The organism is Leptospira bouyouniensis (genome assembly GCF_004769525.1).
Taxonomy (GTDB): Bacteria; Spirochaetota; Leptospiria; order Leptospirales; family Leptospiraceae; genus Leptospira_A; species Leptospira_A bouyouniensis.
Genome location: NZ_RQFT01000010.1, coordinates 230,685 through 288,355, shown reverse-complemented (window position 1 = coordinate 288,355; position 57,671 = coordinate 230,685). Strand labels below are relative to the sequence as shown.

General features: G+C 37.3%; 55 protein-coding genes, 3 tRNA genes and 1 riboswitch (2 of these 59 cut by a window edge). Of the genes, 30 read left to right on the top strand and 28 right to left on the bottom strand.

Annotated features, from left to right (window positions below; translation table 11 throughout):
- The 4 genes in view from EHQ43_RS11595 to EHQ43_RS11580 are tightly spaced (at most 46 nt apart) and all read left to right on the top strand, a layout consistent with a single transcriptional unit that may run on beyond the window.
- A protein-coding gene (locus tag EHQ43_RS11595; protein WP_476737594.1) for a PDC sensor domain-containing protein crosses the window boundary here: on the top strand, positions 1 to 262 show its final stretch. It extends 554 nt beyond the left edge of the window; the window shows 262 of its 816 coding nt (coding positions 555-816); its start codon lies beyond the left edge, outside the window; it ends in the stop codon at positions 260 to 262.
- Positions 263 to 277: 15 nt separating this feature from the next.
- Positions 278 to 535, top strand: coding sequence for a hypothetical protein (locus EHQ43_RS11590; RefSeq protein WP_135771270.1), 258 nt, complete (start codon positions 278 to 280; stop codon positions 533 to 535).
- A 9-nt stretch (positions 536 to 544) separates the two neighbouring features.
- Positions 545 to 1,225, top strand: a complete 681-nt coding sequence (locus EHQ43_RS11585) for a hypothetical protein (RefSeq protein ID WP_135771269.1) — start codon at positions 545 to 547, stop codon at positions 1,223 to 1,225.
- Between the two features lie 46 nt (positions 1,226 to 1,271).
- Positions 1,272 to 2,792, top strand: a complete 1,521-nt coding sequence (locus EHQ43_RS11580) for an SDR family oxidoreductase (RefSeq protein WP_135771268.1) — start codon at positions 1,272 to 1,274, stop codon at positions 2,790 to 2,792.
- Positions 2,793 to 2,905: 113 nt separating this feature from the next.
- On the opposite strand, the gene EHQ43_RS11575 is transcribed toward EHQ43_RS11580, so the two are convergent.
- The gene (locus EHQ43_RS11575) at positions 2,906 to 3,406 is read right to left on the bottom strand and encodes a DinB family protein (protein ID WP_135771267.1); all 501 of its coding nucleotides are present in this window, start codon (positions 3,404 to 3,406) and stop codon (positions 2,906 to 2,908) included.
- A gap of 241 nt (positions 3,407 to 3,647) precedes the next feature.
- Here EHQ43_RS11575 and EHQ43_RS11570 point away from each other — a divergent pair, with 241 nt between their 5' ends.
- The 4 genes from EHQ43_RS11570 to EHQ43_RS11555 all read left to right on the top strand — a co-directional run bounded on the left by EHQ43_RS11570 (position 3,648) and on the right by EHQ43_RS11555 (position 6,764).
- Positions 3,648 to 5,255 carry an ArnT family glycosyltransferase gene (locus EHQ43_RS11570; protein WP_135771266.1) on the top strand — a complete coding sequence of 536 codons (1,608 nt, stop codon included), beginning with the start codon at positions 3,648 to 3,650 and terminating at the stop codon, positions 5,253 to 5,255.
- Positions 5,252 to 5,566 carry a hypothetical protein gene (locus EHQ43_RS11565; protein WP_135743058.1) on the top strand — a complete coding sequence of 105 codons (315 nt, stop codon included), beginning with the start codon at positions 5,252 to 5,254 and terminating at the stop codon, positions 5,564 to 5,566. The genes EHQ43_RS11570 and EHQ43_RS11565 overlap by 4 nt, the downstream gene beginning before the upstream one ends.
- Before the next feature lie 25 nt (positions 5,567 to 5,591).
- Positions 5,592 to 6,350 carry a polyprenol monophosphomannose synthase gene (locus EHQ43_RS11560; RefSeq protein ID WP_135771265.1) on the top strand — a complete coding sequence of 253 codons (759 nt, stop codon included), beginning with the start codon at positions 5,592 to 5,594 and terminating at the stop codon, positions 6,348 to 6,350.
- A gap of 120 nt (positions 6,351 to 6,470) precedes the next feature.
- Positions 6,471 to 6,764, top strand: a complete 294-nt coding sequence (locus EHQ43_RS11555; RefSeq protein WP_135743056.1) for an STAS domain-containing protein — start codon at positions 6,471 to 6,473, stop codon at positions 6,762 to 6,764.
- Here EHQ43_RS11555 and EHQ43_RS11550 read toward each other — a convergent pair.
- On the bottom strand, positions 6,753 to 8,396 hold the full coding sequence (locus tag EHQ43_RS11550; protein ID WP_208731023.1) for an alpha-glucosidase: 1,644 nt from the start codon (positions 8,394 to 8,396) through the stop codon (positions 6,753 to 6,755). The two genes, EHQ43_RS11555 and EHQ43_RS11550, sit on opposite strands and share 12 nt — an antisense overlap.
- Positions 8,397 to 8,477: 81 nt before the next feature.
- Here EHQ43_RS11550 and speD point away from each other — a divergent pair, with 81 nt between their 5' ends.
- Positions 8,478 to 9,239 (top strand): adenosylmethionine decarboxylase, encoded by a 762-nt coding sequence (gene speD, locus EHQ43_RS11545; protein ID WP_135752931.1) that lies wholly within the window; start codon positions 8,478 to 8,480, stop codon positions 9,237 to 9,239.
- On the opposite strand, the gene EHQ43_RS11540 is transcribed toward speD, so the two are convergent.
- Both EHQ43_RS11540 and EHQ43_RS11535 read right to left on the bottom strand, forming a co-directional pair.
- A complete protein-coding gene (locus EHQ43_RS11540; protein WP_135771263.1) occupies positions 9,236 to 9,808 on the bottom strand; it encodes an SCO family protein in 573 nt (190 codons plus the stop codon). The two genes, speD and EHQ43_RS11540, sit on opposite strands and share 4 nt — an antisense overlap.
- Positions 9,792 to 11,324, bottom strand: coding sequence for a methyl-accepting chemotaxis protein (locus tag EHQ43_RS11535; protein ID WP_208731021.1), 1,533 nt, complete (start codon positions 11,322 to 11,324; stop codon positions 9,792 to 9,794). The genes EHQ43_RS11540 and EHQ43_RS11535 overlap by 17 nt, the downstream gene beginning before the upstream one ends.
- A 287-nt stretch (positions 11,325 to 11,611) precedes the next feature.
- On the opposite strand from EHQ43_RS11535, the gene EHQ43_RS11530 reads away from it, so the two are divergent.
- From EHQ43_RS11530 to ileS, 3 genes are read left to right on the top strand one after another with little or no spacing between them, the layout of a single operon-like run.
- Positions 11,612 to 13,783, top strand: coding sequence for a CPBP family intramembrane glutamic endopeptidase (locus tag EHQ43_RS11530; protein WP_135771262.1), 2,172 nt, complete (start codon positions 11,612 to 11,614; stop codon positions 13,781 to 13,783).
- A 13-nt stretch (positions 13,784 to 13,796) separates the two neighbouring features.
- The gene (locus tag EHQ43_RS11525) at positions 13,797 to 14,426 is read left to right on the top strand and encodes a leucine-rich repeat domain-containing protein (protein WP_135743051.1); all 630 of its coding nucleotides are present in this window, start codon (positions 13,797 to 13,799) and stop codon (positions 14,424 to 14,426) included.
- A 59-nt stretch (positions 14,427 to 14,485) separates the two neighbouring features.
- On the top strand, positions 14,486 to 17,239 hold the full coding sequence (ileS, locus tag EHQ43_RS11520) for an isoleucine--tRNA ligase (RefSeq protein ID WP_135771287.1): 2,754 nt from the start codon (positions 14,486 to 14,488) through the stop codon (positions 17,237 to 17,239).
- A 131-nt stretch (positions 17,240 to 17,370) separates the two neighbouring features.
- On the opposite strand, the gene murJ is transcribed toward ileS, so the two are convergent.
- The 4 genes from murJ to lipB are packed head-to-tail and all read right to left on the bottom strand — an operon-like array spanning position 17,371 to position 21,472.
- Complete coding sequence (gene murJ / locus EHQ43_RS11515) at positions 17,371 to 18,999, bottom strand: murein biosynthesis integral membrane protein MurJ (RefSeq protein ID WP_135771261.1); 1,629 nt, start codon at positions 18,997 to 18,999, stop codon at positions 17,371 to 17,373.
- Positions 19,000 to 19,010: 11 nt separating this feature from the next.
- Complete coding sequence (locus EHQ43_RS11510) at positions 19,011 to 19,880, bottom strand: STAS domain-containing protein (RefSeq protein ID WP_135771260.1); 870 nt, start codon at positions 19,878 to 19,880, stop codon at positions 19,011 to 19,013.
- A 3-nt stretch (positions 19,881 to 19,883) separates the two neighbouring features.
- Positions 19,884 to 20,873, bottom strand: a complete 990-nt coding sequence (locus EHQ43_RS11505; RefSeq protein WP_135771259.1) for an LIC_12071 family protein — start codon at positions 20,871 to 20,873, stop codon at positions 19,884 to 19,886.
- Positions 20,874 to 20,929: 56 nt separating this feature from the next.
- Positions 20,930 to 21,472, bottom strand: a complete 543-nt coding sequence (lipB, locus tag EHQ43_RS11500) for a lipoyl(octanoyl) transferase LipB (protein ID WP_244242776.1) — start codon at positions 21,470 to 21,472, stop codon at positions 20,930 to 20,932.
- 96 nt (positions 21,473 to 21,568) lie between these two features.
- Here lipB and EHQ43_RS11495 point away from each other — a divergent pair, with 96 nt between their 5' ends.
- The 3 genes from EHQ43_RS11495 (at position 21,569) to EHQ43_RS11485 (ending at position 23,375) form a co-directional block, all read left to right on the top strand.
- Positions 21,569 to 22,102, top strand: coding sequence for a type II toxin-antitoxin system antitoxin SocA domain-containing protein (locus tag EHQ43_RS11495; RefSeq protein WP_135743093.1), 534 nt, complete (start codon positions 21,569 to 21,571; stop codon positions 22,100 to 22,102).
- A complete protein-coding gene (panD, locus tag EHQ43_RS11490) occupies positions 22,099 to 22,455 on the top strand; it encodes an aspartate 1-decarboxylase (protein ID WP_135743045.1) in 357 nt (118 codons plus the stop codon). The genes EHQ43_RS11495 and panD overlap by 4 nt, the downstream gene beginning before the upstream one ends.
- Before the next feature lie 65 nt (positions 22,456 to 22,520).
- Positions 22,521 to 23,375: a hypothetical protein gene (locus EHQ43_RS11485; protein ID WP_135752941.1), complete on the top strand. Its 855-nt coding sequence runs from the start codon at positions 22,521 to 22,523 to the stop codon at positions 23,373 to 23,375.
- Positions 23,376 to 23,686: 311 nt separating this feature from the next.
- Here the strand turns inward: EHQ43_RS11485 and EHQ43_RS11480 are convergent, their stop codons facing one another.
- Positions 23,687 to 23,899 (bottom strand): hypothetical protein, encoded by a 213-nt coding sequence (locus EHQ43_RS11480; protein WP_135743043.1) that lies wholly within the window; start codon positions 23,897 to 23,899, stop codon positions 23,687 to 23,689.
- A gap of 85 nt (positions 23,900 to 23,984) precedes the next feature.
- Here EHQ43_RS11480 and EHQ43_RS11475 point away from each other — a divergent pair, with 85 nt between their 5' ends.
- From EHQ43_RS11475 to EHQ43_RS11460, 4 genes are read left to right on the top strand one after another with little or no spacing between them, the layout of a single operon-like run.
- Positions 23,985 to 24,794 carry a hypothetical protein gene (locus EHQ43_RS11475; protein ID WP_135743092.1) on the top strand — a complete coding sequence of 270 codons (810 nt, stop codon included), beginning with the start codon at positions 23,985 to 23,987 and terminating at the stop codon, positions 24,792 to 24,794.
- Between the two features lie 45 nt (positions 24,795 to 24,839).
- Positions 24,840 to 25,178, top strand: coding sequence for a thioredoxin (trxA, locus tag EHQ43_RS11470; protein ID WP_083930036.1), 339 nt, complete (start codon positions 24,840 to 24,842; stop codon positions 25,176 to 25,178).
- A gap of 18 nt (positions 25,179 to 25,196) precedes the next feature.
- The gene (locus EHQ43_RS11465; RefSeq protein WP_135743042.1) at positions 25,197 to 27,350 is read left to right on the top strand and encodes a cAMP/cGMP-dependent 3',5'-cyclic-AMP/GMP phosphodiesterase; all 2,154 of its coding nucleotides are present in this window, start codon (positions 25,197 to 25,199) and stop codon (positions 27,348 to 27,350) included.
- A gap of 51 nt (positions 27,351 to 27,401) precedes the next feature.
- Complete coding sequence (locus EHQ43_RS11460) at positions 27,402 to 28,532, top strand: acyl-CoA dehydrogenase family protein (RefSeq protein WP_135752942.1); 1,131 nt, start codon at positions 27,402 to 27,404, stop codon at positions 28,530 to 28,532.
- Positions 28,533 to 28,708: 176 nt separating this feature from the next.
- Here EHQ43_RS11460 and thiC read toward each other — a convergent pair whose 3' ends face one another.
- The 3 genes from thiC to EHQ43_RS11445 form a co-directional block, all read right to left on the bottom strand.
- The gene (gene thiC, locus EHQ43_RS11455; RefSeq protein ID WP_135771257.1) at positions 28,709 to 30,244 is read right to left on the bottom strand and encodes a phosphomethylpyrimidine synthase ThiC; all 1,536 of its coding nucleotides are present in this window, start codon (positions 30,242 to 30,244) and stop codon (positions 28,709 to 28,711) included.
- A gap of 120 nt (positions 30,245 to 30,364) precedes the next feature.
- Positions 30,365 to 30,477: riboswitch (TPP riboswitch) on the bottom strand.
- Positions 30,478 to 30,528: 51 nt separating this feature from the next.
- Positions 30,529 to 32,058, bottom strand: a complete 1,530-nt coding sequence (locus tag EHQ43_RS11450; RefSeq protein WP_135771286.1) for a hypothetical protein — start codon at positions 32,056 to 32,058, stop codon at positions 30,529 to 30,531.
- 229 nt (positions 32,059 to 32,287) lie between these two features.
- A complete protein-coding gene (locus tag EHQ43_RS11445) occupies positions 32,288 to 32,659 on the bottom strand; it encodes a PilZ domain-containing protein (RefSeq protein WP_135743039.1) in 372 nt (123 codons plus the stop codon).
- Between the two features lie 109 nt (positions 32,660 to 32,768).
- On the opposite strand from EHQ43_RS11445, the gene EHQ43_RS11440 reads away from it, so the two are divergent.
- A complete protein-coding gene (locus EHQ43_RS11440) occupies positions 32,769 to 33,926 on the top strand; it encodes an Lsa36 family surface (lipo)protein (protein WP_135752944.1) in 1,158 nt (385 codons plus the stop codon).
- Positions 33,927 to 34,047: 121 nt separating this feature from the next.
- Complete coding sequence (locus EHQ43_RS11435; protein ID WP_135743037.1) at positions 34,048 to 34,671, top strand: ACT domain-containing protein; 624 nt, start codon at positions 34,048 to 34,050, stop codon at positions 34,669 to 34,671.
- Here EHQ43_RS11435 and EHQ43_RS11430 read toward each other — a convergent pair.
- The 5 genes from EHQ43_RS11430 to EHQ43_RS11410 all read right to left on the bottom strand — a co-directional run bounded on the left by EHQ43_RS11430 (position 34,668) and on the right by EHQ43_RS11410 (position 37,746).
- Positions 34,668 to 35,948, bottom strand: a complete 1,281-nt coding sequence (locus EHQ43_RS11430) for an MFS transporter (RefSeq protein WP_135771256.1) — start codon at positions 35,946 to 35,948, stop codon at positions 34,668 to 34,670. The genes EHQ43_RS11435 and EHQ43_RS11430 overlap by 4 nt on opposite strands.
- An 80-nt stretch (positions 35,949 to 36,028) precedes the next feature.
- Entirely contained in the window at positions 36,029 to 36,397 is a 369-nt protein-coding gene (locus EHQ43_RS11425; protein ID WP_135743035.1) for a phasin-related domain-containing protein, read from the bottom strand.
- A 129-nt stretch (positions 36,398 to 36,526) separates the two neighbouring features.
- Positions 36,527 to 37,102 carry a bifunctional nuclease family protein gene (locus EHQ43_RS11420; RefSeq protein WP_100727504.1) on the bottom strand — a complete coding sequence of 192 codons (576 nt, stop codon included), beginning with the start codon at positions 37,100 to 37,102 and terminating at the stop codon, positions 36,527 to 36,529.
- A 26-nt stretch (positions 37,103 to 37,128) separates the two neighbouring features.
- A tRNA-Ile gene (locus tag EHQ43_RS11415) sits at positions 37,129 to 37,202 on the bottom strand.
- Positions 37,203 to 37,263: 61 nt separating this feature from the next.
- On the bottom strand, positions 37,264 to 37,746 hold the full coding sequence (locus EHQ43_RS11410) for a hypothetical protein (protein WP_208731033.1): 483 nt from the start codon (positions 37,744 to 37,746) through the stop codon (positions 37,264 to 37,266).
- Positions 37,747 to 37,749: 3 nt separating this feature from the next.
- Here EHQ43_RS11410 and hemW point away from each other — a divergent pair, with 3 nt between their 5' ends.
- From hemW to EHQ43_RS11390, 4 genes are all read left to right on the top strand, one after another.
- On the top strand, positions 37,750 to 38,922 hold the full coding sequence (gene hemW, locus EHQ43_RS11405) for a radical SAM family heme chaperone HemW (RefSeq protein WP_135771255.1): 1,173 nt from the start codon (positions 37,750 to 37,752) through the stop codon (positions 38,920 to 38,922).
- 79 nt (positions 38,923 to 39,001) lie between these two features.
- A tRNA-Ile gene (locus EHQ43_RS11400) sits at positions 39,002 to 39,075 on the top strand.
- Positions 39,076 to 39,085: 10 nt separating this feature from the next.
- Positions 39,086 to 39,158 (top strand) — tRNA-Ala (locus tag EHQ43_RS11395).
- Between the two features lie 76 nt (positions 39,159 to 39,234).
- On the top strand, positions 39,235 to 39,666 hold the full coding sequence (locus EHQ43_RS11390) for a CBS domain-containing protein (protein ID WP_012389272.1): 432 nt from the start codon (positions 39,235 to 39,237) through the stop codon (positions 39,664 to 39,666).
- Here EHQ43_RS11390 and EHQ43_RS11385 read toward each other — a convergent pair.
- Positions 39,663 to 40,421 (bottom strand): ribonuclease H-like domain-containing protein, encoded by a 759-nt coding sequence (locus EHQ43_RS11385; protein ID WP_135771254.1) that lies wholly within the window; start codon positions 40,419 to 40,421, stop codon positions 39,663 to 39,665. The two genes, EHQ43_RS11390 and EHQ43_RS11385, sit on opposite strands and share 4 nt — an antisense overlap.
- Positions 40,403 to 41,491 (bottom strand): pyridoxal phosphate-dependent aminotransferase, encoded by a 1,089-nt coding sequence (locus tag EHQ43_RS11380; RefSeq protein WP_135752947.1) that lies wholly within the window; start codon positions 41,489 to 41,491, stop codon positions 40,403 to 40,405. The genes EHQ43_RS11385 and EHQ43_RS11380 overlap by 19 nt, the downstream gene beginning before the upstream one ends.
- A gap of 46 nt (positions 41,492 to 41,537) precedes the next feature.
- Between EHQ43_RS11380 and EHQ43_RS11375 the strand changes: the two genes are divergently transcribed.
- From EHQ43_RS11375 to EHQ43_RS11360, 4 genes are read left to right on the top strand one after another with little or no spacing between them, the layout of a single operon-like run.
- Positions 41,538 to 43,292: a phospho-sugar mutase gene (locus EHQ43_RS11375; RefSeq protein ID WP_135771253.1), complete on the top strand. Its 1,755-nt coding sequence runs from the start codon at positions 41,538 to 41,540 to the stop codon at positions 43,290 to 43,292.
- Positions 43,289 to 44,506: an aspartate aminotransferase family protein gene (locus EHQ43_RS11370; protein ID WP_135752949.1), complete on the top strand. Its 1,218-nt coding sequence runs from the start codon at positions 43,289 to 43,291 to the stop codon at positions 44,504 to 44,506. Before EHQ43_RS11375 ends, EHQ43_RS11370 begins: the two co-directional genes overlap by 4 nt.
- A complete protein-coding gene (leuB, locus tag EHQ43_RS11365; RefSeq protein WP_135752950.1) occupies positions 44,503 to 45,582 on the top strand; it encodes a 3-isopropylmalate dehydrogenase in 1,080 nt (359 codons plus the stop codon). The genes EHQ43_RS11370 and leuB overlap by 4 nt, the downstream gene beginning before the upstream one ends.
- A gap of 15 nt (positions 45,583 to 45,597) precedes the next feature.
- Positions 45,598 to 46,008: a response regulator gene (locus EHQ43_RS11360; RefSeq protein WP_135743028.1), complete on the top strand. Its 411-nt coding sequence runs from the start codon at positions 45,598 to 45,600 to the stop codon at positions 46,006 to 46,008.
- On the opposite strand, the gene EHQ43_RS11355 is transcribed toward EHQ43_RS11360, so the two are convergent.
- The 4 genes from EHQ43_RS11355 to EHQ43_RS11340 are packed head-to-tail and all read right to left on the bottom strand — an operon-like array spanning position 45,989 to position 51,253.
- The gene (locus tag EHQ43_RS11355) at positions 45,989 to 46,744 is read right to left on the bottom strand and encodes a purine nucleoside phosphorylase YfiH/LACC1 family protein (protein ID WP_135752951.1); all 756 of its coding nucleotides are present in this window, start codon (positions 46,742 to 46,744) and stop codon (positions 45,989 to 45,991) included. The two genes, EHQ43_RS11360 and EHQ43_RS11355, sit on opposite strands and share 20 nt — an antisense overlap.
- Entirely contained in the window at positions 46,741 to 48,309 is a 1,569-nt protein-coding gene (locus EHQ43_RS11350) for a glycosyltransferase family protein (RefSeq protein ID WP_135771252.1), read from the bottom strand. Before EHQ43_RS11350 ends, EHQ43_RS11355 begins: the two co-directional genes overlap by 4 nt.
- A 4-nt stretch (positions 48,310 to 48,313) precedes the next feature.
- Positions 48,314 to 49,375: a hypothetical protein gene (locus tag EHQ43_RS11345; RefSeq protein ID WP_244242781.1), complete on the bottom strand. Its 1,062-nt coding sequence runs from the start codon at positions 49,373 to 49,375 to the stop codon at positions 48,314 to 48,316.
- A 30-nt stretch (positions 49,376 to 49,405) separates the two neighbouring features.
- A complete protein-coding gene (locus EHQ43_RS11340; protein WP_244242774.1) occupies positions 49,406 to 51,253 on the bottom strand; it encodes an extracellular solute-binding protein in 1,848 nt (615 codons plus the stop codon).
- Here EHQ43_RS11340 and EHQ43_RS11335 point away from each other — a divergent pair.
- Entirely contained in the window at positions 51,245 to 52,636 is a 1,392-nt protein-coding gene (locus tag EHQ43_RS11335; RefSeq protein ID WP_135771251.1) for an alpha-amylase family protein, read from the top strand. The two genes, EHQ43_RS11340 and EHQ43_RS11335, sit on opposite strands and share 9 nt — an antisense overlap.
- Here EHQ43_RS11335 and EHQ43_RS11330 read toward each other — a convergent pair.
- From EHQ43_RS11330 to tgt, 5 genes are all read right to left on the bottom strand, one after another.
- Positions 52,626 to 54,680, bottom strand: a complete 2,055-nt coding sequence (locus EHQ43_RS11330) for a RelA/SpoT family protein (protein ID WP_135743023.1) — start codon at positions 54,678 to 54,680, stop codon at positions 52,626 to 52,628. The genes EHQ43_RS11335 and EHQ43_RS11330 overlap by 11 nt on opposite strands.
- Positions 54,680 to 55,543 carry a carboxylating nicotinate-nucleotide diphosphorylase gene (nadC, locus tag EHQ43_RS11325; protein WP_135771250.1) on the bottom strand — a complete coding sequence of 288 codons (864 nt, stop codon included), beginning with the start codon at positions 55,541 to 55,543 and terminating at the stop codon, positions 54,680 to 54,682. Before nadC ends, EHQ43_RS11330 begins: the two co-directional genes overlap by 1 nt.
- A gap of 72 nt (positions 55,544 to 55,615) precedes the next feature.
- A complete protein-coding gene (locus EHQ43_RS11320) occupies positions 55,616 to 57,013 on the bottom strand; it encodes a lipoprotein LipL71 (protein WP_135771249.1) in 1,398 nt (465 codons plus the stop codon).
- 66 nt (positions 57,014 to 57,079) lie between these two features.
- Positions 57,080 to 57,415, bottom strand: a complete 336-nt coding sequence (locus EHQ43_RS11315; RefSeq protein ID WP_002975418.1) for an STAS domain-containing protein — start codon at positions 57,413 to 57,415, stop codon at positions 57,080 to 57,082.
- 93 nt (positions 57,416 to 57,508) lie between these two features.
- On the bottom strand, positions 57,509 to 57,671 hold the 3' end of the coding sequence (gene tgt, locus EHQ43_RS11310; protein ID WP_135771248.1) for a tRNA guanosine(34) transglycosylase Tgt. 953 nt of this gene lie beyond the right edge of the window; the window shows 163 of its 1,116 coding nt (coding positions 954-1,116); the start codon falls outside the window, past its right edge — the gene reads right to left on this strand; it ends in the stop codon at positions 57,509 to 57,511.

The following is a 57,671-nucleotide window of genomic DNA, read 5'->3' as shown; positions in this document are numbered from 1 at the left end:
GAATAAATTGTTTGGTGTAGGAAGCACCTCGTTAGTTAGTTACGAAGGAAATTTTGCATCTCATCCAGAAATTGAAAAATTAGGAATGAAAGTTGAGAATCTCCCGAATGAAGGTCTAATGGCAATCCAAAAAGGTGATAGTTTTACGCATATCGATCCAAACCAAATGGTCAAAATATTAAAACCTGTTCGAATTGGCCAAAGTAAACGTCCGTGGAGTATCCTTGTAGAATTTAATATTATTTCTGTTTTAAAAAAGTAAATCGTCTAATGGTTAATGGAAAATTCACAAGAAGAACAATTGGAATCTCAGATTGTCACTTTGTACAAAGAGAAAGAGGAACTTGAATCAGAAATAGGTTCCTCTGATATTGATTTGATCATTAAAGAATTTGAATCATTAGAAAAAGAATTGAGTTATTTATATTCCTTTAAAGAAAACTACAGAAAAGTTCCAACAAATTCCATTCAAATTGAATCGATTCGTGCAGCTTACATTCCGAATCACAGATTCCATAAAAATAATACTAGGTAAGGAATTCATATGGAATTAATGATTATTAAGGAAAAACTCACTAGTCCGTCCTTTATAAGGTCGGTAACAGAAAACATTGAAGATTGGATAATTGGTTTTTCACAACAAGATCAAAACAAAAAAAATATTCAATCTTGGTTCGATTCTGTCATTCATCAATTCATCTATATTCTGGATGATGTTGAAGTGAAGGAAGAATTGAGTGTATTACTTTTTTCAAAATATGTTGAACTTAAATGTTATTGGAAACAGCTAAATACACAAATCCAATATCAAAATTTTAATAAAGGGGAAGCAGATCCGGAACTAATCATAAAGGCATCCTTAACAACATATATATTAATTGCATTAGAACCTATGATCCATGATGAAGACTTAAATGAGATACAAGAGTTTTTGACAAAACCAATCCGGGAATTAATTTTAGAAGAATCTTCAACGGAGAATCATCAAAATCCTTCTGAAGATTCACAATTGTATCTTTTAGAACAACAGCTTCATGCCCTTTATTACGACAAGGAGAAACTCTTACATCGTTTGCATTGCAACGATGTAAAGGATGTAATTGAACTCATTAAAAATATGCGAGAACAAATAAAGGACCTACAGTCAGAAATGGAACATTCCTGTGTTTTGGATGGCCAGATTCGATTCACTGGGAAACGTAAGATAAGAATTCAAAAAATCTAAATCCAAAGAGAGTTGCTTACCCAAATGTTCCTAAAATTCTGGTTTTATGGACGTAGATTCTTTAATTCGTGAGTTAAAATCACTTTTAGATTCACCTAAGGATCTCGTCACAATCCCTGAAGAGAAACGACTGGAACTTATGATTCTCTGTGGCAAAATTTCAAGACCAGATAGAATCGAAGTTCGTAAACGAAATCGTACGGTTCGCCTTGAAAAAAAACAGGCATTAAAAACTCAGGAGAAACAAAAAACTTCTTTAACTGGCATTAGACGAGCTAGGGAATCTGCGGTATTTAAAGCACCATTACAAATTTCCAACTCTGCCGGTTGGACCTATGACAACGCAACAGAATTGTCACAACCAAAGCCATGTTACATATGTAAAACTCCCTTCACCAAACTTCATTTTTTTTATGACTCGATGTGTCCCAATTGTGCAGAACTTAATTACTCGAAACGATATCAAACTGCGGATTTAAGGGGAACGGTTGCAGTCATCACTGGCTCTCGATTAAAAATTGGATACCAAGCTACCTTACTTTTGTTACGCGCTGGTGCCAGAGTGATAGCAACAACAAGGTTTCCGATAGATTCAGCTGTCCGATTTTCTAAGGAATCTGATTTTGGATTATGGAAAGACCGTTTACAAATATTTGGATTGGATTTACGACATACACCAAGCGTCGAAATTTTTTGTAAATTTTTAGAAAACCACCTTGAACGATTAGATATCCTCATCAATAATGCAGCACAAACTGTAAGAAGACCACCTGGCTTTTATTCCCATTTACTCGAAACAGAAAAAACTCCGATCTCTGATTTACCTAGTGAAGTTCAGAAACTTCTTAGTTTTTACCAGCATTGTAAAAATGAACTAGATACTTACCGTTCCGATTCAGAAATGAAAGACACAGCAACTGCACTTGCAGTGAGTTGGAATCATAAAACGCCAGGTGTTGGAATACGTTCTTCTGCTGCTTTATCACAAATCCCCTATTCCCATGATAATTCACATGAACTCGAAGCAGTATTCCCTGAAGGAAAACTAGATGCGGATTTACAACAAGTGGATCTTCGCAAAACTAATAGTTGGCGATTAAAACTTGGTGAAATTAATACTTCAGAAATGTTGGAAGTGCAACTTGTCAATGCAGTGGCACCTTTTGTTTTATGCAACCGATTGGTAAGCCTTATGCGTAAGGACAATACAGGTAAAAAACATATCATCAATGTCTCTGCAATGGAAGGAAAATTTCATAGGTTTAAAAAGGAAGATCGCCACCCCCATACCAATATGGCAAAAGCTGCTCTCAATATGATGACTCATACGTCAGCAGAAGACTTTGCAAAAGATGGCATATTCATGAATGCAGTGGATACAGGTTGGGTGACAGATGAAGACCCGATTGAACTCGCAAAACGCAAACAGGACCTTCATGATTTCCAACCTCCACTTGATATTGTGGACGGTGCCGCTAGAGTTGTTGATCCTTTGTTTGATGGAGTCAATACTGGCAAACATTGGATCGGTAAATTCTTAAAAGATTATTTTCCTATTGACTGGTAAACAAATCACCATTCAATTTCACATAATTTAAAATATCAAACTACCTTTGTATAAAGGGAAAGAATCAATTTGAATAGTGATTGTATTCAAATACTATTGAGATCGGAATACAACTAATTTGGTTTTGCATTTGCAAATAAAGTTGCAGGTGAATAACCAAAACTTTGTGGCACCTCTATCCCAAACGACTTTAGTAAAAAACCAATAATCGCAAAGTGATGAACTGTATGAGAAACTAAAAACATCAGTTCTCGCTCCACACTGGAACCTACGATAGGTTTTGGATATTTAGGATCATAATTTTGCGAAATAGTAAGGGGACCAAGAGGAAACTCTTTTTCTTCAAATAACAAAACGAGACTTTTTAACGAATCAATGGCACTCAAACGATTGGATTGCAAAACCAAATCCCGTTTTCTTTTGTCATAATCGATATAACCATTGTTTATACCTTCTATAAACAAATGGTAGTGTTCGATGATGTGGCGAAAGTGTTCCCCAGTAGAAGAAGAATTCTCATGCATTTTTATTAAATATATCTCATCCGTTAAAGTTTCTAAAAGAGAAACTCCCTGTTTCAAAAGCAGGATATGATCGCGGAACCAAAAAGACATTTAACCAAGTTTAGACAGAATTTGTTTGTTTAATAAAGAGGAAATTATCCGAAAGCGAATAAAAAAAATTCAAATCAGAAAAAAGAAATTGGAAACATTAAAAATTACCAACTGGGATTGAAATAGTTCCCTTTAGAAAAATTATTATATTTCCCATCCAAAATTATTTTTCTGGAAAATTACAAATTTAATACATTGACTGACTAGTCAGTATCTTTGTTTATGGACTAGAGTGGCATTTATGGTTTACTTTCTTTTTGTATTGTTACTGTTCATTTTTGGAGCTTTACTCGGCTCGCCAGATGCCCCATTCCCTCAAGGGGATGAAATCATGCACATTCGTTCCATACGCGAAAGTTTGGAAAATGGTAGTTACCTTATTCCAAGTTTATCAGGTTTGCCAAACCCTTACAAACCTCCGCTGCTATTCTGGTTGGGAATGATTACAGACCAAATTTTTGGAGTGAGTTATGCTTCAGAACGTATGGTTTCTGTTTTATTTGGAATTGGTAGTTTAATACTCATTTACAATTTGGTATATCTCATTCGTAATTCCAAAACAGAATCATTACTGACCGCGACTTTATTTGGTTTTTCCTTTTTATCGTTGAAGTTTTTTGGACTTCTGATGATGGAAGGAGCGATGGTTTTCTTTTTGCTTTTCTACTTTTATTCTTTCTATCAGTATAAAAGAACCGATAAAGCTCATTATCTGCTCATAGGAAGTTTTATATCAGGCATTGGTTATTTATTAAAAGGACCAATCCTACATGTTTATATTTTATTATTTCTCGTAAGTTATTTTTACGTAAACGTGATTCGGTTTCGAAATGGAAAACTTACAATCCTATGGAATCGAATCATCAAAGAAAAATTCATTATTGTTTCGTTTGTATTCACTCTTCTGATACCAATTTTTTGGATTTTATATTTATATTTCAATGTCCCTTCGGGAAAAGATCTCCTTCGATTTTTCTTTATCACTGAAAACATAGGTAAATTTTATGCAACAAACCAATCAGGTATTCGCATATGGTTTGGCTGGCTTTTGTATACGGTTCCTTTTACGATTGTGTTTTTCCAATTGATTTCAAAGTACATTCAAAAACAAATCCAAACAAAACACCAAAGTTATGTAATAACGTTCTTCGTATTTTTTCTTTTGGTCACTACTTTGCACCTTCTCCCAAACAGAAAAGATCCTTATTATGTAACTCCATTCATCAGTTTTTTATTCTTACTTCCCCCAATGTTAAATGTAAAATGGGAATCACTCCTTACGACAAATACGAATCAATTTACAATTTTGATTGCCTATTTTCTTTTAACACTTATATCGATCATCCTTCGATTACCTTTTCTCTTTATATTTTCAATTTTGGGAATTTTAATGTTAACCAGCTCTATTTGGTTTTTCCAAAACAAAAACTTCAAATGGAGAGCTATTTTATTTGCACAAATCTTTCTCCTCCCACTGATAATATTCTTTCTATTGAAGCCAATGTCAGACCCCGACTTAAAAGAAGTAACAAATGGAGTTGAAAACAATTCCATTTGTGTGGTTGCCGAAAATCCATGGACTGCAATGGACGTACAAAACAAATTAATTGATACAAAGGTACAATTTGCACTTCCCTTAACAATTGAAGAAAACTGCAGAAATACAAAATATCTAATTAATTATGTGGGTGCAACACTACCAAAAGATTTTGAAAAAGTTAACGATTGGTATCATTGGAAACAACACTTACAATTGAATTCTAGAATGTTGTTTCGATCTATCTTAAAGATGGATAAAGAGAAATTTCAATCAGAAATTTCATTGTGGAAAAAAGGAGGTCTCAAATGAAAAAATATGGGATCCTTGTCCTACTCTTATTCTCAGTGACGATTTGGGATTTGTCAAAAAATAACCTTCCTAAATTTGGACAGAAAGTATCCTCAAGTGAAGCACCACAATGTAAATATATGTGTGAGAAGATGAATCGTTGTTTGAGTGAAGAACAAAAAAAACAACAAGATCCGAAACTTCTACAATTCGCCTGCGAAATCCTCTGTACAAAACAATACCAATTGTTCGATGGATGTTCTAGTTCTATTCTCAATTCCTGCCAAGCAGGAGAAACCTGTATTAAAAATTTAACAAAGGGGCTTTTTTAATTAATAAAAAGTTGAATGACCGGTCATGAAAGATTTAACAAGTATAATACTCCCTACTTATAATGAAGCAGGTAATATAAGAAACTGCATTGAAACAATAACCAATATCTTAGAGAAAGCATCTCTTCCCTTTGAAATTATCATCGTAGACGATAACTCTCCCGATGGGACATTCGAAGTCGCAAAAGTATTGGCCAAATATGATACACGAATCAAACCTTTTGTTCGAACCACAGAAAAGGGTTTAAGTTCTGCTGTTACTTTTGGTTACGACAAAGCTTCTGGTGTTCAGTTTGTTGTCGTAGATGCAGATTTCCAACATGACTACTCTAAAATTCCAGATGTAATTCGTTTACTAAAAGAAAACGATATCGTTGTCGCAACACGACGAAGCCAAGATGGAGGTTATGGAAATTTTCCAATCCTACGTAAGTTCGCAAGTTTATTTGCAACAAAGATTTCTGAATGGTTATTCCCCGTCAAAATTTCAGATCCTATGAGTGGTTTCTTTGGTATTTCAAAATCGATTTATTTGGATACAAAGGATAAAATCCACCCTCGTGGTTACAAAATTTTATTTGAAATATTAGGTGTGGTTAAAACAGACAAAATCGCGGAGATTGGATATACATTCGGTTTACGTACCTGGGGTCATTCCAAATTGGATTCAGGTGTAATCTTTTATTTTCTTTGGGATTTGATTTCAATCAAGTGGCACCAATGGAAAGAGTCACACCGTTTATTTTTTGGATCCAAAGGAAGAAATTCCCATATCCATCCCTAACGGAACTTTAGTGAAATGATCAAAAAAACAAGATCCAAATCAAAAACTTTACCGTCATTTTTTTGGATGAAGCCTAAGGTATTTTGATTGGATTCCGTAGATCTTTCTGTGAGGGTCAAAATGGTTACGGAATTAACAAGAGAGAAAAGTTACCGAATTCAAAGCAATCGTTTAGATTTATATTCAGCCCAAGGTTTAGAAGAAGACATGACAAAACTTTTTCTTGCAGGAGAAAGTTTGATCTATCTAGACTTTTCAAATGTAGAAGAAGTTTCCTCTGCCGTTTTAGGATTACTTTTATACAAAAAAGTAATGTTTAAAAAACAAGGAGTGCGGCTTTTCCTTATCAATGTAAAACCGCAGATCCAAAAAATCTTAAAAATTCTAAATTTAAGAGATCACTTACTTCTTTGAGGATTTATTCTCTAAGATTTCAAATATCAAACCTGAATGTGCAGGTAAGCGAAAAATTTCACCATCCACAGCGGCACCACCAAAGGCATACATAGGTTTCCCTTTTTCTTTTTGAAACAAACTCTCTTCTTTGTCTCCAAAGTTCAAATACACAATGATTGTGTGTTTCTGATTGGTTCGTTTGAAACACAATACATCTTCATGATCCGTAGGAATTGTCTCGAGACTCCCTTCTCGAATCACATCATATTTTTTACGCAAATGAAAAAGTGTTTGGTAGTGATTCCATAAAGAATTCGGATCATTTTTTTGACTCTTGACAGTATTTTCCTTCACAATCGTTCCAACGGGTAACCATGGATTTCCATCGGTGAAACCACCATTGTTTGAATCATCCCATAACATAGGTAAACGACAATTATCTCGATTGATGTAAATACCAAGTAAGTTCGATAGAAACAAAGGAACAAATCGATTCATTTTTGCGATAGGATCTTTTCCGGAAAAATTCGAGATTCGACCTTCTTTCAATCCAATTTCTTCACCATAGTATACAATTGGAACTCCCCTTGCCATAAATTGGAAACAAACCAGTAGTTTTGCTTTTCGTATATCTCCACCTAACCGATCTATGTAACGCCTTTGGTCATGGTTCCCTAAAACATAGGTTGGAGTGTATGGATTTGGAAAAATGGATTCATTTTTCTCGAGTAAGTTTTTAAAAAACTTTGCCTTGTATTTAAAATGAATGAGTTCGAACTGAAATACTAAATTAAGTCCATCAGCTTTCTCTCCTAAAAAAGATTTGAGAACATTGTCAGAACCACTCACTTCTCCAATGAGAAATGGTTTTTGTTTGTATTTCGAAATATGTTTCCTTACTTCTTTAGCAAATGAAAAAGATTCAGGAAGATTAAGGTTAAATTGTTTTTTCTGGAAGAACGCCTCATCGTGGTTATCTGGTGTTGGAAAAAATCGTAAGCTAAATGGATTATCACGGAAATTTTCATCTTTATAAATAGAATTGAAGATATCCAGGCGAAATCCATCCACTCCCTTTTTTAGCCAGAAATCAAGAACTCCAAACATGGCCTGTTTGACCTTTGGATTTCGATAATTGAGATCGGGTTGGAAGGATAAAAAATTACTATAATAGTATTCTTGAGTATTTGGATCATAATTCCATCCTGATTTCCCAACCATTGAGATCCAATTATTGGGAGTTTTTTTAGTACCTTTTCTCCAAATGTAAAAATCGCGTTTTGGACTATTTGTCGATGATTTCGAATCCAAAAACCATGGGTGTTTGTCTGAGGTATGATTCATCACCATATCAAGGACCACTCGCATCTTACGTTTATGGATTTCTTTTATGAGACGGTCACAATCTTCCATTGTTCCAAACCGTGGATCAATGGAGGTATAGTCAGAAATATCATAACCGAAATCTTCGCCAGGACTCTTGTAAAATGGAGAAAACCAAATGGTTTCCACTCCTAAATCTTGGATCTCATCCAAACGTCTGAGAATTCCCTTTAAATCACCAATCCCGTCCCCGTTCGAATCCTGAAACGACCAAGGGTAAATTTGATAAATTGAAGTTTGTTTCCACCATTCCATCTTGTTTTCCATTACTTTTCTAAAACCCCTTTGTTATTTCAGTTGCTTCTTACCTAATCACCGAATTTCTGTTCTTTATACAAGCAGGTAGCAATGGATAAAGAAAAAATCAAACTTTCCGGTTTCAACAATCTGACAAAAGTTTTGAGTTTTAACCTCTACGATTTTTGCATCACTCTCGATGACGATCAAAAAGGTAGATATGTAAGTTATATCCATGATAAGTACAATGCGAGTAAAATTACAGAGATTTCAAAAGAGATCGTAAAACGAATTGATGCCAATATCCTATCTGTTTCCGCACAGGATTATGATCCTGTAGGGGCATCAGCTATGGTCCTAATGAGCGATGTAAAAGGTGGTGGAAATCCCATTCCTAGTGCTCAGGTCAGCATGCACCTTGACAAATCTCATATCACCGTCCACACCTACCCAGATGCAGCCGATCCTGATGGTATTTGTTCCTTTCGAGTGGACATTGACATTTCTACTTGTGGAGAAATTATCCCTCTTGACTCGATCAATTTTTTATTTGAAGCCTTTGAATGTGACGTAGTCTATATCGATTACGTCGTACGAGGTTACACTCGATTGGCAGATGGAAGGAAAATTTATAACGACCATCACTTCAATTCCATTCTCGATTTTATCAAACCTGAAATCAAAAGAAATTATACATATCTTTCTGACATCAACATGCCTCAAGACAATACTTGGCAGACAAAGATGATGATCAGGGAACTTGGACCAGAAAATTATCTACTCAATCCAGAAGACATTTCCCACCCCGATGTTCCAAACAAAATGAAACTGCTCAGAGAAGAAATGAAGGAAGTGTATCACATGATCCACTAAAGGGTCATGTGAGATTGAGATCTAATTTCTGATTGGATTTGGATCCAATCTTTTTCTTCAAGTTTGGGAAGTGCATATACTTCAGTTCTATTTGGTGGGATGAGAAAAAATTGAGTCCCATGTTCATCCCTTCGCTTTAATTCCGGATGTTCCGGCAAATATGCACCTAACCTTCTATACATTTTGATTTCAGATTCCGATTGGGGACGAAGTGCTTTAATGGAAAGGGAAACCTCATAGTACTTTAAGTAATTCGAAATAGCCTCTTCTGATTCCTTAGGATCAGTTATTAAGAAGTAAAAACTGAAATTTGTATTAGGAAACCTTTCCCGAAACTGACGTAATGCTTCGAGAGCCATTGGACATTTTTTTCCACATCCAACTAACCCAGGATAAATGAGAATCCAATTGGATTTAGGCTCGGATTGAAATGATACCTGGCAAAGTTCACATGGAATTTTTCGGTACGAACTAGAAACAAAATGGATAAAGGAACTTAGAGCTAAACAAAAAATCACTACAAGGAAACATAAAATGAGTTGTTTCCTTCCATTAAACAGTTTTTTCATCACCAATCATTGCAGAAAGTGTTTCAACTGATTCTTTTAAGTTTTCAAATATTACATTCCCTTTATCAATAAAGGAAATCATTTCAGAACTAGTATTCAAATTGGTTTGTGTTTTTAAATTCAAATCCATAATCGAATTTGAAATTTCGATCATACTAGTTGATTGTTCTTTGCTAGAAAGTTGCATTTCTTGAGCAATTTGATCCAATGTTGTGAGAGCATTCTCTTGTTTCTCAAAAGCAGATAGAGTTCCTGAAATTTTCTCTGTTAACTCTCCCATACCTGCTTCTGAAGACAAAATTGATTTCACAAACCCTTGTACAGTTTGGTTGATTTGATTGGATTGTTTGAAGCTGATTTGGATCGCAGACTTTATTTTTCCTGAGATCGTAGAAATGTTCTTTGTTGCTTCTGCCGTGGAATCAGCAAGTTTTGATATCTCGGATGCCACTACTGCAAATCCTCTTCCAGCATCACCTGCTCTTGCCGCTTCAATTGATGCGTTTAACGAGAGCAAGTTGACTTTTTCTGCAATGTCTGAAATTAAATCCAAGATCTCTTCCATTTTTTCAGAATCATCAACAGCAACTTCCATTGATTGGTACAATGTTGAAAATTCTGTTTCTGTTTTTTTGACACTTTCAGCAGATTCTTGGATTTTGGAACGCATCACTTCTAATGATTTCACAAATCCTTCGTTCATATTGAATAAATTTCGATTTAACTCTTCCACTGTTTTGACTTCTTTGATTTGCCTGTTGCTACCTTCTAAAATCAATTGGCTAGAAGCAGTGGTTTCTTCTGTCGCAGCTGAAATTGCTTCGATGGAAGAGGATTGGTTTTGGAACGAGGATTCGAATTCTCGAACTGCTTTTGCAATTTGATTCGAGTTTTCCAAGTACATCTTTGTCTCATGAGATACTTCATCAATGGCGGCTGTAACACCAGCCATGACAGTCTCCAAGTTTGTTTGGGTCTCAATTTGTATTCTTAAATCTTTTACTGATAAAAAAGAAAAATAAATCAAAATTCCAGTTTCCATCACAACAAATAACGCATGTGTGATGACAATTTCTAAACCTGTACCATAACTATAAACAATTATCTTTGTATCAAAAAGAGTTACGCCAAACTCTTGCAAGTAGTTACCAACCAAGTGATGTATTGCAATTGTTAATGCAGCAACGAGTAAAACTCGCCAATCCTCATAAACAAACAAAATCGCAAGTGCACTGAAAACATGAAAATGCATTTCAATTCGGCCAAATTGAGCTTGGATGAGAAGAGCACTAAATAACATAAGAGCGGCTCCATTCCAAGCTCTTAAGAAAAAACTTCCGCGAAAGAATTTGTAAAATAAAAACGATAATACTGTAATGAGAACAGCAGAAGAAGTAACAACTAAGGTTGCACCGTAACCTAGAGAGAGTAACAGAACGAGGGGAATGTGAGCAAAAATAGCCCAAACAAAAAATGTATCAACTTTCTTTTGGCGTTCTAGAAGAACCGCTGCCAATCTTAAATCCATATACTATAAGACGCATCACTCGATAAAAATACCAGTTAATAAATTTTGTATGGAACATCATTTTCCAATTTATCCCATTTACTATATTCTACTTTCGCAGATGTCCCACTATCACTTGGTTATTTTAACGACAATACGATATGATCCAAGGAATTTTGTTGGGACTTCAGGAATTTCCTGATCCATGAAATTCTATTCATTTCTAGAGATTCCCGCAACTTTCTCTCTTGCTCTTGGGAAAATCTCCTGTAAACTTGTGTCTTAGCAGGTACATTTTGGAACCATTTTCAGATCTAGGGGAAACAGAAAGCCCACTCACAGGCAGTGTTTCCGAACCATCTTATTTTATCTCCTTACCCAAAAACATAGCGAGTTATTCCCTCACTTCCCAAGCGATTTTGGAAGAATTACGAGTCCGGCACAGACGATTGGAAATGCATGGAAGTGCTGAAATTACACCTACGCTTTTTCTCACATTGGATTCAATTCCAGAACTTCTGTCCAAACAAGTTCAACTAACAGAAGCTCATAAAACGAATGTCGCCATCAAAGAAGCATTAAAAGAACTTGCAGGGCTTACGGAACACAACAAAGAAGCTGTCGTTTATTTTTATCCTTTTATTTTACAAGTGGACCAAAAACTTATTTTCCGCTTGAGTATGATTTCACCACAATCGAAAGAAAAAACAGATGTGGTTCCTTTCCGACGTTCTTGTTTTAAGTATAGCATTGATTTGGTGGATTCTTTACTTAAAAATCGATCCAATCGCGATCTACAATTAGAAGAAGAAAATCCAGGATCCATTTTACTTCGGTCCGATCAAAAAGGAAAAGTGTATTTCTTCCCAACCAAACTTAGTTTTGAATCCGAATTGGAATCTATCCTTCGATCAAGTATTGAACCTTTTGGTCCTTTACCAACCAAAGATTTTATTATCGATGTTGTGACACGTGGCAAAGAAACTGCGAAACTAGTTGAGGTAGTCCCTGGATACCATTTTGTTTTACCTAATGGTTCGCACCATCCGGAATATTCCAAACATTTAGCTGTACAACTTGATGGCCTCAGACAATTTGCCTTTCCTTATCTCAAACGGTTAGCAAAAGAAAACAAATATGAAAGTTTTTTAGAAAAGTTAGAAACAATGGAAACAAAACTTCCTACGAAAACGGAAGGACTTTTAAATTTTACCCAACCAATGGTCCAAGAATTTACAAATTTACTTGGAGAATTTCCATTTGAATTATTCACAAGCGAAGATTCTTTGCGAGTGAAAAATGGCATCCAAGAAAGTATCACGATCTTAAATAAACTTTCTCGATTCCTTACAGAACAAAAAAAAGAAGATGCAGAAGATGAATTATTTTCACTGATCCAACAACTTAGTACAAAAATAGAAGAAAACACAAAAAACACTCTGACACTCACCAAACTAAATTTATACGCTGAAATCAAAACTTTAAATATAAATTCAGAATTAGAAAAAAAAAGAGCCATAGAAAAAATTGTCAAAACTCTTTCTGATACTTATGGATGTTTGGAAATGAAAGACGAAAACTTTCATGTATTATTCGCACTCGACCAAAAATATCTTTCCAAAGTTGAAGAAAATACCTTCAAACTTGCAAAAACAAGCGCGGATTACCGAAATGAACTTCCTATCCTCGACCAAATCAGGACGGTTCTAAAAAATCGTTCCGATGTATCCGTCGACAAAGAAGATCTATCGAAGGAAATCATGGAAGAAGAAAATCAAAACCTTCCTACGAACAAAAAAGAACCTTCAATTTCGTTTTCTGCCTTACAAGAGAAGTTCCATGTTCCAATTGGTGTGTTTAGTTTTTTAACACTTGCATCTGTTGTAACGGTAGTATCACTCCTTATTGGTTCTTTGGAATACATACCCAGTGGATTTTTTGTAAGTTTTATTCTTGGACTGATCTTAGGTTATTTGTATCGAAAGGATGGAAAACCAAAACAAAATTTTGAAAAACCAAAACTAGAGTCTCCCAAAGAAAATAGATCACTAAACATTGCCAAGGTTGCAGAAAGTTTCATTTACCCTAAAAAATTCAATAGTATAGCCGAAAAGGTTTACGATTACAAACGATTACGCAATCATATAGAAGATTGTGTTGAAGATATCAAATTCCAATTATCACCTTCAGAAAAAAACAAAGACTCCAATAAAATTGTAGCTGAGATTGAACATGCGATTTTACAAATTTCTGTTGTGATAAAGATCCCGGAAGCAATTCAATTAAAAAATCGATCAAAAGAACTCATCCTCTCCAAATCAGACTTTCGTACCATATTATTTCGCACACAATTGGCAGAATACTACCGTAAAGAAGCGAGTTTGTATAAATCTGACCGTGACCAAATGGATTACATACAGTTTATTATCCGGGAATTAGAATTTGGCTATAATAAATATCTGAAATGATAAAGTTGGTTTTATGAAGTCTTTTAATTACAATGCGCTTTTAGTCCTTTTGTTCACTTCCATCTTGTTACAATGTAATAAAAAAGTTGTGAATGCAGAAGAATGGATTTTAGAACACAAAGAGGATCGTGTTCTCAATCTTTCCAACAAAGAGTTTGGCAATTTACCTTCATCAATTGGAAATTTGACAAAAGTAGAAGAACTTACCCTCCAATATGATTCATTAAAGATACTTCCAAAAGAGATTGGAAACCTCAAACAATTAAAGATTTTAAATCTTTTTGGAAACCCTATCCAATCTTTGCCAGATGAAATTGGCAATTTAGAAAACTTAGAAGTTTTGTTACTTGGAAGGACGGAACTGAAAGAAATTCCCATTGTCATTTCTCGTTTGAAAAAACTAAAAACTTTGGCCCTTGACGAAACCAAAGTGCAACTAACAGAGGCGGACGTTGAGGTGATCGCTTCTCTTCCCAGTTTAGAAATTCTAGACCTTACCCTCATGAGGGAATACAAAACCCTTCCTAAAAACCTGGCAAAACTTGGTCACCTAAAACATCTGGTTTTGCAAAAGACCCTACTGGAAAAATCAGATGTGGTGAGACTACGGGACGAACTCCCTAAGGTACGTGTCAAACTCTAAGAACTAAAGATTTTTTTTCCGTTTTCTCTCTGGCCTAGATGACAAACATTGGTCTTACGATGGCCAAACCAGAAACGGAAAATCCTTATTCAAAAACAGTCCTCCTTCCGGAGACTCATTTTCCCATGAAAGCCGACCTGGCAAAACGTGAGCCAGGCCAAATACAAATTTGGAAAGACCAAAAAGTTTTCCAAAAGATGAAGGAAATTCGTAAATCAAAACCTTCGTTTGTATTACATGATGGACCACCCTATGCTAATGGTAACTTCCATGTGGGTCACTCTCTCAATAAAATTTTAAAAGACATCATCATCAAATCGAAAACCTTAAGTGGATTCCAAACGGATATGATCCCTGGTTGGGATTGCCATGGACTTCCCATCGAAGTACAGGTGTTAAAGAATCTTGGTAAAGAAGCAAGAAATACAAGTCCAAGTGAACTCCGAAAAAAATGCCGTGAGTATGCCACTGAGTTTGTAGGCAAACAAGGGGATGACCTAAATCGTTTCCTTTGTTTTTGGGATGAGAACAATAAATACCTAACCATGGCTCCAGAATTCGAAGCAAGGATTGTGGAAGTATTCGGTTCTCTGTTTGAAAAAGGATATATTTATAAAGGGAAAAAACCAGTGTACTGGTGCATCGATCTTGCTACGGCTCATGCAGAAGCAGAAATCGAATACCAAAACCACGTATCTCCATCCATCTATGTAAAATTTGCTGTTAAAGGCGAAACGGATACGTATTGTCTTATCTGGACCACAACTCCTTGGACCCTTCCTGCAAACCTTGCGATTTGTTTCAATGAAGAACTCGCCTATTCTCTTTTCCAATCCGACAACCATGGAAGACTCATTCTTGCCGATGGATTAAAAGAAGCGGTGGAACAAAAAACGGGGATCACTCTTACAAAAATCAAATCCCTAACTAATGATGACTTAAGACAAATGATTTTCCAACATCCATTTTTAGAGAGAGAGTCCATTCCTCTATTTGGAAATCATGTCACACTCGATGCAGGAACAGGTTGTGTTCACACCGCACCAGGACATGGAACAGACGACTACCGTGTGGGAATGGCAGCAGGTTTACCAACACTTTCCCCAGTAGACGATTACGGCCGTTATACGGACGAATTTGAAATGATGAAGGGAATCAAAATTTGGGATGCCAATCCAAAAATTGTCGAATTACTCCGTGAAAAAAATGCACTCGTTCATTTCTCAGAATTCACACACTCCTATCCACATAGTTGGAGGAGTAAAAAACCGTTAATTTTTCGGGCAACACCTCAGTGGTTTTTTTCCATCGATCATAATGGACTCAGGGAAGAATCTCTAAAAGCCATCGACAAAGTACAATGGATCCCAGATTGGGGGATCACAAGGATTCGTTCGATGGTGGAGTCAAGACCTGACTGGTGTTTGTCGCGCCAAAGGAACTGGGGTGTACCTATCCCTTCTTTTACTTGTAAGTCTTGTGGGCAGACACATTTGGATGACAAAACCATCCAACACTTCATTCAAATTGTCAAAAAAGAAGGGATTGAAGTTTGGTATGAAAAAGAAGCAAAGGATTTATTACCACAAGGAACCAAATGTAACAATTGTGGTTCAGAAGATCTAAAACAAGATAAGGATATTTTAGATGTTTGGTTTGACTCTGGAGTTTCCAGCTTTGCTGTGTTTGGTGATTCAATTGGAAAAGAACCAGCAGACTTATACCTAGAAGGATCTGATCAACATAGAGGATGGTTCCAATCTTCCCTTTGGCCTTCTATGGCGATTCGTAAAACTCCACCATATAAATCTGTTCTCACACATGGTTATGTTTTAGATGACAAAGGTCATGCAATGTCCAAATCCCTTGGAAATGTGATCAATCCAACAACAGATATCATTAACCAATACGGTGCCGATATATTAAGACTTTGGGTGAGCACCCAAGACTTCCGAGATGATGTTAAAATTGGAAAAGATTCCATCAAAACTGTTTCAGAAGCCTATCGTAAGATCCGCAATACATTCCGGTATCTACTGGGAAATACAAACGCAGATACCCTCTCTTGGAACTTAAAAAAAGAAGAACTCGAAACTATCGATCGTTACTATTTACACAAACTGGCTAAACTGAATGAAGATGTTAAAAAACTTTATGATTCCTACCAGTTCCACCAAGTGTATCATAAGGTACTTGTTTTCTGTACTGTCGATTTAAGCCAAGACTACTTTGAAATCATCAGAGACCGAATGTATTGTGATGCCAAAGATTCGAAAACAAGAAGGTCTTCCGAATATGCACTGGCTTTGATTTTAGAGGTCCTCACTAAACTTTTAGCCCCTATCCTTTCGTTTACCACAGAAGAAGTTTGGACAACATTTGGAAAAAAAGATTCTGTTTTTTATTCTGATTTTTCAGATTTAACCCAGTGGATCGATGAAACTCTTGAAACCAAACTGAAACCTGTTTTTGCAACCAAAGAAGATGTACAAAAAGCTTTGGAAGAAGCAAGAAAACTGGGAAAACTAGGTAAGTCATTAGAAGCTGAAGTGATCATTGAAGGTGATAAAGACAGTTACTCTTTTTCACCAGAGGAACTTGCATTATTTTTTGTAGTGTCGCATGTCAGTTTTGATGGAAAAGAAATCCAAGAAGTATTTTCTGAATGGAAGGGTGAAACTGGTTCCATCCAAATCCGAAAACCAAAATATGCGGAATGCCCACGTTGTTGGCGTCATGTTTCGGAAAAAGAAGGGACTCTTTGCAAACGATGTGAGACGGTAGTTTCCAAACTATCCCCGAACAATGCTTAAACATTTTAATCCAAAGATCTAAAAAACTAATTGTAACGAAGCACGGAGTGAATCTGTAGTCAGGTTTCTCTCCGTTTTCGTTACCGTTCTCGTATCAATGCCAAACCCAAAGTCAACAATTGATTCATAGATTATGACTTTGGTTTTTGTTTCCACTTTCGTAAAAACTTGCCCAAAATGATTTCAGATTCGGAAAGACCTGTGTTGGTCGCAATTCCAAAATAAATGATAACTGCAGGGAGAATGGAAACACAGAGGCTCAAACGACTGAGATTTGCATAACTTAATTCAAAAACATTGTTTTCCAAACTATGTAAATTTGGTTTGATTACCCACTCTGCAAATACTAGCCAAAAGAAAAGCCCAAAGAGGGCTGGCACCATCTTTAACACACGTTTACCGACTGTCGCAAAAGGAATACTCACTTGGTGTGCCTTTAGATAAAAAAGTAACAACGATGATGTCACAACTGCGCTCAGAGCAGAAGCAAGTGCAATGGCAGAATGTTTCAAAAAAAACATAAGACTAATACTCACTACCACACTTAAGAAAAATGAAACCAACTGGATACGAAGTGGGGTTTTGGTATCGGAGAAAGCATAATACGAAGAAACGAGAACCTTATTGATGCTATAAAATGGTATTGCCAAGGAATAAAACACAAGTGGGAAAAAAGCAGTGAGTGTAGCAAGATGGTCCCAACGACCCCCATAATATATCGAATCCAAAACAGTTTCGCCAAGGACAGCCAAACCAATGCTTGCCGGTAATGTCAAAAAAAATGCAAACGACAATACATCTGCAATTTCATTCGGAACATTTTTTTCACGACCTTCCCGTAAATCTTTTAAGAGGGAAGGTAAGATGGTTGTCGCAAGTGCTACGCCGATGATCCCTGTAGGAAGTTGCACTAACCTTTGGGCATAATCCAAACTCACAACTGCACCAAGCCCCGGGTTCTGGTTTTGGATGTAGTTGGCAAGGAAAATGTCTACAAGAAGCCCAATTTGATAGAAACTTCCACCAAGCGCCGCAGGTAACATCAGTTTAAAAATCTTTTTGATTGCAGGGTGTTTGAAATCCAATCGAAAGATAGGACCATACCCATTACGAAACACAAACCATGCTTGTACAAGGAGTTGTAATACCCCGCCAAAAACAATTCCATAGGCGAGTAAAAAAACTCGGTCTCTTATTTCGTGATAAAAAGGAAAAACAAACAAAAATACAATCAGATAACTAAAATTAAGGATAATGGGAGATAAAGAAGGGACAAAATATTTATGATGAGAGTTTGATATCGACATAAAAATCGAAGACAAACTAGCTGTCATGATGAGAAAAAACAAAACTAACGAGAGTTCTACGACTAAGTTTCCATATTCAGGTGACCCACCCACTAATGTTGGTAAAAATTGAGCGGCAAAAAACCAAAAAAAGGCAACAAATATGGACAAACAAAGGAAAAGGAAACTGAGAACTGTACCTGCCATCACACGCGCTTCCAGTATACCTATCTTTTCATATTCAGAAAAAATAGGCATAAACGATTGGCTTAACGTTCCTTCTGCCAGTAAGTTTCGGAACATATTGGGAAGTCGGTATGCCACGCTAAAAGCAGATGCTACCATTCCTGTGCCAAAGCTAACAGCCATAAAATGGTCGCGTATGAGACCTAAAATTCTAGATAAGAAGGTATAAAACGATAAAGCAAGGGAGCGTTTCGTACTCGAAGTTTTCCCAGGGACTTGGTTTGTCATACGACCAGAATTTAAATTGGATTTAATTTTTCAAGGAAACGGATGGAACCATTGGGACTGAGTTGGAATTGTGTTTTACAACTCGGGCATTCATGTTTTCCAAATTTTGATAATCGAAGACGAGTGCCACAAACCTCACATTGAATGATCCTTTCTATCGTTTCCAGCTGTTTCGTTTTCGATTGGATATAATTTGGAATTTGTGCCAGTTTGGTATCCTGGTCTTTCCCCGTTTTGTATAGAGAAAACCTTCTCTCAAGTTCTGTATTTAAAGAATCCTTAATTTCCAATCGTAGTTGGTTTAATTTTTCTTCCAGTACTGATTCCATTCGGGAAGGATTCGATTTGGATTCCGTGGATACTTCTTGGATGGATTCTAACTTTGAAACTGGTTCCGATTCAGATGTATGTTTTCCCTCTACTTTTGTTTTTCCTGTAAAATAAAAACGGATTTGATTCTCTTCTGATTTCGGTTGTGAAGATTTTTCAGAATGAACCATGTCCGAACGATTTTTCATTCCTTCTTTTGATTCCGTTTCCTTTGGAGAAACATCCACTTGTAATAAAAATGACTCAGCAGAATTATGATTTCTAAAAATAGGAAGTTTATCAAAAAGTCCTAAGAGTTTTAAGACATCTTCGACTTCTGATTTGAATCCATAAATTGCATACACTGCATTTGCCTTCAGAATTTGTTTATGAATTTTAATTAGGATACTAATTCCATTTGAAGTGATGTAATCCAATGCTCCCATTTGGAATAAAAATTTACGATACCCTTTGTTAAGTTGCGATTCAAAGTATCGGTAAAAATCATCGGCACTGGTTCCGTCTAAACCACCTTTCAATTGAATGGAAAATACTTTATCTAATGATTCCATAATTTATCCTAAAAAGATTGCATCTTGAATTGTTTGTTCATTTGTATCGATTTTAAATTGGTTCACAACTGGTCCACCAGGTAGTACCTCTACATCGGATGATTGAGTGTCCAAATTTGTTGATTGGATTTGTTGCCCTAGTACTTGTGAGTCACTCACTTGGTCTAATTGACTTTCCGGTGTTTCCAATGTTTTTTTCTGAAAGATTGGTAAGGTTCCATCAGTTTCTGTATGTTCCAACTGGTCTTTAGTGACAAACATCGTATAGGCGACAAAAATCCCTGTTAAGAGTAAACTGACAACCAGTGCAATTAGCGCATAATTAAACACCATCCACTCTGCAAGTTTCCATTGGTTCTCAAACAAAAGTCCTAAATTCCCACGTTCGTACACGAGGATAATGAGCCCAGATACATCTAAAGTTCCCGGTTTGTATAACGGAGAAGTCAACCGAACCGTATTCGACTTTGCAAGGGGTAAGTAAGAAACAACCCACTGAAAACCATCCCGAACTTTTGGATCCCGTTTGGAATTGAGAATAGGGTTCTCTCCATTTTCAGGTTCAGACCATTCCCATTTTTTCATGCGTATCCCTTTTCGAAAAAAGGTAGATTTTGAAAGTTCTTCGTCTGGTTTTCTTTTTCGGAGTTCTTCTAGTGTATAAATTGTATCCGTTGAAACAAGTAAAGTTGCATCAGGAGCATACAAACTAATTTTTAAAAAACGAAACTGCTCCGGGTCATTTTTGGATTCATCCACATACCTCTGGAACATTTTTTCAATTTCCACATAACCTTCGTTATTTAAGCGTTGTTCTGCACTTTTTGCGAGAGCTAAACTTAAATCGCGTGCCCGATGATCAGAAATAAATTGTTCTTGTACGAGAGCATTTTGTAAGGACTCATAAAAAGTCCAGACCACCCCACTGAGAGCAAGGGTTTCCGAGAGGATAAAAAATAAGAGAAAGGATAGAAAAAAACGTGAATATTTCATGGATCCCCCTTTTACTTTTCGGCCAAATCCGAAGAAATGCCGTAAGAAATTCGAGATTAAGGGAGAAGGGAAAGAAAGGTTGTGGCAAACTGCCGAACAAATTCCATTCGTTTTGTAGGGAATTGATCCGAGAGACCAAGTCTTGTTAACGAAGTCATCTCATCAGCCCTCGCACCACATGGATTGATAAGTGAGAACGTGGAGAGAGAATTGGTACCATTCAGGGCAAAACCAAAACTAGTAAAATACGACTTCGCATACACCCCTTCCGAGATGAGTTTTTTGTTTGTTCCTTCCGTATAAAGTCCTGGAGCTTTCGGATTTTCGACGACTGTGAGTCCCCAAGTTTCTTTGACTCCGACCACCAAACTTTCGTTTAAGTTTCGTAAAAAATCGCCCAAACTGAGATTCCTTTTTTTAAGGTCGATATGGAGGTAACCGACAATTTGCCCAGGTTCATGGGCAGTAAAGTCCCCTCCCCGAGGTAGGGAAATGAGCTCCACTCCCATCTTCGAAAGTACCTCCTTAGAAACCAAAAGATTTTCCGCTTTCGCACCTATGCCCCCTGTCAAACATGGACTGTGTTCTAAAAAGAGCATGGATTCCCTTCGATTTTTCCTGGAATTTTCCTGGAAATCCAAGTATCTTTGGTAGGGAACCATTGTCGGGAAAGAGTAGGAAGGTAGTCCTTTTTGATAGAGAAACTTTGTCATGCGATCCTTTGGATCCTCGAAAAATCACCGAATGGTCGAGCTCGCCTAGATTTAGCGAAGCTACTTTACTATTCGGATGGTGTCCATTTCCAAAAACATGCGGAGATGATCACAAGAGGAGACTATATCCACTTAGAAGACTCTCCCTACCCCGTCAAACTGAACGAAGCCCTTTTGTATTTAAAAGAAAAAGGCCATATCGAAGTGGTTCCCAAGATTGAAGGGAATGGGATCCAAGGTTTTTCTCTCCGGTTTCAGAAACCATTGGATGGACTCGTTTTATCCAAAGAAGAAAAACGAGTGATGATGAAAGTCGTTGAAGCTTTCCGAGGTCGTGTGGTGGATGAAAATCGCCATTACCCGAATTTATACGAAAATTATGTTGTCACACCCCTATTTGATGCAATTCCGTTTTCTGTGGACCGGATCAATACGAAAATACATGTTCTTGTCCAAAAAAGCCTTTTGAATCTATCGGGCAAAATGTTTAGAGTTTTATTTGAGAGGTCAGAATGATCATCACCGTTTGCAAAGGCAAAATCCATAGAGCTGTCGTCACCGAGGCAGAACTCCATTACGAAGGTAGCCTCACTGTTGACCAAGACTTAATGGACATGGCAGGGATGAAACCCTATGAACAAGTGAGTGTGGTGAACGTGAATAACGGTGCCCGATTCGAAACCTATCTGATTGTGGGCGAACGAGGTTCAGGCACCATTTGTTTGAATGGAGCTGCCGCAAGGCTCGGGATGAAAGGTGACAAAGTCATCATCATCACCTACGGGCAAGTGGAAGAAAAGGACCTCCCGAACGATTACAAACCCAAGGTAGTCTTTGTGGACGAAAACAATCGGCCGAAAAAAGCCTAAATTCCCTAATTTTTCTGGGGCATTTCTTCGATACTAACTGTATAAACCAAATTGGTAGTCGGAACATGAACAAAACACTATTCACTCTTTCATTCACCCTTCTCACTTTTGCGCTTTTCGCACAAGAATCTGGGAATCCACAAGGGACACAAGTTTCCGCCACTTCTTCCAAAGACAACCGGGATTTGTATCCACTCTCTATATATGATGCAAGGATCCGTTTAAAGAACGTTAGTTTTATTAGACGACATGCAGATACGGGTAAAGGTGAATTTTTAGATGTTCAAGTGGAATTGGAATCTAGAGTTTCAGAAAACCAAGAATATTCTATCTTTGTGTTAGCTGGTTTTGAAGGTGACCGTGTGAATAAGGACGAGAGAAGACTTGTTCCTTACCCAGCTTGGCGTAAAGCTGACCCTGAAAAAGACGAAAGAACTTTATATTTTTCTAATATTATGCCAACTCCATTCACTGCAAAAGAAATTTGGGGTGAAGAAACATATGCAAAGAAAAAAGAAGAAATGGAAAAACGCCATTTTGCTGGTTTTGAAGCAGAGATGCCTGAACCTACATTCACGGAAGTAGTCGATTACCTATGTAAAAACAATGCAAAAGCTCTCCCCTTCACTTTGTTTGGTGAAACTGGACCTTCTAAAGAAAAACAAGTGATTTATAATTATGTGGCTCAAACAGAGGATGAAAGAAAACGCCAAGTCCACGAAACACTTCCAAAACACACATATACGATTTATAATAACAAGTATAAGACAACCATCACAAGCCACCACTACACTCAGTACCGTCCCAATTTCTTAAGTTTCAACAAAGTGGCAGTACTTGTGTTTGATACCAAAAAACCAACAAACAGTTTGTTATTCCGTAAGTTCATCGATATCTCCGACTTAAAGATCACTTACTAAAAAAATTTCACTCCATCCAAGACCGATACAAAGGTCTTGGATTTACTTCTTTTTCATACGATCTTTTACCTTTCCCCCTTCTCGTAAAATTTCACTTTTGCAAATTCAAATTTATAAGGAACAAAACCCTCATTGGTGTGGGTCGGATTGCTATTTCGTTTATGGATCAAAAAACGAAAGTCCAACTTTTGGTAAAAAGGATCAGAGGATGAAATAGGATTTTATTAGGAAGTTAAACCCTTTCTACTTGAAAGGGTGAATTGTTTGGATCAAAAACTACAATGTGTTAGCAGTTGCTGACCTTTTTTTGGTTAGTGGTCTGTGCCTTCTGGGCGAATGGGAGGGAATTGCTCCGATGCCCGAACCCGCCACTCGTCCTCAGGGTGGTTCAGGTGTAACCAACCGTTGGCAAAGTCCCAACGCCCGTCCAAATCCAAAAAATCCCAGAAAATGGCCTGGTTCATGTATTTGTAGGTGTCGAGTAAATCAAGGAGATCCCTTCGTTTACGGGGAGTATTTTCCATTCTATTCCAGTTTCGGCAAACTCGGGTCCAGGTCGACGTTTTTTATGGACAAAACCAAGTCTTTCTGCCGAAAATGAAACCAGACATGGCCATCACGAAGGAAAAAAAAGCTGACTTCAATGACAAATTGGTAGATTTCAAAAACTACCTCGAAGAGTTAAAAAAAGAAGCCAATATATTCAAAGTCCAAGCCAAAAAAAGTAAGGATATGGAACCTTACTTTAACATCTCCCTTGCCATCAATTCGATCAAAACGATTAACACTTGTATTGTGATCAATGAACTTTCCACTGCCATCCTTGAGATCAACAATAACAACTACTTAGAAACTGCCAGAAAAGAAATTTATAACTGCATCTCATACATTGAAAAAACAGTTGGAAACAATGTGGATGGATCTTTATCTGAAAACAAAGAACTACTTGCGAAAATTGAAAGGTTTACACCTACACAACGATTGAACCTCATCAAAGGTTTACTGCAAGCCATGAAAAAAACGGTAACTGCCTTTGGTACCAATTCGAAATGGAAATGGTCTTGGCCTGATATCAATTTCCGTGTGGCGGCATGTACTAAGAATCTTTTTGATTTTATCGCCTACGAGAAAGAACAAGATTTAGAAAATCCTTACTATTATATTAGAAAGGAACACTTTAACCTCATCATCGAACTTGCCAACCAAGCGGCCCAGGACTATCGATCTAAATTTGAAATGTCAACACAAGATTCCACAGATTTGAAACATTCTGTGGAAATGCTCGAGATGAACCGCAAAATATTCCAAATTACCGGCGAAAATGAAGATTTGGAAAAAACGAAAACACTCATTGAGTCCTTCCAACAAAAGATCACGGACCTCGAATCCGACGATAAAAAGAAAAAAAAGAAACAATAATCGACGATTTTCCCTAGAATCCCCAGTCTAGTTTATAGAAAGGTTATACGTTTCAAAAGGAGATTTCGAAATATGGCACTTACAGAAATCAATGACGCCAATTTCAAACAAGAAACTGCAAATGGCGTGGTTTTAGTGGATTGTTGGGCAGAATGGTGTGGACCTTGTAGAATGGTTGCTCCTGTACTTGATGAACTTTCACAAGAAATGGCGGATATCAAAATTACAAAACTAAACGTTGATTTCAACCAGAAGACAGCGCAGGAGCTCGGTATCCAATCCATCCCTACTCTGCTTCTCTATAAAGATGGAGTTTTAGTAGACAAAGCAATTGGTGCTTTACCAAAACCGCAAATTAAAAAATTTATAGAAAATCACAAGTAGGAAATAAATTATCCCCTAATGGTCAGTTCCGAACCGAATGGTTTTACAGCACTCCCTAGAGGGGGATATTTAGTCGATACATCAGAAGGGTATATCCAGTTCGGATCCCCTCCTGAAACAATTAAGGACACCATGGGGTTAGAAAAACAAACCCCTTTGGTGTTTGTCCTCCCTAACAAGTTCTTCCATGTGGAAAAAGGCATCTCAATTGCCGAACTTGAATTCCCCATTTATTTTAATTTCTTCTTTCGTGGTGGCAAAAAAACCTTTATCGTTTGTTCTGCTGAACAGAAAGAACAGCTAACCATTGTTCTTGGGGAATCGCTTATGGGTCCTCAAGAAGTAAATCTATCTTCTGAATTTATCGATGGTGCTGAGAGTTATGGGTTTCCCGATATCAAAGCCGAAATGGCATACTTTCGTAGTTATAAGTCAATGGAAGAAGTGGTGGAATTTGTTTTGTTTGATGATTCCCACAAAGCAAAGTTTGGTGGAATCACAATCGAACAACTCCCCTCCAATGAATTCCTTGTTGTGGATGGTGATAAAAAAACCAAAATCCCAGGTGAAGTAGATTTCCATGTCAAATATGATATTGGAAAACGATTAGAAGAACCTTTCCAACCACCACTCATTGGCATCACCTGCCTTGGACCGTCACACGGCTTTGACCCAAGTGACAACACTTCTGGCTTTATCATTTGGTTGAATGGCCAAGGAATCATGGTGGACCCACCTGTAAACTCAACGGAATGGTTGAGGGAGTCCAATGTAAATCCTAAGTTTATTAACTCTATCATCCTTACCCATTGCCATGCAGACCATGATGCAGGAACCTTCCAAAAGATATTAGAAGAATCCAAAATCACAATTTATGCTACAGCAACAGTGATGGAATCTTTTCTTAAAAAATATTGTAGTCTAACAAAGATTCCACGTAAGGAAATCACGGATTTATTTGATTTTATCCCAGTGGTGATTGGAAGGCCTACTATCATTAATGGTGGAGAATTTTATTTCCACTATGCCATTCATTCCATACCTTCTGTTGGATTTGAATTCTTTTTCCAAGATCAATCCTTCTATTATACATCTGACCACTTAAATGACCCAGAAGCTTTTGAGGATATGTATAAAAAAGGTGTGTTACCAGAAACTAGATACCAATTCCTAAAAGACTTTCCTTGGGATAGAAAAATTATCTACCATGAAGCAGGTGTCCCTCCTCTTCATACTAAAATCAGTTATTTGGCATCCTTACCTGAAGAGGTACAAAAACGAATCACGGTTTACCACATAGCAGCCAAAGATATGCCAAAAGGGAACCACCTAACACTGGCTAAGTTTGGCATTGAAAATACTTTGTATCCTGAGATCACTCCTCCCAAACACCAAGAGGCATTCCAACTCTTAGAAATTTTATCTCAGATTGATATTTTCTCTGGATTTCCGATTGAGAAGGCAAAAGAATTTTTACAAATCGTAAAGGAAGAACGTTTCCGTCGTGGGGAACAAATCATCAAAAAAGGTACCCATGGGGATCGGTTTTTCATCATTGCCTCTGGGAATGTTCGGTTTGAAGGACTCTCCAGTGACCATTCTGCCGTAAAACGCTATGGAACTTACGAGTATTTTGGAGAGGCATCCCTTATCCTCGATACAGTACGCCAGGCCGATGTGTATGCTGAAACCGATGTGCTTGCCTTGACCATTGAAAAAACGAGATTTTTCCAGTTTATCCGCGGCTCAAAACTCCACGAAAACCTCATCAAACTGAATAGTATCCGAGAGACCAATACGTGGAAAACGCTGACCGAGTCCCAAACCTTCCGAGGGCTCACCAGTTACCAAGTCACCCAACTCGAACTGATTTTAAAATTAGAGACAGTCAAAAAAGAAGCCGTTCTCATCGAAGAGAACCAAACCTTCCAAAATGCCTACATTGTGCGGTCAGGAACAGTGGTTGTGATGCAAAACCACAAAACCATCCGGGAACTGGGAGCTGGGGATTTTGTCGGTGAGATTTACTCGCTAACCAAAGGCCTCCCTTCTCATTTCAGTTTTATTGCTTGGCCAGGCACCGAACTCTATGTGCTTTCCCAAGAAGACGCCATCCAGTACATTAAGAAAAATCCTGGCGTCTATATGAAGCTGAACACTGTTTATAATTGACCTCAATTCGCCATTTCTGTAACATTTCCATATCAAGGAGTCACAAATTTTATGGAGCGTATCCTCCCTTTTACTGAAGAACACCAACAATTCCGCGAGATGGCTCGGAAATTTTTTGAAACAGAAGTCAAACCACACCATGAAACATGGGAAAAAAACCACATTGTGCCAAAGGAAGTTTGGAGAAAGGCCGGAGATAACGGATTACTTTGTCCCGATGTTCCAACCGAATACGGTGGATCTGGAGCCGATTTTCTATACAACATCATCATCATCGAAGAATCATCTCGAGTGGGAAACAGTGGTTTTTTCATTTCCCTTCACAACGATGTGATCGCTCCGTACATTTCGACCTATGCCAGCGATGAACAAAAGAAACGTTGGTTGCCAAAATGTGCTTCGGGTGAATCCATCCTTGCCGTTGCGATGACTGAACCTGGTGCTGGTTCGGATTTAAAATCCCTTCGAACGAGTGCAGTCGATAAGGGTGATCATTTTGTAGTCAATGGACAAAAAACGTTTATCTCTAATGGACAACTTGCTGACCTCATCATCACAGCAGTGAAACACGATAACGGAACCATTTCTCTTGTCATGATTGAAGAAGGCATGAAAGGATTTGAACGTGGCCGTAACTTAGAAAAAATCGGACTCAAAGCACAAGATACATCAGAATTGTATTTCAATGATGTGATTGTTCCCAAATCCAATCTCATTGGAAAACAAGGACAAGGGTTTCGTTACCTCATGCAAAAACTTGCACAAGAACGATTGGTATTAGCAGTCGCAGCCGTGGAAGCGACGCGACTTGTACAAACCATCACACTCCAATACATCAAAGAACGAAAAGCCTTTGGCCAAAAGATTGGATCTTTTCAAAATACAAAGTTCAAAATGGCTGAGATGGCAACAGAACTTGAGATGGCTCAAGTTTTCTGCGACAAAGTTGTTATGGAACACATGAAAGGTGAAAATACAACTGCAGAAGCTTCTATGTGTAAATGGTATGCGACTGAAATGCAAAAACGCCATACAGATGAGTGTTTACAGTTCTTTGGTGGATACGGTTATATGATGGAGTATCCTATTGCAAGAGCATACCTCGATGCAAGGATCCAAACTATCTATGCTGGAACCACTGAGATCATGAAAGAAATCATTGGTAGAAGTTTAGGTTTATAAAAACAATAAATCGAAAGAAAACATATATAGTGTTTTCTTTCGATCGTGAATCAGATAAAACCAGGCTTACGCCTGGTTTTTTTATCAAAACTTTCCAACTTGGTTTTAAGAATCAGTAAGTAAACTGTAAGGAAAACTTACCTCATACCATCCAATCATACTCTTTGATTCCCAATTCAAAGATTTGATTCATTGCCACTGAATCCTATTTCTACACTAGCTACGTCTTTACGCAAATCCGATGTAAGTCGCATGGAACAAAAATGTGGACCACACATCGAACAAAAATGTGCTTTTTTCATTCCATCTTGTGGTAGTGACTCATCATGGTACGACCTTGCCAGTACAGGATCAAGAGAGAGAGCAAACTGGTCTTCCCATCGAAATTCAAACCGTGCTTTGCTTAACAAATCATCACGTTCTTTGGCACCAGGATGTCCCTTCGCAAGGTCTGCGGCATGGGCAGCAATTTTATAAGCAATCACTCCATCTTTTACATCTTGTTTGTTCGGAAGGCCTAAATGTTCTTTGGGTGTCACATAACAAAGCATAGCGGTTCCATACCATGCAATCATCGCTGCACCAATGGCAGATGTGATATGGTCATAACCAGGTGCAATGTCTGTAACAAGTGGACCTAGAGTATAAAATGGAGCTTCCATACAAATCTCTTCTTGCAATCGAACATTCTCTTGAATGAGGTGCATCGGTACATGACCCGGTCCTTCCACCATCACTTGTATGTCATCTGCCCAAGCACGTTTTGTGAGTTCCCCCAATGTCTTTAATTCTGCAAATTGGGCAGCATCATTGGCATCATTGATACAACCTGGTCGTAACCCATCCCCAAGAGAATAAGAAACTCCATATTTTTGCATCACCTTAGAGATTGCGTCAAAATGTTCGTATAAAAAGTTTTCCTTTTTATGATGATTACACCACTTTGCCAAAATCGAACCCCCTCTTGATACAATCCCTGTGATTCGTTTTTCTGTTAGGTGAACATATTCACGCAAAACTCCCGCATGGATTGTAAAATAATCCACACCTTGTTCTGCTTGTTCTTCCAAGGTTTCTAAAAATACACCAATATTTAAATCCTCGACTTTACCTTTTACCTTTTCTAACGTTTGGTAGAGAGGAACAGTTCCAATCGGAACAGGAGAGTTCCGAATGATCCATTCCCTTGTTTCATGGATGTTTTTGCCAGTGGACAAATCCATCACAGTATCAGCCCCCCAGTGGAGAGCCCATCTTAGTTTTTCCACTTCGTCTTCTATGGAAGATAAAATGGCAGAATTTCCGATATTCGCATTGATTTTAACAAGGAATTTTTTCCCGATAATCATCGGTTCCAGCTCCAAGTGACGTTTGTTAGATGGAATTATGGCACGACCAATTTTTACTTCGTTCATCACAAATTCGGGCGCCATCCCTTCTCGTTTAGCAACATACAACATCTCTTCTGTCACTATGTTTCGTTTCGCATAATAAAGTTGGGAAAAATTAGTTTCACCCATTTTTTCTCTAGTTTCAATCCATGATTTTCTTAGTTTCGGGATTCCTTGTTTATAATCATATGTTTCTTCATGGATACAATACATGCCCTCTGTGCGGTAAGTTTTGTATTCAGTTCCATTCGACAAAGGAATGGTTGTTTCAGGTGTAAACATTCCGTTTACTGGTAAATAGTTTGGATTGTTCTCAGACATGCGATTTCCTTGGCCGGAATCACTCATCACTGGTTTGGATGGAAAGGAAAAGGTTTATCACAGACGTTAAAATCAATAAAAACCATTTCTATGGAACATGGCCCATGATAGTTACGATGGAATATTTTTTTTCCGTTTCCCTTCGCAAGTATTACCAAGATCAGGTTCAAAAAGGGTATTTCTCAGCCGAATTTTTGGAAAACCAAAAACCTTAGGCACCCCTAACGGTTATTTCTTATCTCTTTGGATTCTCATTTTTTGACAACAAAATTAACTGAAGAGAATTATGGTTTAGTGCTCATGACCTTATTTTTATTTTTTCGTGGCAAATACTTTGCCTTCATTTGATTGTATTTCACTTTTGAAAGGATATTTTTTTCCCATTCCAAAGGGAATTCATCACCAATCAAAAAACGAAACAATCGATACAAAAATGAAACCTGTTTCCAATACACAATGTTCTTTGCTTCATTGTATAAATTTTTGAATTTTCGATTCGTCAAAAAACTTTTTTTAACACTGGGATAATTCTCCATCAATGTTTCAAAGATGTATAAAGTATGATCACCTTCATAATGGTGTTCGATGATTTTTTCCATCACAATATTGGCAGAGGAAATGTCTTTCGAAAGGAAAACCCAATAAAAAGTAGAATTATAATAGTATTCACAATACATTACATCATCAGCTTTTTGCAATTCTAAAATCACACGATCATTTCCTGTGTACAGGCTCTGGTCGATTAACAAAAAACGACTAATAAAATTATCACCCATCTTTAGCATTGTATAAAGAATTTCAAAATGTTGTTTGGCTTCAATCGCTGCTTTTTCTTCCGATATTTTTTCCGCTTTTGTTGCTAATATTTGGTATATTTTGACAAACTCGAGAATTGGAAATTCTTCAGCAGTAAGAGTGGACTGGATCGTTTCTAAAAATTCGATTTGAGGCAAATAGGATTTGTTTCGTAGTTCATCAAACTTAGAATCCATTATTTTTTCTTTCATTCCTTGATAACTTACTTTTAAACCTGGATCTAATTCGATGAGTTTTGGAACTATTTTCTCTTCAAAAAAACGAGAGTATTCCTGTTCTTTTTGAATCGCATCCGTTGTATCATAGTAAACCCAACCGAGTGTTGGCAAAAAAAAGTAAATTTCTGAATTGGTAAATCCATCTTCTAAATATTGGATTAATTCTTCACGAAATTCTATTTTGATTTCGAATGGAGATTCAAAATCGTATAACATCTTCCTTATGATAGAGATGGGTTTGGAATTTAACGTTTCGATTGGTATTTGTAAGAAGTCACTTGTCTCTTTTTGGAAGTTATCCACCAAAAAATTCTGAAGGTTTACAAAGGATCTTGCGGCGATGGCATTAAAAGCAAAGGCATATTTTTCTTCGACCCTATCCCCCGAATAGGATACAATGGCAAGCTCTACATGTAAAGGTTCTATCAAATTATAAAAGTTAGGAATATCATTTGCAGTTTGTTCTTCTTCTTTTCGAATCAAAAAATAAATAGGCATTGCCAATTCATTATCCAATAAATTTTGAATGAGTGAAACCATACCTTTCCCATATATTTTTAGTTCATTCTCTTTGATTGTTTCCGAATTGAGTTGAAAGGCAAAATAACTTTGGTTTAGATCTGGAACACATAACTTTCGTAAACTAGACAATACCTTCGCTGCTTGGTCTGTTAACATCAACTCCCTTTTATGGGAATCGAACAAACTGTCCAAAAAGATGGGAGTGTAAATTTTGAGTTGGTCTAAACGGGAAACTCCCGAAAGCCGGAACATTGACATAATTCCACCTATAAACCATAGAGGCATCCGATTTTCCTATGGAATTGGATACAAGTCTAGATAGAATCATTCTAAGTAGCAAATGTAATTTTAGAATATTTGAAAAAACGAAATTAGTTGAAGGTAGTGATTACCCAAGATGGAATTATAAATCTACGTTTGAAAGCTGCGAAAACTAATCCCAAATTAAAAATCTCAAGGCGAAAGTAAAACGATAACGAACAATTGTTTAGTTTAAAACGCGACCTTGCCTGACCATTCGGTTGACATACACTTGCAAGTCTTGTTTGCCTTTGGGTCCCATCGCGGTAAATTGGACACCGTATACACCTGATTCCTTCGATTTTTTCCCAATTTGTTTGATCACACCTTTTGCCAAAAAATCTGCTAAATCCCCTGGCAGTGCGACAAGGATCTCAACGGTTTCATTCATATCCCATTCGTCAAAATGGTTTGGAGCCACAATCCCGATACCGCCCAAACTAATGTCACTAGCATGTAATACATCCAAAAGTGCCGTACCCATCAAATGGATCTCGACTGGTTCATTATCTAGGGGTTTGACGCGAGCATATTTCCGTTTTTCTTGGATAGGAGCCATAAGAGAAAAAAGGCACGGATTTCTTTGTCTGTAAACTAGGAAATTCTGCGGTGCTCATTTGTTAAGAAATCGTAGACCAATCTCCGATATTTGGTATGATAGGGGCTTCATGAGAATACGTACGTTCACAGTCATAGTTTTTCTGAGTTCCATTATTCTGTCTCCTAACCAAACGGAAGCAGGTGTTACGTGTACGGGTGATGCGTGTTCAATTTTACCTGCATCCATCCAATCTCAAATCAATAATTTAGACCAAGCCTTACAATTACAATATACGGACAAAGTTCTCGCCACGATGTCGGAAGCCGCTGTTGTTTCTAATATCAATTCGTCAATGATGGGGCCAGGGATTGTGAACAGATTCCAAGTTGGACTTGGTGTAACCGTAGCCGGTCAACAAAAAGAAGACATTAATGTTGTGTACCAAAATCTAAGTTTTCAAAAATTGCCCAATGTAGGTGCATCCCTTGCACCTAACTTTGTTGTAGGGGTAAATTTAGGTTGGCTAATGGGTGGTGGACCATCTGACACGGAACCCGAACTCAAAACATTTCTTCATCGTTTCAATTTATACTTACATGGATTCAAATTTAATTTTGCTCAAGGTGATGTACAAAAAGCAATCGAATCTCAGAACAAGAATGTGGATTTAGGTGGAGACATTACAAGTGGTGGATTTACACTGAGATACCATTTGATTGAAAATTATTCTGATGGAATTGGTTTATTTGAATTTTCAGGAATCTCTATGGGTCTTGGTTTGCACTACCAAAAGCAAACCATTGATGTTACATACAACGACAACAAAGCTCAATCCCTCACGTTAGGACCAGCGATTGGAACTTGGGGTGGGGCAACTACTTTCAATTATGCAAGTACGGTTACAAGTGTTCCCATTGACCTTCGAACAGGATTTCGGTTATTCTACTTTTTTACTTTATTTGCCGGTGGTGGAACTTCCATGAACTTTGGTAATTCTTCCCTAAATCTGACAAGGTCGGGTCCCCTTGTTCTTGCACTGGATTCAAGTGCAATCTCTGCTTCCTTATCCCCGGAAATTGCTGCACTGATCCCTGCGTCTGCACTCGGACAATCTAGGTCTGGGACATTGACGATGGACATTAGCGGGAAAGCACAAGCACCTAACACGACTAATTTTCTCATTGCAGGGGTTGAGGTCAATGCCCTGATCACAAAGATCACAGTCGAAGCCGTGGTCGCACAAAATGTGCAATCCGTGATGGTTGGAGCAAAATTTACCTTTTAGTGCTACTTCTGGCATCCTTTTTGCAATTTAATTCTTAACCGAGTTTTAGAACCAGTGCGGGCATTTCCCGACACCTATTGTTTAAGTTCTAAACAAATTGCATAAAATAAAGGAGAGCCCTATGACACAAGTCATGCAAGAAATCAAAAAACCCATCCTACATATCTCTTGTGTCCCAAGAAAAGATACCACTCTTCTTAAAATTTCCCTCTCTCAGGATGATTTAGGGATTTTGTATCGGGTGACGTCAGTCCTCTTCCACCACAGATGGGATATCCTAGAAGCAGTTGCAGAAACAGCAAGTGATGGCCATGTCCAAGATTTATTTGTCATTCGGAGTTGGGATAATGCAGAGATGACAGAAAATTTATTATCTCAAATTCGCTCTGATTTGTATGCACTGTTTTATGAAGGAAAGTCAGTGGCAATGTACCTTCGCGAAAATGGGAAGGAAGAAATCCTTGTTCGTAAGATTGGAGATTCAGAAGCATCGCTCAAACTTTATAACCCCATTTCTTCTGATTTTACTGTGATGGATTTGCGGATGAAGGACATCCCTGGAATTTTATTCCAAATCACGGAAGCACTTTACCAACTGGGAATTGATATTATCAGTTTCACGGCGAATAGTTTTGATGGAAAAATTCGAGATAGTTTTTTAGTCCGCACTTCTCTCACAGGAGAGAAGTTAGATGAAAAATTGATGTTCCCAATGTTACGAGCAAAGTTAGAGTCAATTCTCTAAGTTTGTTTTTCTTTTTGAAAACCAAGTAATACGGTAAACCCACAAAGTAAAACAAAGGAGATAAAAAACGCTACTATTGGGCCTTTTTGAAAGTATAACAAGGAAAATACGACGGGAGAGACCGCTCTCCCAAGTGATCCAAAACTTCTAAAGAGTCCGAGTGATCTACCTAAGTCCCCTTTCCCACTTTCAAGTGAGGCAAAGGAACTAAGTCCTGGGTTTACCAGTGCACTTCCAAAAGCCAAAAAGAATAACGAAACAAATAAACCTTTGAATTCAGATCCAATCAGAACTAAAAGTGCCATCCCAAGGACCACAAACATTCCACCATAAAGTGAAATTCGTTTTTCTGATATTTTTCCAGACAATCGTCTGACCAAACCACCTTGTACAAGTATGATGATGATTCCTATATACAAAAATGTGAATCCAATTTGTTTCGGAGTAAATGAAAACGTATCGGAAAGGAAAAAATTCACCACAAATTCAAACCCAGAAAAACTAAGAACAAACAATAAATTGAGAAGAGAAATTCGAACCAAATTCCTCGATTCTATTTTCTTTAAAGATAAGAAGGGATGGATTTCTTTTTCAGGGACTTTTTCTGGTTTTGAAGCAGGTAAAAATAAATACACAAGCACCATAGAAACTAACGATACAAGGATTGCAAAAAAGGCAGATGCAGGGAAAATCACAAAGTCCCCATCTTTGTAGAATGAATCAAGGAATGTCCATTGTGAGCTGATTCCGCCAAGAAGTGGTCCCATCACAAAACCTAACCCAATCCCTGCTCCAAGTAATCCCATTCCGGCTGCTCTGGATTTTTCATCCGTTTGGTCGGCCATTGCTGCAGAAGCAACAGATAAATTCCCACCCATCATCCCTGTAATGACACGACTGAGAACAAACATCCAAAATTGAGACGATAAGAGCCAAAGCATATACCCAAGTGTATTTCCGAGTGTGGTAAAGAGTAATATGGCACGACGACCAGAGTGATCTGACAATCTTCCCCAGACAGGAGCTGCCAGAAATTGTAAAAAACTATACATACTTCCTAAAATACCACCAAACAATACAAAGGTGTATTTTGTATCACCTCCAAATGATAATATATTGGCGAAAGAATAAAATGTTCGAAAAAATATATCATCACCTTTTGCTAAAAAAAACTCCAATGTTTTTGGAAAAAGTGGAAACAAAAGGGAAAATCCCATCATATCAGTAAAAACAATTAGAAACAAAATGAATTGTATTTTTTTAGGAGACTGACTCATCAGAGCTAGTCTCTGAAAACAAATAAAAAAAGCCACAGAAAACTCTGTGGCTTTTAATGATTTTCATCAATTTATTCTAATTAGGATTTTGATTTTGCTTTGTCGATGAGAACCTTTAATTCATCTAACGTTTGTTTCAACTTCTCTTTTACTTGCGGTGGAATTGCAGTGTCAATCTGTTGGTAGATAGATTGGTAGTTTGTTTGTAACTTTGCTACAATTTCATCATAACTAGCGTTAGTTTTACCAATCGCACCTTGTGCATCTGCAATTGTTTTGCTTAATAGATCACGAATTTTTTGTGTTTCAGCGGATTTGTCTAATTCCCCTTTTGACTTTAACTCATTATAAACTTTTTCTAAGTCTACAATTGATGTTTTTAATTTTTCTTCTCCTGAACGAAACAAAGCGATTCCAGCGTTAACAACATCCATTACCAATTTTTCCATACAACATTCCTACTGAAGGGACAAAACCCTTGATTTTGGATTCTAAGTGTAGTTAGAAGGAATGCGGATTACAATTAAAAAATTCCCTTCCTACCAATTTCTATGGGACATAGTAAAATTTTAACAGAGTTAACTGTTTTCGATGAGTTTTTTGATTTGGTCTCGGATTTTTGCCGCAGTTTCATAATCTTCTGTTTTGAGGGCATTTTCCAAAGTTTCTTCCAAAATTTGAAGATTCGATTTGGGAAGCGCTTGGATTTTTTTCTCAGAAGAAATGTTTTCCCCTTGGATCTCATCTTCTTTCATGATGATACCAGTTTCATCTAACACTGATTTAGCGATAAAGATCGGAGCATTGGCACGAAGGGCAAGTGCAATGGAATCAGAAGGTCTTGCATCTAAGGTGATAATTTCTTCATCACGACGGAGTTGGATTTTTGCATAAAAGGTGCTGTCCACAATCTCTTCGATTGTGATCTTAAGAACTGTTGCCCCAAGAGAAGTTAACATATACAACATCAAATCATGTGTCATAGGCCTTGGTGGTTTTGTACCATCAATGACAGTGGTGATCGAGTGAGTTTCGAGTGGTCCGATGAAAATGGGAACCACACGTTTATCTTCCGAATCTTTTGGGCGCAGGAAAACGGCAAAACCAACATTGGTCAGGCTGATATCAGAAATTTTTACTTCATAAAACTCCATACAATATCGTTCCCTTTCCTGATTTGTGGGCCCAGAAGGGCTCGAACCTTCGACCCGCAGATTATGAGTCTGCTGCTCTAACCAACTGAGCTATAGGCCCCACTGACTTCCAATCTTTCGGGGAAATAAGTAGAGACAAGCACAAAACAAGTGACTGGTCATTAAAGCGAAAGAAACAGGTTGGATTCAAAAAAATCCGTGAGATCTTTCCTGTCGGTTTTCCATTGCAACCAAATCCAAAGGTATGGTTTCTCGTCCATTCGTATCCAAACTTGGTTTCGTAATGCATTTTGGTTTCGGACTTGGTCCGCTTGGTAAATTTGAAATGTTTGGTTCGTAATCGTTTTTTGAAATTGTTTGGGAGAAATTCCTTTTTGGAATACGGATCCACCCCAAAGATTTTTGTCAGTTATGGGTTCACTCCAAGGTAAGATTCGGATGACCATAAAAAAACCATCCCGTTTGGCAGGATAAACAGTGAGTTTTTTTTGGACGGTGGATTCAAATTTGACGACGACGGGTTCCGGGAATAAAAAAGAAATTGTTTCCCACTCAAAGTTTTGGTTTGGTTCCACAAGTGTCTGGGAAAGGATCGTATTAGATAGACTTCCCATTACCAAAAGGAAACAAATCAAAATCTTCATCACATGAAAGAGTTCACTAAAGAAACCATCTGGCAAGTCAGAAATTCCACTTTGGGAGTGTATGTCCATTTTCCTTATTGTTTGAAAAAATGTGATTATTGTGATTTTTTTTCCGTGGGTATTGGGAGTGGGCCAGCTAACGATGAATCTACGCTCTTTAATGCTTACCAAAAAGAAGTTTTAGAAAGAATCTCTCATTTCCCGAAATTGAGAGAAAGGACTGTCGACACTGTTTTTTTAGGTGGAGGCACTCCGTCCAAAGCTTCTTCAACAAATTGGCAAAATTTAATACAATTCCTTCGTAGCGAATTTTCATTTGCTTCGGATACAGAAATTTCCATAGAAATCAATCCAGAAGACCTAAGCCCCAAATTATTAGAAGAATATGCAAGCATTGGCATCAACCGAGTGAATGTAGGAGTCCAAACATTAAATCCCAAGGGTTTAGAATTCCTAGGACGGCATTACGACAAAAACAAATATGATTCACTTGTATCCACTCTCACACATTCACCCATTAAACGAGTTGGAATCGATTTGATGTATGGAATACCTGGATTAAATGCATTCGATTTTTATCAGGACTTAGATATATTCCTTGGTGCAAACCTTCCCCATTTAAGTTTGTATTCACTCACTTTGGAAAAAGGGACTCAGTATTCACGAGATGTAAGTGAAAAGAAAAAAACCGAGCCAGAAGAGTATACACAATCCGATATACTCATCACCTTACCAGAGTTAATGAAAAAGTTTGGTTACCGTTGGTATGAAGTTTCCAATTATGCAAAACCAGGTTTTGAATCAAAACACAATCTAAAATATTGGACTTATGAACCCTACCTTGGGATAGGACCTGGTGCCCATGGAATGATCGAAGGATTTCGGTATGGAAATCCAAGGAATGCTGATCTTTACCAAAAAAAAATACCGACAGATAAATATGAACCTATTACCCCAAGTTCAGAACTTAGCCTCACTCTGTTTCGTCTTTTTTCTCCTTTTCGGTATTTAGAATTTATTGAAACCCATCTAGAAAAAAAATCTCAATCCAAATACATCCAAACCATACAGTCATGGGAAAAACGAGGGCTCTGTGAACTTGATGATGGAGTTTTCCAATGGAAAAAGGAAGCATTACTTTTGTTAGATGATTTGATCTTTGAAATTGCAGATTGAATTTTCCTAAATCCTTTGCAAAATAATCGTAAAAAAAGATTGCCCATAGACCCCTCTCGAAAAATACTGTTCGTATCCCGGGCCTGTAGCTCAGTTGGTTAGAGCACTCGCTTGATAAGCGAGGGGTCACAAGTTCAAGTCTTGTCAGGCCCATAAAAGAAACGGGGCGTTAGCTCAGCTGGGAGAGCATCTGATTTGCATTCAGAAGGTCATCGGTTCGATCCCGATACGCTCCAAAAACCCGTTTTCTCTCACCTTCCCTTCTAAAAACTTCTTGCTATCTATGGTTTTTTGCGTTACACAAAGAAAGTCATGTCCGTAAAAGAAATTCTCAAAGACAAAGCCTCCTCCGTTCTTTCCATCGAAGAAGATCGAAATGTATTGGAAGCAACACAAATGATGGTTGGTGCTAAAGTAGGATCACTCATCGTGACCTTCCAAGGAAAATTAGTGGGAATCTTTACGGAGAGAGACCTTATGCGCGTGGTAGCAAAAGACCACAACAAACTAGACCAAATCAAATTAAAGGATGTGATGACCACTCAACTCACAGTCGCTGGCCCTGAAGAAGATGTGGATGATATTTTGAACAATATGATCACAAAACGTTTTCGTCACATGCCAGTACTCGATGGTGATAAAATCATTGGGCTTATCTCGATTGGAGATGCTGTCAAAACCAAACTGAACAAAACTCAAGCAGAGATGAATATACTCAGAGAGTATATGTACGGACCACACTAAAACAACCGATTCTCTGTTAACAGGCTAATTGTTTTTTCAAGTACGATTTTTAAATTTATCGTATCTTCTCTGTTATATGCAATTAATTTATCGAGTGCTTCTTTGTTATTGGTCCTTTGGTATTCAAACCAAAGTAGTGGAGCTTCCCTTCCATCCATGCCAGCAATTGCTTCTGGGCGAACGAGACCGAGTTGGATTTCTGATTTTTTCAATCCACCTTTGATGCCAATAGAATGTAAAAGGTTCATAAGATCAAGATGTGGATTTGTCACTCTGTAATGGAATTCTCTTTCTAAAAATGGAATGTCAAATCGACGTCCATTGTACGTGACGATGATGTCTTCTTTTTGGATGGAATCAAATAAAAACTCAAGGTCTTTACCTCGTTCAAACGTACGAATTGTTTCATTCTGATACAAACTAACAACTGTCGTGACAGAAGACTCAGAAATCCCTGTGGTTTCAATGTCTAAAAAACAAAATCTCTCTGGATAATGTTGCCAAAGCCTCCAATATTCTAAACTCGGCAATTCCCTTGTAAAAAAAGAAAAGTTTGTTTCTTGGAATTCTTTTTCTAAGATTTCATACCGTTCTTCTAAAATCGAAACTGAAGGTAATTTAGGATCGTTCTGGGATTTTTGGTAGTGAATTAGGGAAGTCCAATCATACACACCTACACCTAATAATTGTTTTTCTTTCTTATCCCCGATTCCCGGAAATAATTGAAGGCTCTGTCTTAAATGAGATCCGTACATTCCTTCCACCTGCTTAATCCTTCACGAAATACATCTTCTTTTTCACCAAATCCAATCCGAAGAAAACCCTCCATTTCAAAATTAGAACCAGGCAAAACAAATACACCGGTCCTTAGATACAGTTTGTCCGCATAGGTTTCAGATAAGATCCCCGTTTGTAATTTTACCCATCCCACAAGACCTCCTTCGGGAGGAGTAAAGGATAATATGTTTGGTAAGTCCCTCCAAACAGAAGTGAAATGATCGATATTGTTTTGTACTCTTTTTTGGATCACTGGCAAAAACCGATCTTTTTTTTGCAAAAGTCCCAGAGCAATTCTTTCTGAAATTGGATTCACAGTATGTGTGAGATAATCCTTGAATGACCGAGCTCGTTTGATGAATTTTTTTTCAGCAATGAGCCATCCTACCCTAAGGCCTGTTACACCAAAACATTTTGTAAAGGAACCCGTTCCATAAAACTGGTTTCCTGGGTCCACTCCCGTTTTTCCCATTCCTCCACCCTTCGGCAAAAAACGGTAGTGTTCATCAAATAAGACTGTTTTTTTCTTTTGGCGAAATTGTTCCAAAAGTTGTTCCCACTGAAGCGAAGGAAAAGTTTGCCCTGTTGGATTATGAGGGTGGTTGATTACGTAAAGATCAGCATCTACCAGTTGCCAAGTAGAAGCAAGGAAAGCATTCTCCGATGGAACTTTGATGATCTTGGCACCAAGCATTTGGGGGATTTCGTACAATGCCTGGAAAGCGGGCCAAACAAGGGCTAATTTTGAATTTGGTCTAACTAGGAGCTGGAATGCCAAATACAATGCTTCTCCTGTTCCAGTTGTGACGAGCACTTCTTCTTCTGTGACTCCAGGATACAATTCGGCAATGGCCGATCGTAAGGCAAAAGAACCTTGGTTTGGTGCGTCATTCATCGGGATTTGGGAAAGATCTTTCCAATGGAGATCACAAAGAAGAAGCATCTCTTCCATCGTAAAATGGGATAAACCACTCTCTCCTAAATTACAGAATGCCTCTAAACGGAAACGCTCCAAGCGGTCTTCAATGAAAAATTCTCTCGGTTCCAAAATTGATTTCCAGACAACTTAGCTTCAAAAGATTAGTATGTAAGCTATGTTGAAACCAGAAGACAATATCCTATCTTGGACGAAATCACCTTTTTCTGCAGAAATCCAATCCGAGGCCAAAAAGGCATACGGGGATTGGCAAAAAGGAATCACCTCTGAACTCGTTGATTCATACGCACACGCCCTTAGTTTTGGGACGGGGGGAATCCGCGGGAAAATTGGGAATGGAATTGGCAAAATGAACCTCTACACAGTAGGTCGGGCCGCTCTAGGTTTTCTCGGTTATTTAAAAGACACAAAGGAAAATCCTTCCATTGTCATCGCTTATGACTCACGAAGGTTATCCAAAGAATTTGCCGAACTTTCTGCAAGCATTGGTGCAACACTCGGTGTCACAGTATATTTATTTCCAAAAGTCACACCGACTCCTCTTCTTTCTTATGCCATTCGATACTTCAAAGCAAGTGGTGGAATTGTCATCACCGCTTCCCACAACCCACCAGAATACAATGGATTCAAAGCCTACCTTGCTGACGGTGGACAACTTGTCCCACCAGACGATGCACTGATCATCAAACGAATCAGTGGAATAGAAGATTGGAACTCAATCCCAATGATTCCAAAAACAGACAAAGTGTATAAAAAATTTGTCAAAACTGTTGGTCCAGATTGTTTTAAAAGTTATCTAAAAGAATTAAAAAAATCGGGAATTCAGTCACAAGCAAAACCCAAAACACGCAACAATCTAAAAATCGTCTATTCTCCGTTACATGGGACAGGTGGAGAGTATATGAAACAGATGTTCGAATTTTTTGGTTATAAATCTGTTTTTTTAGTTCCCGAACAAAAAAAACCAGATGGTGAATTCCCAACTGTCAAATACCCAAATCCTGAAGAAAAAGATGCTCTCGCCTTATGTGAGTTTCATGCAAAAAAGAAAAAAGCAGAAGTTTTCATCGCAACTGACCCCGATGCAGATAGACTTGGTGTGGGTGTTCGAAAACCAGATGGAGAATACGAATATTTAAATGGTAACCAAATTGGTTCTATTATGGCTGCCTACTTATCCGAAAGGAAAAAACCAAAAAACAAAGTGTATCATTTGGTCAAAACTATCGTGACAACTGACTTACAAGAAGCCATTGCCAAAAAAAATGGAATCAAAATCAAAAATGTACTCACTGGTTTTAAGTATATCGCAGAAGAGATGAAACAAATCGAATCCAAAAAGAACAACTTGTTTTTGTTTGGTGGTGAAGAATCGTATGGATACTTACCTGTTCCTTTTGTGCGCGACAAAGATTCTTTATCTAGTGCTTTACTTTTCATTGAAATATTGGCAGAAAAAACCGACTTACTCGCATATCTCAATGAAATTTATTTAAAATATGGATTGTATCGCGAAAGTTTATATTCCTTAACCTTGGAAGGTAGCACTGGCCAAGAAAAAATCAAACAAGCCATTGAGTCCTTACGTAATGAAAACCTAATCGGAAAAATGATTGGTGGGCGGAAGGTAGTCAGTGTCCTCGACTATGAAACACAGAAAGCAGATGGAAAAGGAAAAACATCGGTATTTAAAGGAATGCCTAAATCAAATGTCATCCAGGTAGAATTAGAAGGGAATGCAAAATTAACCATCAGACCTTCTGGAACAGAACCAAAGGTAAAAGTGTATTCCTCATTTGCTTCCCTAAAAAAACCAAAACAAATTTCTGAGATACCTAGTTTATGGGAATCTCTTGGCAAAGAAATTGTTTTGGCAGAAAAAGAATTTTTACAACTAGCAGGCCTAATATGAGTTCCGAAACAAAAACAAAATTCGAAAGTATAAAAAATCTTTCTGATAAATACCTCCTCAATACCTATAATAGATATCCAATTGCTTTCGAATATGGCGTGGGTGAAATGATCTTTGACCAAGATAACAAAGGTTATATTGATTTTTTGGCAGGGATTGCAGTGTCAAACCTTGGCCACGGTGAAGCGGATTTAATCGAAGCAATGCGAAATCAAATGGATAAAATATTACATTCGAGTAATCTCTATTATTCAGAAGAACAAGCCAAACTTGCCGAAGTAATCATTGAAAATAGTATTCCTGGTAAAGTTTTTTTATGTAACTCAGGAACGGAAGCAAATGAAGCAGCATTCAAACTCATGCGCCGCCATGGCGTAAACCAAAACATTGACAATCCTGTTATTTTAGCGCTTCAATCTAGTTTTCATGGAAGAACATTATCTGCAATGTCCATGACAGGAAATGAATCGGTACGAAATGGGTTTGGAGAATTAGCAGCTGATATTCATTTTGTGGAAGCCAATAATGAAGATTCTCTTATCCAAGCCTTTGAGCAATACGGTGGTTCCGTTGCTGGTATCATTATGGAGCTCATCATTGGCGAAGGTGGAGTGATCCCACTTACACAATCATTTGTTAATTTAGCTCGTAAACTTACAGAAGAAACAAATTCTCTCCTAATCTTTGATGAAATCCAAACAGGAATGGGAAGAACTGGAAAAATGTTTTGTTTTGAACATTACGGAATGTATCCAGATGCATTTACACTTGCAAAAGCATTGGGTTCTGGATTTCCGATTGGTGCCCTTGTTGTATCCAAAGAATATGAATCAGTATTAGAAAGAGGAATGCATGGTTCTACATTCGGTGGGAACCATTTAGCATGTGTGGCAGCATACGAAACTTTTAAAATTTTGCTCTCTCGAAACATACTCGACCATGTATCAACAATCTCTGAACAAATGTTCTTACGCCTAAAACAAATGATGGAATCCACTGGTAAAATCAAAGAAGTGCGAGGACGAGGTCTTCATATAGGTGTGGAATTGTATACAGAATCAAGACCCGTTGTTGAAGAATGTCTGAAACGAGGTCTAGTGGTGAATAGCACCGCAGGAAAAGTCATTCGCATCATACCTCCACTTATCCTGAGCATAGAAAAAACATCAGAAGGGTTGGATATTTTAGAATCAGTATTAAAGGAAATGAAATGAAAAAAGTAGCAGTTCTTGCCGGTGATGGAATCGGTCCAGAAGTTATGGAAGTCGCCCTACAAGTTGTAGGGAAAGCATTAGGAAACAAAGCGAGTGATTTCAGCTTTGAACACGCATTAGTTGGTGGAGCTGCCATAGATGCAACAGGTTTCCCACTTCCAGAAGAAACTTTAAAACTTTGTGAGAAAGCAAATGCAATCTTTTTTGGCTCTGTAGGTGGACCAAAATGGGAAAGCCTTCCTCCTGATAGACAACCAGAACGTGGAGCACTCCTACCTCTCCGCAAACATTTTGATTTATTTGCAAACCTTCGCCCAGCAATCATTTACCCAGAGTTAAAAAAGGCAAGTCCCATCCGTGGAGACATCATTGGCGATGGTCTTGATATCTTAATCTTAAGAGAACTAACATCAGGTATTTATTTTGGAAAACCAAAAGGAAGAGAAGGTAGTGGAGCAGAAGAATTTGCCTTTGACACTATGCGATATTCTAGAAGAGAAATCGAAAGAATTGCACGTACAGCATTTGAAGCCGCAAGAAAACGAAATAAAAAAGTAACCAGTATTGATAAAGCAAACGTTCTCACTACTTCTGTATTATGGAGAGAAGTGGTTGTGGAACTTCATAAAAAAGAATACTCTGATTGTATATTGGAACATTTGTATGTGGACAATGCAGCAATGCAACTCATCGTAAAACCGAAACAATTTGATGTCATGTTATGTGAAAATATGTTTGGAGACATTCTTTCAGATGAGGCTTCGATCATCACTGGATCCATTGGAATGTTACCATCAGCCTCACTTTCAGAGTCTGGTTTTGGATTATATGAACCATCTGGTGGTTCGGCTCCAGATATCGCGGGCAAAGGAATTGCCAACCCAATTGCACAAATCCTTTCAGGGGCACTGATGTTACGATATTCTTTCGGAATGGAAACGGAAGCAGTTTCGATCGAAAATGCGATTCGGACTGTTTTAAAGAAAGGGTTTCGTACTAGGGACATTGCCGAAGAAGGCACAACCGTTCTTGGAACCAAAGAAATTGGTGTTGAAATCGAAAAGGCACTTGGATAAGGTACGTAGAACATCATGCAAGCAGGCATAGGACCGACAGGCAGACCATATCAGATTCTCATCGCCGAGAATTCCAAATTCCAGTCCAAACAACTCCAACAGATTTTGGAATCAGAAGGTTTCAAAATCATTGGAATTGCCGAAACCGGGAAAGAACTCTTAAAGATGTACAAGGAAAATCGCCAACAGATAGACCTTGTTACCATCGAAATTTTTTTACCAGAAGTTGATGGATATGCAGCATTTTGGGACATGAAAGAAATGGGTGTTTTACCACGGGTCCTTTTTATCTCGGAAGAAAACACACCGTCTGTCATCAAAGCTCTACTTGAAAATGGTGCAATGGATTACATTGTAAAACCAATCAAACGAGAAAAAATCTTAGAAAAAATCAAAGAAACCCTCATCAAGATTCCCAAAGTATAAAGTTTAAATTCCTACCCTCTTCTTTTGCCCTGTGGCTAAAGAATTGAGGGGTTTGGTAAACTTCTGTTTGATCATTGGTGATGTTGATTGCATCACCGAACTTCCGTTTCACTCTCTTTTCAATGGCAAGACCGACATCCAAAAGGTATTTACCTTGTCCTTTGGGTTTGCACACACTCTCTCCCAAATCTTTAAAAAAGGTGGCTACGTCTTCACCCACTTCATAATTATTTTGTTGTATATAGGGACCAAGCTCCAATCGTAACTCATCCAAACCAAATCCAACTCTTAACAATTGATCCAACAAATTCTCTGTGATCCCAAGTTTTGTTCCTTTCCATCCGGAATGAATAACGGCGACGAATGGACGTTTAATGGAATGCACAAATACAGGAACACAATCGGCGGTTCTCACTACCAAAACTTGGTCTTTTTGGTAACTAAAGAGAGCATCACCCTCCTGTAATGCATTGAAATTCATAGAAGAAAGAGAAGGATCAATTTGCTGGATGGTATCACCATGCACTTGGTTTAAACTATATACAAGGATCCATTTTTTTCTAAGCTGAGTTCGAATCATATCATTTGTATAGGAAACCCATTCCTTGGGATTTTTTGGAAACATTTGAATTGTTTTATGTTCAACTATTCCATTTTGAAAACCTTTACTCAACGCTTCTTTTCCAATGGTTCCATAAATCACATTTCCATAGGAGAGATTAATTTCCTTTCTCATTTGGAACCATTACTCCCAAAAAACCTAGGTGAATCCACTTCCCATTTTTCTGTTTGAAACTTTGAATAAAGAGTTTCACAACTCCAATCCTTCCTCTTACAAAGAGTTTTAATTTTAATTGGATGATAATTCCAAAGATAAAAACGAAGAGGAACCTTTCTCCAAGTATAAATGATAAATGGTAAATCCAACTCAGGTAATCGATTATCGAGTAATAAATCAATTTCCCGAATGTTTAAATCTTCGTAGGCAAGTTGTGTTTCATGTCCTATCCTACCCCTTTCCAGAATCTGTTTTTTTGAATAAATCTTATCAGTCAGACCCGATTCCGCTTCAAAAGCGTAGTTTGGTTTTAAATAATAAATAAAATGTGCTTGAGCACCAAAAAATGCAACTCGTAAAGCTTTTAAAGCACCTTCATCATACCCACTCGAATCCAACAAATGTTTATCATAAAACATTCGTTCTTCTACGATTCCATGCCAATCAGCTATTCGATTTTCTTTTATTTTCAATGGGTCTGAATATATTGCGGAAGATAAAATAAAAACAAATGAAAAGAGAATCGAATTTTTAGCATACATTCGATAAAAATATTTTTTTTTGTTCGATTCAATCTGAGATTGGTTTGTCCAATATTGTAACCTTTGGAATGCAAGATAGGAGAAAAATGGCAATACAGGAATCCAAAATCGATTGCCCATAAAATCTCCGCCTACATAAAACACATAAATAATATAAAGGAAAAGAGCAGATACCATAAACCTTGAATCTTTTTGAAGGTAGAGCAAATGATATAATTGTATTCCCGAAAGGAAAATCACAAAAGGATACAATGGATAAGATTTGATTAAATATAAAAAATAATACAAACCTTGTGATAGATAACTACCTTTATTTCCTTTTGCATAAAACGTATTCGGAAAAAATTCACTGTAATAATGATAACGAAACCCTATAAAACATAAAAATAAAAAACCATAAAGAATTGGTTTAAAATATTGCCTTCTTGAGAACCAATCAAAGCAAACAAAACTTAAAAAAAGTGCACCCTCAGGGCGAATGAGTGAAGCCAATAAAAACGCCAAAAAAACGTGGTTGCTTCGTTTTTCCCAAAGCAAAAGCCCCAAACTAATAAAAAATGTAAAAACGGAAGTTTCCAATCCAGAACTTGCAAAAATATAAAAATGATAAAAGAGTGATAAGTGAATCACAAGCAAAGGATAAAACAATCCAAAACTTTTATCGTTTTCTTCTTTAAAAAATAATAAAAGCATAGCCAGAAAGAAAAATATCCCTGAATAAACAGACAAAATTTGAGGTTGAATCCCGAATCCATACCCGATGGATAAAAAGATGGTCCATAAAAAATTTGTATAACCTTCTACCCTTTCCCCTACATTAAATACAAGTCCGTTCCCTTCCCATAAATTCCTTGCATATAAAAAACTTATGTATGCATCATCACAAATCCATTTCCAATGAAACGCTTGGTAAATAGCGTATCCAATGATAAAGATCGCAATTACATAGTACGATAAAATATTCCGCTTTAAAGAATTCATGATCTTAATCCAATTCGAATGATTTAATAAACTCTTCTATGATTTTGATATGATCCATTTCTGGTGTTGGATTTTCTAAGGAAGGTTCATAGAGGTAGTCATCAAAAACATGAAAATCAAAAATTTTTAATTCAAAGTCTGGTAAAGTGATGATGATGTTTTCAGCATGGATATCAAAGATGAGTTTTTCTTCTTCCGCTAAGTATTTTGTGACTTCTATCACACGATTAAAATCCACTGCAATTTTCTTAAGTTTTGATTTTGAAATCACTCCGAATCGATGCGAATCAAAATTTAATTTCCATTTAGGAAATAATTTATCTAAAATAGGATTTTGATCCAATTTTTCATTTCGAATTGTGAATTCTTTTAAATGTTTACCGGCAAGGAGAGGTTGTTGGTCACAAGGAGTAAGAGTGATATTGGGAATTCCAAATGGATTTTTCCGAACACGTAAACCCATAAAAAATCGAGTCGGCACAACCAAATCAGGTATCAACGATTTCAATTTCCAATAATGCAAACGTTCCAAACCCAATCGTTTGAATTTAAAATCAATTTCATCTTTTTTAGAATCACGAAATGTTTGCTTCTTCAAAAAATCACGAAGTTCTATTTCTTCTGGTTTTAAAAAACGAGATAAATCTCGGCCGACCTCTTTGTATAAGGAACCAAAAATGACATCGGAAGGTAATTTTGATTTTCCAATTTTAACAACTTGGTTCCAAGGAAGTTTATACACAAATTTGTATGAACCTCGACCTATATAATCCTCAGATGATAAGGGCATAAAATTGTCTAAGAATTCGCGCTGGTAACGAAATGTCATACGGAAGACATGAGATACAGGAAAGAACCTTTCATATAGGTTCCGAAAAAAACCAGATTTTCTGAGGACTTCATCCACTGGTAAATCTTCCAGTGGAATGGGTTTCTCATTTTTATTTGGATCGACAAACAGCTCTTTGTCGAGTCCCTTCTCCAGAAGTTCCAAAAATTGGGGAATTTTTCCCCAATTTGGATATTGATTCCAAATTTTGAAGATCTTATCTCGGATCTCTTTGATTGGACCTTTTTTTTCAGACACTTCTAATTTTTATTTCCAACGAATAATAGATTCATAATCGATAAACTTTTCTTTTTTGGTAAATGATTCGGTTAGCTTCTTATCCTTTTCCTCATCATACCACCAATAATCCGAAGAAAAACTTTCATCTCCATACTTTCCTAAAGGTAAAGATGGCATTCCGTATTTTTGCCAATACAAAAGTCTTGTACTTGGCAAGTGCCAAAGTAACACATATGGGTATTCTTTATAGACAATTCGATCTATTTCCTTAAGGATTTCATTCCGTTTGGAAACTGAAAATTCAGTTTTTTGTTTTTCGATGAGTTTGTCTACTGCAGGAAGTTTAAGACCAGGTAAATTGGGTTGGCCTTGTTCATCAGCATACTTTGATAACCATTGAGATTCCGGATCTTTAAATATTCCAGAACCCCATGCCGCCCAAGTCATATCAAAATCGAATTTATCAACTCGCTCACTCCATGCGGCTAAATCAAGTGTATCAATTGATGCGCGAATCCCCACTTCTTTTGCCTTTTCCAAAAAAACTGTAAAATATTTTTCTGTTTTTTTATCACGATCTAAAATCGAAAATTGAAATGGTTTTCCATCTTTTTCTAAGATTCCTTCTGCATTTGGTTTCCAACCGGCATCCGATAACAATTTCCTTGCCTTTTCGAGATCAAATTCAGTTGGAACATTTGGATTTTTTTCTCCACCTAAATAAAAATCTGGATAATAACTATTGGTTGGATCATACTCACCATACGCCAGTTTGTCGATCATAAGTTTCCGATCTACAAGTAAGTTCATTGCTTCTCGCACTCGTTTATCAGAAAAAATTGGCCGTCTGGAATTCATTGCCCAGCCCTGGAAACCAATTGGTTTTAAATTAAAAATTCTTTGTTTGGCGATCCAGTTTTTATCAAATGCTTCACCTTTTGCTTCTTCTACCCATACAAAAGCAGAATATACAGGATAAATGTCTATATCTCCTTTTTTGAAAGCCTGTAAAGCGACTGCTTCTTCATTATAAACTTTATAAACAATCTGATCAAAATTGTTTCTACCTTCGTTGAAAGGATAAGCCCTTTGCCACCAATCTCCTCTTCTTTCTAATTTGATGTATCGATTCTTTTTTACTTCTGTAATTTTGTATGGGCCAGAAACTACAGGGAATTCCATATTTTCTTTGTTAAAATCTTTTCCTTCAAAATGATGTTTTGGTAAGATAAAAATAGAGGAGGCGATATCGTTAAAATTATTCCAATGTACTTCTTTTGCTTCGAATACAACTGTTAGATCATCAATTTTAATAGGTTTTAGGAAACGTGAAAGTGAAATCCTAAATACCGCAGTTCCATTTTTAGGGTTCATAATTGTATCGTAAGTGAAGATGACATCATCCGCAGTGACAGGTTTTCCATCCGACCAACGAGCATTGCCATCTAAATAAAACGTAAATTTCTTTTTATCTGGAGAAATTTTCCATTCCTTTGCTAAGTGAGGAATCGTTTCTAAAGTGAGTGGATGATAAGCAGTGAGTGGCTCATATAAACTTGTAAAGATACGAGCTGTTGTTGTAAATTGGTCCAAATAATAGTTAAGTGACTTAGGAAATTGATGGGAATAAATTCGAATCCTTCCACCTTTTTTTGCCTTTGGATCAGCCACTGGATTTTTTACCTGTAAGGCTTTTGGAATGGAATTCAGATCTCCATCCCAAGGTTGCTCAATCACCCGACTGAGTGACTCTTTCGTGTCCTCTTCCGAGCAGTTTTGGAAAAATAGAAATGGTAACATAGAAATGAAACCAAACAAAACAAACTTGATTACTTGGGAACGAACCATATGGTATTGAACTAATTTATGAAACATCCCTTCCATCAAATCCATTTGTACGAGATAGGCTCAAGGCTTTTTTGTGTAAAAAACGGGAAACAAATTCAGGATCTTACAAATGAAATTCAAAAAAAGACTCTATTCTCCTGGGCTGATGAAATCTGGCTAATGGGTGTTTGGAAAAATAGCCCAAGCTCTCAAAAAATCGCCCAAACCATGCCGGAATTGCAAGTTGGTTACCGCAAGATACGATCAAAGTTAAAGCAAGATGATGTCTATGGATCACCGTATTCGATTTATGAATATGTACCAGATCCCTTACTATGTGAGTCTCCCGACCTGACAGATATTCAAAAATGGTTTCATTCACAAAACAAAAAACTAATTTTAGATTTTGTTCCGAATCATATGGCAATCGATTCCCCAATCGTTTTAGAAAATCCAAATTTATTTTTAAAAACGGAAGAACCAAACGATTCAAAAAATACATTTATACATCCCAATGGAATTCGATATTATCATGGAAAAGATCCATATTTTGACGGATGGACCGATACCATTCAATGGGATTTTTCTAATTCTGAAGTTGAAAGATACCATATTCAATTATTAAAAAAGATCGCCAAACAATGTGACGGTGTTCGCTGTGATATGGCGATGTTACCGTTACCCAATGTTTTTGAAAAAACATTTGGTAAAAAATCAGTTTATCATTGGAAAAATATAATTCACACGATAAAAGAGGAATACCCTGAATTTAAATTCTATGCAGAAGTATATTGGGGTTTGGAGGAAACTCTACAAACACTTGGCTTTGATGCAACATATGACAAATCTTTCTATGATTTGTTGTTTCACCAAAACCTAGAGTATGTTTATCAATCAATCCAAAAACGTTCGTCTACTTCACTTATTCAGTTTTTAGAAAATCATGATGAAAACAGAGCATATGATACATTCGGTCTGCAATCCAAAACATACTTTGGTTTATTATCTGCAAGTCCTAGCACGATCCTTCTCTATGATGGACAAGAACTTGGACTATCAAAAAAAATTCCCGTACAAATGATTGTTGCTGATGAAGAAGAACCTGTACCAACTATCGAATCCTTTTATACGAATGCATTGTCAATCATTCAAAAAAGGTCAAAAAGTTTAGAACACAATGATATTCAATATTTTGAATACAACCAACTCCCCATTTTTGCAAGATTGTTGTATTCGGAATACCAAATGGAACTATTCATTTGGAATTTTAATCAGGTTTCTGTCTCAGGATGGATTCCATACCAAGAAGGACTGTATTACAAAGAAGAACTAACTGATATTGTAAGTGGAAATGTTTTTTCACAGGAAAAAAAAGAAGAAGGAATATATTTCCAATTAAATCCTAACCAATTACAGTGGTTTATTTTTTGACCCGCTCTGCAAAAACAACACCTTGGATCATCCTCAAGTTTTCTAATATCTCTTTTAATTGGTCCAAATGATCTACTTCTAACATAAACTTGGCGGTAAGTGTTCCATTCGGATGAGAAGAAGCCCCAGCTTCCAAAATATTAGTCTCGGTACTAGAAATAGACTCAACCATCGACAAATAAATACCTTGTACATCCTTTGCACGGACTTCAATTTGAATGGGGATTGGTTCACCAGGTCCTTCCCAACGAACCGGAATTGTTTTCATCCACTCCAATTGTTTTGTAGCAGTTGAGCAGTCCTTTTTATGAACACTCACTCCCCTACCTCGTGTGATAAAACCAATGATTTCATCACCTGGAATCGGAGTACAACATGATGCTACTCTCACGGGAACATCATTCCAACCTGCAACTGATATCCCAAATTCTTTCGTTTCTTCTTGGTTTGTATTTGGTTTGGTTGGTTTTTTAATTTTTACTTTTTTTATCTCTTTGATCGTATTTTCGTCAAAGTTCGGATTCGATGCTTCTAAGACTGACCCAATCGTTTCTTTCTGAGAATCTTCTTGAAGTTTTCGGAAATAGGCACGTAACTTCTGTCTGGCGCCAGAGGTTTTTACGATCCTTAGCCAAATAGGCGAAGGTTTGGAATTTTTTTCCGTTATGATTTCTACTTGGTCACCCGATTTTAATTCAGTACGTAACGTAACCATCCTACCATTGACTTTTCCGCCTCTTGCATGTAACCCAACATCAGTATGGATTCGAAATGCATAATCTAAAACTGTTGCCCCTTTTGGCATTTCAATGATTTCACCTTTGGGAGTGAAAACAAATACCTCATCCTCATGAAGGTCGTATTGTAATTCCTCCATAAACTCTTTTGAGTCGAGACTTGGATCTTGCCAAGATTTGAGTATTTCAAGCCATTTCATGCGGAAAGCATTTTCCACACCATTTTGTAGGATTATAGATGATTTAGAAAGATTTGTAGATTCTTTGTAGGCCCAATGTGCGGCAACGCCATTCTCTGCAATGGCATTCATCTCTTTGGTTCGGATTTGAACTTCCATAGGTCTACCATCAGGACCAAAAACAGTTGTGTGCAAAGACTGGTACAAATTGGTTTTTGGAGTGGCAATGTAGTCCTTAAATCGTCCAGGGATTGGAGTCCATAACGTATGTACAATCCCAAGTACACCATAACAATCTTTGATTTCATTCGCAATGATCCGAACAGCGCGTAAGTCAAAAATCTCCGAGAATGATTTTTCTTTTGTCACCATCTTACGATAGATTGAATAAAAATGTTTTGCCCGTCCATCGATCCTTGCGTCAATATTAATCTCAGCTAACCTTTGTTTAAGGATAATTTTTATTTTTTCAATATATTCGTCTCTCTCGGATTTTTTAGCCGATACCCTTTTTTTGATTTCTTGGTATTCTTCTGGGTGTAATGACTGAAAGGCTAAATCCTCTAATTCAAATTTAACTTTATAGACACCAAGCCTACCTGCTATTGGAGCATAAAGAGATAAAACTTCTTTTGCGATTCGTTTTTGTTTTTCTTCTGGTTGGAATTTTAATGTGCGAACATTATGAGTTTTATCTGCAAGTTTGATGAGCATCACTCTCACATCTTTAATAGTCGCAAGTAACATCTTTCGAATGTTTTCGGCTGCTTCGGTTTCCTTTGATTGTGATTTAATTTCGGAAATTTTTGTTACACCTTCTACAAGTGCCGCGATGTCTTCACCAAACTCACGAGCCATATCTTCTTTTGAATAACTCGTATCTTCGACAACATCATGTAAGAGTCCAGCTGCAATCGCCCGTTCATCGAGTCCTAAATCATCTAAGACCGATGCGACATTCATTGGATGGATAATATAAGGCTCACCGGATAACCTTTTTTGTCCTTCATGCATTTTGTCAGCGATATGATAGGCCTTTTCAATTAATTGTGCTTTTTCAGGACCAAGCCTTTTTTGGACAGCTTCAAATAACTCCTGTTTGTCTTTGATATCCTGATATAGGCCCATTATTTTATATCCAAACTAATATCTAAAAATTTGACTGTATGTGTTAAATATCCCATACTCACTCCAATCCCATCAAACTTAGACAAAAAGTTTAACTTTTCCGGTGTGATCCCACCAGAACATTCAATCCTTATCTCAGGAGCTTTTTCTTTTAACAAACAAATTGCTTTTTCTGTATCTTCATCTGAAAAGTTATCGAGTAAAATGATATCTGGCTTTGCTTTAATTGCATCATCCAATTGGAAAATTCCATCAATTTCTAATTCAATTTTTTTACCCGGATTCTTTTCTCGTACCATTTGAACAGCAATTTGAATTGATCCTGCTTTAGCGATATGATTGTCTTTTAACATCGCCATCTCAGACAAATTCAAACGGTGGTTCGCACCACCTCCTGTATACACCGCATACTTAGCAAGTTTCCGATATCCAGGAAGGGTTTTTCTTGTATCAAGGATGAGTAAATTAGGAAACTGTTTTGCCACTCGGTTTGCATTGGTTGCAATCCCCGATAAGTATTGGATGAAATTCAGCAAAATTCGTTCCATTTTGAGAATCCCAGCAAGAGTACCTTTGAGTTCACCAATCACAGTGCCTTTGGATAAACTGTCTCCATCAGATAATATGTGAGTCCAAGTGACATTCGCTTTAGTTTTATGAATGAGACATGGGATCACTGCAATTCCACATAAAATGCCTTCTTCTTTTGCAAGCAATACAGCAGAACATGTCTCATCATCTTTGAACAAAGTGTCTGTTGTGATATCACCTGCAGGTATATCTTCATCCAATGCAATTTGTACAAGTGTTTCAAAGTCTTTTTCTGAGATTTCTGTGACTGGAGAAGTGTATCCTCGGTTCATAAATGTCCTATAATTTAGACAAAAAAAAAGCTGTCTTTACGACAGCTTTTTTTCATTTCACCTAAGTCTTGTTTACTCCTTAGGAGCTTTTCCGATTTTTCCCGTTTTTGGAGGGATATTCAATTTTTGTTTTGGATAAATTAAATTTTTGTTACGAATGTTTTTACGATTCGCTTCGAAAATTCTTGGCCAAAGTTTTGCATCGCTGTAGATGTCTTCACGATCTGCAATTCTCCAAAGGCAATCTGCTGGATTTGATTTTTCAACTGTATATCGTTTCCATCCGCCAGACAATTCTTCCACTTGCGCAGAAGTAGCTTTTGGTTCCTTTGTTTCAGTTGTCGTATTATCAGTTTCCACTGTTTTACGATCTTTTTTAGCAACGTTATTTTTACCTTTTAAGGTTTCAATTTGATCAATTGAAATTTCAGCCAAACGTATCGCTTCTTCGGATTGTGTAATCGAATCTTCAAACTTATCTTGTTCTAAAAGGTTACCTGATGCTTGTAAAGATTCATTAGAAGCACCTAAGTTTTCTTGGGTACTTGCATACGATTCTTTTGCATTTGATTTCAAATATGTTTCCGCATTTAATTCACCAAAACGAACATTTGCATCTTCTACAACTTCTCTTGCTTGTGCGTTGCGATTTTTTGCATGGTCTTTAATGGAATCTTGTAATAAAGATGCAGAAGCCAATCTTGCCGTTTTGATTTTTTCGTCAGCAGATTTTAATTTGCCAGCTTGGATGTCTTCTCTTGCGGATGCAACCCTTGCTTTTTCTTCATCAATGGCAGGGTTTCCTGCTTTTGAATACGATGCTGCTTTATCGAGTAACACATCCACTTCATCAGCAGATTTCACCAATGCACCACCCGATTTTTCAAGTGCTACTTTTTTTGCTTCTACACTGATCTTAGATGCTTCTTGGAATTGGTTATGTGCATCTTCATATTCTTGTAAAGCAACAGTTCTTTTTAATTCTTTTGCAGATTCGTCTTTGTCTTCACGTAGGTAAGAGGCAAGACTTGCATCGGCTTGGGCTAATTTTGTTTCCCCAGCATCTCTTGCACTCACAGCTCTTTTATATTCTTCAGGAGTGTATTCAGATGCGTATGCTTCGTCTGCAGCGTCAATTGCAGCAACTGCTTCTTCACGGGACTTAGCCGCTAACTTAGGCAAAGTTTTTTCTAACGCATCATATGCCTTAGAGATTGAATAATCAGCACTCTTCTTTGATTCTGATGCTTTTTCTTCGGCAGCAAATTCATTGGCAGCAACTAGGTTTTTCTTAGCTTCACTGAATTCTTCAGGGGCAAACTCTTCGGCTGAAAGTCTTTCAGCACGTTCCACTTGTGACTTTGCCAAAGCTAATTCTTTCAGTGGTAGTTCTTGTGAGCAGTTAACAAATCCTGCTCCGAACAATACCAAAGCGGAGAGAAAGACGGATGTCTTTTTCTTTTTTAACATAACAAACTCCTTAATGTTTGGTAGGGGGGTATTAAAAAGAGAGAAGCGCAAAATACGCTTCCTCTTCTATTTGAAAGCAGTGACTGCTTCGTCTTCGCTATCGAAAATTTCAAAAAATGAAGTCAACTTAGTGAGTTCAAATACCTTACGAACAGACCCTGCTACGTTGATGATTTTTAATCCACCTTGGTATTTTTTCAGGTTGGACAAACTTGAAATTAAAGCTCCAATTCCGGAAGAGTCGATGTAAGATACCTTCTCGAGATTGATGACGATGCAATACTTTTGTTCTTCGATCAATTTGGCGATTACATCCTTGATCTCAGGCGCGTTATAAAGGTCGATTTCCCCGTTAATATCGAGTACTACGATTTTATCTTTTTCCCTTCTGGTGATTTCCATGTGTGTCTAGAGACTCCTCAATGAAGCTACAATCAATGTAGAAATGACGGTACAATCACATTCAAAAAAAATGGGTACGTCAACCTAATAATTTTAGCTACCAAACAAATTTTTCCAATGGTCATAAAAACCCTGAAAATTGCCTATTTCTATGGACTTTCGCATCTTTTCCATGAAGCTTTGCATAAAAAATAAGTTATGGTAGGTGGATAAGGAAAATGCCGTTAATTCCTTTACTTTATGTAAGTGGCGAATG

Coding starts and splice junctions, on each gene's coding strand:
- EHQ43_RS11590 (WP_135771270.1), top strand. CDS start 278: ATGGAAAATTCACAAGAAGAACAATTGGAATCTCAGATTGTCACTTTG.
- EHQ43_RS11585 (WP_135771269.1), top strand. CDS start 545: ATGGAATTAATGATTATTAAGGAAAAACTCACTAGTCCGTCCTTTATA.
- EHQ43_RS11580 (WP_135771268.1), top strand. CDS start 1,272: ATGGACGTAGATTCTTTAATTCGTGAGTTAAAATCACTTTTAGATTCA.
- EHQ43_RS11575 (WP_135771267.1), bottom strand. CDS start 3,406: ATGTCTTTTTGGTTCCGCGATCATATCCTGCTTTTGAAACAGGGAGTT.
- EHQ43_RS11570 (WP_135771266.1), top strand. CDS start 3,648: ATGGTTTACTTTCTTTTTGTATTGTTACTGTTCATTTTTGGAGCTTTA.
- EHQ43_RS11565 (WP_135743058.1), top strand. CDS start 5,252: ATGAAAAAATATGGGATCCTTGTCCTACTCTTATTCTCAGTGACGATT.
- EHQ43_RS11560 (WP_135771265.1), top strand. CDS start 5,592: ATGAAAGATTTAACAAGTATAATACTCCCTACTTATAATGAAGCAGGT.
- EHQ43_RS11555 (WP_135743056.1), top strand. CDS start 6,471: ATGGTTACGGAATTAACAAGAGAGAAAAGTTACCGAATTCAAAGCAAT.
- EHQ43_RS11550 (WP_208731023.1), bottom strand. CDS start 8,396: ATGGAAAACAAGATGGAATGGTGGAAACAAACTTCAATTTATCAAATT.
- speD (WP_135752931.1), top strand. CDS start 8,478: ATGGATAAAGAAAAAATCAAACTTTCCGGTTTCAACAATCTGACAAAA.
- EHQ43_RS11540 (WP_135771263.1), bottom strand. CDS start 9,808: ATGAAAAAACTGTTTAATGGAAGGAAACAACTCATTTTATGTTTCCTT.
- EHQ43_RS11525 (WP_135743051.1), top strand. CDS start 13,797: ATGAAGTCTTTTAATTACAATGCGCTTTTAGTCCTTTTGTTCACTTCC.
- ileS (WP_135771287.1), top strand. CDS start 14,486: ATGGCCAAACCAGAAACGGAAAATCCTTATTCAAAAACAGTCCTCCTT.
- murJ (WP_135771261.1), bottom strand. CDS start 18,999: ATGACAAACCAAGTCCCTGGGAAAACTTCGAGTACGAAACGCTCCCTT.
- EHQ43_RS11510 (WP_135771260.1), bottom strand. CDS start 19,880: ATGGAATCATTAGATAAAGTATTTTCCATTCAATTGAAAGGTGGTTTA.
- EHQ43_RS11505 (WP_135771259.1), bottom strand. CDS start 20,873: ATGAAATATTCACGTTTTTTTCTATCCTTTCTCTTATTTTTTATCCTC.
- lipB (WP_244242776.1), bottom strand. CDS start 21,472: ATGCTCTTTTTAGAACACAGTCCATGTTTGACAGGGGGCATAGGTGCG.
- panD (WP_135743045.1), top strand. CDS start 22,099: ATGATCATCACCGTTTGCAAAGGCAAAATCCATAGAGCTGTCGTCACC.
- EHQ43_RS11485 (WP_135752941.1), top strand. CDS start 22,521: ATGAACAAAACACTATTCACTCTTTCATTCACCCTTCTCACTTTTGCG.
- EHQ43_RS11480 (WP_135743043.1), bottom strand. CDS start 23,899: ATGGAAAATACTCCCCGTAAACGAAGGGATCTCCTTGATTTACTCGAC.
- EHQ43_RS11475 (WP_135743092.1), top strand. CDS start 23,985: ATGGCCATCACGAAGGAAAAAAAAGCTGACTTCAATGACAAATTGGTA.
- EHQ43_RS11465 (WP_135743042.1), top strand. CDS start 25,197: ATGGTCAGTTCCGAACCGAATGGTTTTACAGCACTCCCTAGAGGGGGA.
- EHQ43_RS11460 (WP_135752942.1), top strand. CDS start 27,402: ATGGAGCGTATCCTCCCTTTTACTGAAGAACACCAACAATTCCGCGAG.
- thiC (WP_135771257.1), bottom strand. CDS start 30,244: ATGTCTGAGAACAATCCAAACTATTTACCAGTAAACGGAATGTTTACA.
- EHQ43_RS11450 (WP_135771286.1), bottom strand. CDS start 32,058: ATGTCAATGTTCCGGCTTTCGGGAGTTTCCCGTTTAGACCAACTCAAA.
- EHQ43_RS11445 (WP_135743039.1), bottom strand. CDS start 32,659: ATGGCTCCTATCCAAGAAAAACGGAAATATGCTCGCGTCAAACCCCTA.
- EHQ43_RS11440 (WP_135752944.1), top strand. CDS start 32,769: ATGAGAATACGTACGTTCACAGTCATAGTTTTTCTGAGTTCCATTATT.
- EHQ43_RS11435 (WP_135743037.1), top strand. CDS start 34,048: ATGACACAAGTCATGCAAGAAATCAAAAAACCCATCCTACATATCTCT.
- EHQ43_RS11430 (WP_135771256.1), bottom strand. CDS start 35,948: ATGAGTCAGTCTCCTAAAAAAATACAATTCATTTTGTTTCTAATTGTT.
- EHQ43_RS11425 (WP_135743035.1), bottom strand. CDS start 36,397: ATGGAAAAATTGGTAATGGATGTTGTTAACGCTGGAATCGCTTTGTTT.
- EHQ43_RS11420 (WP_100727504.1), bottom strand. CDS start 37,102: ATGGAGTTTTATGAAGTAAAAATTTCTGATATCAGCCTGACCAATGTT.
- EHQ43_RS11410 (WP_208731033.1), bottom strand. CDS start 37,746: ATGAAGATTTTGATTTGTTTCCTTTTGGTAATGGGAAGTCTATCTAAT.
- hemW (WP_135771255.1), top strand. CDS start 37,750: ATGAAAGAGTTCACTAAAGAAACCATCTGGCAAGTCAGAAATTCCACT.
- EHQ43_RS11390 (WP_012389272.1), top strand. CDS start 39,235: ATGTCCGTAAAAGAAATTCTCAAAGACAAAGCCTCCTCCGTTCTTTCC.
- EHQ43_RS11385 (WP_135771254.1), bottom strand. CDS start 40,421: ATGTACGGATCTCATTTAAGACAGAGCCTTCAATTATTTCCGGGAATC.
- EHQ43_RS11375 (WP_135771253.1), top strand. CDS start 41,538: ATGTTGAAACCAGAAGACAATATCCTATCTTGGACGAAATCACCTTTT.
- EHQ43_RS11370 (WP_135752949.1), top strand. CDS start 43,289: ATGAGTTCCGAAACAAAAACAAAATTCGAAAGTATAAAAAATCTTTCT.
- leuB (WP_135752950.1), top strand. CDS start 44,503: ATGAAAAAAGTAGCAGTTCTTGCCGGTGATGGAATCGGTCCAGAAGTT.
- EHQ43_RS11360 (WP_135743028.1), top strand. CDS start 45,598: ATGCAAGCAGGCATAGGACCGACAGGCAGACCATATCAGATTCTCATC.
- EHQ43_RS11355 (WP_135752951.1), bottom strand. CDS start 46,744: ATGAGAAAGGAAATTAATCTCTCCTATGGAAATGTGATTTATGGAACC.
- EHQ43_RS11350 (WP_135771252.1), bottom strand. CDS start 48,309: ATGAATTCTTTAAAGCGGAATATTTTATCGTACTATGTAATTGCGATC.
- EHQ43_RS11335 (WP_135771251.1), top strand. CDS start 51,245: ATGAAACATCCCTTCCATCAAATCCATTTGTACGAGATAGGCTCAAGG.
- EHQ43_RS11340 (WP_244242774.1), bottom strand. CDS start 51,253: ATGTTTCATAAATTAGTTCAATACCATATGGTTCGTTCCCAAGTAATC.
- EHQ43_RS11330 (WP_135743023.1), bottom strand. CDS start 54,680: ATGGGCCTATATCAGGATATCAAAGACAAACAGGAGTTATTTGAAGCT.
- nadC (WP_135771250.1), bottom strand. CDS start 55,543: ATGAACCGAGGATACACTTCTCCAGTCACAGAAATCTCAGAAAAAGAC.
- EHQ43_RS11320 (WP_135771249.1), bottom strand. CDS start 57,013: ATGTTAAAAAAGAAAAAGACATCCGTCTTTCTCTCCGCTTTGGTATTG.
- EHQ43_RS11315 (WP_002975418.1), bottom strand. CDS start 57,415: ATGGAAATCACCAGAAGGGAAAAAGATAAAATCGTAGTACTCGATATT.